Origin of the sequence: Pseudomonas sp. J452, assembly GCF_024666525.1 — a bacterium.
GTDB lineage: Bacteria > Pseudomonadota > Gammaproteobacteria > Pseudomonadales > Pseudomonadaceae > Aquipseudomonas.
Genome location: NZ_CP088294.1, coordinates 744,577 through 801,212 on the forward strand (window position 1 = coordinate 744,577; position 56,636 = coordinate 801,212).

Below are 56,636 nucleotides of genomic sequence, written 5' to 3' on the forward strand. Positions count from 1 at the left end.
ATCGTGTTCGCGGATCAGGCCGTCGACGATCTTCTTCATGTAAGCCAGGGAGAATTCCTGGTAGGCCGCCGCCGACAGGCTGCCGCCCCAGGAGTCGAAGATCTGTACGGCCTGAACGCCGGCCTTGATCTGCCCGTTGAGGTAGCTGGTGACCGACTGCGCCAGCTTGTCGAGCAGCGCGTGCATGGCCTGCGGGTTGTCGTAGAGCATGGCCTTGGACTTGCGGAAGTCCTTCGACGAGCCGCCCTCGACCATGTAGGTGGCCAGGGTCCAGGGGCTGCCGGAGAAGCCGATCAGCGGCACACGGCCGTTCAGCTCGCGACGGATATTGCGCACCGCGTCCATCACGTAGCCCAGGTCCTGCTCCGGATCGGGGATCGGCAGGGCCTCGATGTCGGCCAGGCTGCTGATCACCTTCTGGAAGCGCGGGCCTTCGCCGGTCTCGAAGTACAGGCCCTGGCCCATGGCGTCGGGGATGGTCAGGATGTCGGAGAACAGGATCGCCGCGTCCAGCTGCGGGTAGCGGTCCAGCGGCTGGATGGTCACTTCGCAGGCCAGCTCGGGGTTCTTCATCAGGTTGACGAAGTTGCCGGCCTTGGCCCGGGTGGCACGGTATTCCGGCAGGTAACGACCGGCCTGGCGCATCATCCACACCGGGGTGACGTCGACGGGCTGCTTGAGCAGGGCACGGAGGAAACGGTCGTTCTTCAGGACGGACATCGGCAGGATTCCTGGAAATGCGGCTGGGAAACTTCACGGCGGGAGTATGGCGGCAGCGCTCGGCGGCGTCCCCCTCCTCCGGGCGGGCGCCTGGATTGCAGACGCGCCGCGCGCCGTGGCGCAGAAAAAGTGCGCGCATTTTCGCAGACCACCAAACAAAAGGCACGGCGAGTGCCGTGCCTTTCGTCTTTCGCGACCTTATGCCGCGCCCGTGTCACCAGGCCTTGTAGGGCAGGAACTTGCCGTTGAGCACGATCTGCACGCGATCGCCCTTGGGGTCGGCAACCCGCGAGATATCCATACTGAAGTCGATGGCACTCATGATGCCGTCGCCGAATTCCTCGTTGATCAGCTCCTTGATGGTGTCGCCGTAGACATTGATCATCTCGTAGAAGCGGTACACCAGCGGGTCGGTCGGCACGCTCTTGTCCCAGTGCTTGTGCGGGAAAGCCTGCAGGGCCAGGGCGACCTCACCGGGAAGATCCAGCCTGCGGCACAGGGCCTCGGCCTTGCCGGCCGGCATGCTGTTCATGCCCAGGCAGGCCGAGGTGGTCCACACCGGCGACATCTCGATAGCCCGGGCCAGCTCGGCCCAGCTCAGATCGAGACGCTGGCGGGCCTCGCTGATGGCCGCACTCATCTGCTGCTTGTCCATGGAAAAACTCCTTCACTACGGTCATGGGCAGCGCCAGGCGGCGTGCCGGATAGGGTGTGTGAGGAGACGAAGCAGGAGTCGTACCAGGCGAACGGCGGCCAAGCCCAGCGCATACGGGCAGCGCACCGGCACGCGCTGCGTGCAGTCTTGAGAGGCTTGCGTACAGAGAGGATTGATCCGCGCGGCTAGCGGACGTAGGCGCGCAGACGCCCCAGGATGGGGCGTCGAGGATCAGACGCCGAGGTAGTCGAGAATACCTTCGGCGGCATTGCGGCCTTCGAAGATCGCCGTCACCACCAGGTCGGAACCACGGACCATGTCGCCACCGGCGAAGATCTTCGGGTTGCTGGTCTGGTGCTTGAACTGGCTCTGCTCCGGCGCCACCACGCGGCCCTGGCTGTCGGTGGCGATCTGGAAGTCGCTGAACCAGGCCGCCGGGCTCGGACGGAAACCGAAGGCGATCAGCACGGCGTCGGCCGGGATGATTTCCTCGGAACCGGGGATCGGCTCGGGGCTGCGACGGCCACGGGCGTCCGGTTCGCCGAGACGGGTCTCGACCACCTTGACGCCTTCCACCTTGTCCTCGCCGACGATGGCGATGGGCTGGCGGTTGAAGAGGAACTTCACGCCCTCTTCCTTGGCGTTCTTCACTTCCTTGCGCGAGCCCGGCATGTTTTCTTCGTCACGACGGTAGGCGCAAGTGACCGACTTGGCACCCTGGCGGATGGAGGTGCGGTTGCAGTCCATCGCCGTGTCGCCGCCGCCGAGAACGACAATGCGCTTGCCCTTCATGTCGATGAAGTCCTCGGGGGACTTCTCGAAACCGAGGTTGCGGTTGACGTTGGCGATCAGGAAGTCGAGGGCATCGCTGACGCCCGGCAGGTCTTCACCGGGGAAGCCGCCCTTCATGTAGGTGTAGGTGCCCATGCCCATGAACACGGCATCGTACTCATCCAGCAGCTGCTGCAGGGTGATGTCCTTGCCGATCTCGGTGTTCAGGCGGAACTCGATGCCCATGCCGGTGAAGATGTCGCGGCGGCGGCTGAGTACGCTCTTTTCCAGCTTGAACTCGGGGATGCCGAAGGTCAGCAGGCCACCGATTTCCGGGTTCTTGTCGAACACCACCGGGGTCACGCCGTTGCGCACCAGCACGTCGGCGCAGCCGAGGCCGGCCGGACCGGCACCGATCACCGCCACGCGCTTGCCGGTCGGCTTGACCTTGGACATGTCCGGACGCCAGCCCATGGCAAACGCCGTGTCGGTGATGTACTTCTCCACCGAACCGATGGTCACCGCGCCGAAGCCGTCGTTGAGGGTGCAGGCACCTTCGCACAGACGGTCCTGCGGGCACACGCGGCCGCAGACTTCCGGCAGGGTGTTGGTCTGGTGGCTCAGCTCGGCGGCAGCCAGGATGTTGCCCTCGGAAACCAGCTTCAACCAGTTGGGAATGAAGTTGTGCACCGGGCACTTCCACTCGCAGTACGGGTTGCCGCAGCCCAGGCAACGGTGTGCCTGGTCGGCGGCCTGGGCCGGCTTGAAGGGTTCGTAGATTTCCACGAACTCCTTTTTGCGCTGGCGCAGGAGCTTCTTCTTCGGATCCTTGCGCCCGACTTCGATGAACTGGAAGTCGTTATTCAGACGTTCAGTCATTTCAAAACCTCATCAAACTACTTCAGGCGCAATTACTGCGGGTTAGCACGGGTGCTGCTGAGCAACGAGCCCAGGCTGGCCGCTTTCGGTTTGACCAGCCAGAACTTGCGCAGGTAGTCGTCCAGGTTTTCCAACAGGTTGCGGCCCCACTCGCTGGTCGTCTCCGCCACATACTCGGCCAGCACGCCGCGCAGGTGACTGCGGTAGGCTTCCATGGCTTCGTTGTTGATGCGTTGGATTTCCACCAGCTCGTGGTTGACGCGGTCGACGAAGGTATTGTCCAGGTCGAGCACGTAGGCGAAGCCGCCGGTCATGCCGGAACCGAAGTTGACCCCGGTCTTGCCCAGCACGCAGACGAAGCCGCCGGTCATGTATTCGCAGCAATGGTCACCGGTGCCTTCCACCACGGCGTGGGCGCCGGAGTTACGCACACCGAAACGCTCGCCCGCGGTACCGACGGCGAACAGCTTGCCGCCGGTGGCGCCGTACAGGCAGGTGTTACCGATGATCGCCGATTCCTGGGTCTTGAACGGGCTGCCCTTGGGCGGAACGATGACCAGCTTGCCGCCGGTCATGCCCTTGCCGACGTAGTCGTTGGCGTCGCCTTCCAGGTACATGTGCAGGCCACCGGCGTTCCATACACCGAAGCTCTGCCCAGCGGTGCCCTTGAAGCGGAAGGTCAGCGGTGCGTCCTTCATGCCCTGGTTGCCGTGCTGCTTGGCGATCTCGCCGGAAATCCGCGCGCCGATCGAACGGTCGCAGTTGCAGATATCCAGCTCGTACTCGCCGCCGCTCTTGCCGGCGATGGCGGCCTTGGCCAGTTCAACCATCTTCTCGGCCAGCAGGCCCTGGTCGAACGGCGGGTTGCGGTCGACTTCGCAGAACTGCGGCTTGTCGGCCGGTACGTGATCGCTGCCGAGCAGCGGCGACAGGTCGAGGTGCTGCTGCTTGGCGGTTTCACCCGGCAGCATCTCGAGCAGGTCGGTACGCCCGATCAGCTCGCCCAGGCTGCGCACGCCCAGCTTGGCCAGCCACTCGCGGGTATCTTCGGCGACGTAGGTGAAGTAGTTCACCACCATCTCGACGGTACCGATGAAGTGGTCCTTGCGCAGCTTGTCGTTCTGCGTGGCGACGCCGGTGGCGCAGTTGTTCAGGTGGCAGATGCGCAGGTATTTGCAGCCCAGGGCGACCATCGGCCCGGTGCCGAAGCCGAAGCTCTCGGCGCCGAGGATGGCGGCCTTGATCACGTCGAGGCCGGTCTTCAGGCCGCCGTCGGTTTGCACCCGCACCTTGCCACGCAGGTCGTTGCCGCGCAGGGTCTGGTGGGTTTCAGCCAGGCCGAGTTCCCACGGGCTGCCGGCGTACTTGATCGAGCTCAGCGGCGAAGCGCCGGTGCCGCCGTCGTAGCCGGAGATGGTGATCAGATCTGCATAGGCCTTGGCCACACCGGCGGCGATGGTGCCGACACCGGCTTCCGCCACCAGCTTGACCGAGACCAGCGCCTGCGGGTTGACCTGCTTGAGGTCGAAAATCAGCTGCGACAGGTCTTCGATCGAGTAGATGTCGTGGTGCGGCGGCGGTGAGATCAGGGTCACGCCGGGTACCGCATAGCGCAGACGGGCGATCAGGCCATTGACCTTGCCGCCGGGCAGCTGGCCGCCTTCACCGGGCTTGGCGCCCTGAGCCACTTTGATCTGCAGCACTTCGGCGTTGACCAGGTATTCCGGGGTCACACCGAAACGGCCGGTGGCCACCTGCTTGATCTTCGAGCTGCGCACGGTGCCGTAACGGGCCGGGTCTTCGCCGCCCTCACCGGAGTTGGAGCGACCACCGATGCGGTTCATCGCCTCGGCGATGGCTTCGTGGGCTTCCGGCGACAGCGCGCCGAGGGAAATCCCGGCGGCATCGAAACGCTTGAAGATCGCCTGCAGCGGCTCGACCTGATCGAGCGGCAGCGGCTGCTCGGCCAACTTGACCTGCAGCAGGTCACGCAGCATCGATACCGGGCGGGTATCGACCAGCGCCGCGTATTCCTTGTACTTGTCGTAGCTGCCCTGCTGCACGGCGGCCTGCAGGGTGTTGACCACGTCCGGGTTGTAGGCGTGGTACTCGCCACCGTAGACGAACTTGAGCAGGCCACCTTGCTGGATCGGCTTGCGGTTGTTCCAGGCTTCGCCGGCCAGCAGCTTCTGCTCGGCCTCGATATCGACGAAGCGCGCGCCTTTCAGGCGGCTGGCCACGCCACGGAAGCTCAGGTCGACCACTTCCTCGGCCAGACCAACGGCTTCGAACAGCTGCGCGCCGCGGTAGGAAGCAACCGTGGAGATGCCCATCTTCGACAGGATCTTCAGCAGGCCCTTGGAGATGCCCTTGCGGTAGTGCTTGAACACTTCGTCCAGATCGCCGAGCACTTCGCCGGTGCGGATCAGGTCGGCCAGCACTTCGTAGGCCAGGTACGGGTACACCGCCGAGGCGCCGAAACCGAGCAGCACGGCGAAGTGGTGCGGGTCACGGGCGGTGGCAGTTTCGACCAGGATGTTGCTGTCGCAACGCAGGCCGGTCTCGGTCAGACGGTGGTGCACGGCACCCACAGCCAGCGAGGCGTGAGCCGGCAGTTTGCCCGGGCCGATGTGGCGGTCGGTCAGCACCAGCAGGGCCTTGCCAGCACGTACGGCTTCTTCGGCCTGGTCGGCGATATTGCGCACCGCGGCTTCGAGACCGATGCTCTCGTCATAGTTGAGGTCGATGACATGGCGCTCGAAGCCCGGCTCGTTGAGGGCCATCAGCGAACGCCACTTGGCCGGCGAGATCACCGGCGAGCTGAGGATCACGCGGCTGGCATGCGCCGGCGACTCCTGGAAGATGTTGCGCTCGGCACCGAGGCAGATCTCCAGCGACATGACGATGGCTTCGCGCAGCGGGTCGATCGGCGGGTTGGTGACCTGGGCGAACTGCTGACGGAAGTAGTCATAGGTCGAGCGCACGCGCTTGGACAGCACGGCCATCGGCGTATCGTCGCCCATCGAACCGACCGCTTCCTGGCCCTGCTCGGCCAGCGGACGCAGCACCTGGTCACGCTCCTCGAAGGTGACCTGGAACATCTTCATGAACTGCTTGAGCTGATCAGCGTCGTAGCTGGCCACGCCCTGGTCGTCGGCCAGGGTCGCCTGGATGCGCACGGCGCCCTGACGTAGCCACTGCTTGTACGGGTGGCGCGACTTCAGGCGATTGTCGATGTCGTCGGTGTTGAGCACCTGACCGGTCTCGGTATCCACCGCGAGGATCTGCCCCGGACCGACACGGCCCTTGGCGATCACGTCTTCCGGCTGGTAGTCCCACACGCCGATTTCCGAGGCGAGGGTGATGTAGCCGTTCTTGGTGGTGACCCAGCGCGCCGGGCGCAGGCCGTTGCGGTCGAGCAGGCAGACCGCGTAGCGACCGTCGGTCAGCACCACGCCGGCCGGGCCGTCCCACGGCTCCATGTGCATGGAGTTGTACTCATAGAACGCACGCAGGTCAGCGTCCATGGTCTCCATGTTCTGCCAGGCCGGCGGGATGATCATGCGCACGCCACGGAACAGGTCGATGCCGCCGGTGACCATCAGCTCGAGCATGTTGTCCATGCTCGAGGAGTCGGAACCAACGCGGTTGACCAGCGGGCCGAGCTCTTCCAGATCGGGAATCAGCTCGTTGGCAAACTTGGTGCGACGGGCCTGGGCCCAGTTGCGGTTGCCGGTGATGGTGTTGATCTCGCCGTTGTGGGCGAGGAAGCGGAACGGCTGCGCCAGCGGCCATTTCGGCAGGGTGTTGGTGGAGAAACGCTGGTGGAATACGCAAATGGCGGTCTGCAGACGCTCGTCACCCAGGTCCGGGTAGAACTGCTGCAGGTCGGCCGGCATCATCAGGCCTTTATAGATGATGGTCTTGGGCGAAAAGCTGCAGATGTAGTGGTCGGTGTCGGCGGCGTTGGCCACCGAGGAGCGACGACGGGCGCTGAACAGCTTGATGGCGAATTCCTGGTCGGACAGGCCTTCGCCGCCGATGAACACCTGCTCGATCTGTGGCAGGCGCTCCAGGGCCAGGCGGCCGAGTACGCTGGTATCGACCGGCACCTTGCGCCAGCCGACCAGGGTCAGACCGGCGGCGAGGATTTCGCGATTCATGTTCGCGCGCGCGGCTTCGGCCTTGGCGTTGTCCTGGTTGAAGAACACCATGCCGACGGCGTACTGCTGCGGCAGCTCGACGCTGAAATGCTGCACGGACATGGCGCGCAGGAACTGGTCCGGCTTCTGGATCAGCAGACCACAACCGTCACCGGTCTTGCCGTCGGCGTTAATCCCGCCGCGGTGGGTCATACAGGTCAGGGCTTCAATGGCAGTCTGCAGCAAGTGATGGCTTGCCTCGCCCTGCATATGGGCGATCAAACCGAAGCCGCAGTTATCCTTGAACTCATCAGGATGGTACAGACCTGCTTTCATAGGGACTCTCACCAGGCTGCCTTTAAAGGCAAATTGCTTTCTAATTCATCGACCTACCTGCCGCGCGCGCAGGAGCAAGCTCCAGCTTGGTGCAGGCAAAGGGCAGACATTGTACATACGCACCCCTGACGTCACAAATCTTCGTGACGGCGGGATGAATTCTTATGTCGCACTAGCGAAAGGCAGCGACCGACGGCTCGTGCTAGCACCGACCGGTCACCAAATGACAGGCAAATCACAGGCCACTTAGAACCTGCCTGGGATCTTTTGAGCGAGAGCCGGGCAAGGCGCAATTGGGCGAGGGCGCGGAGTTCACGAGGTGTAAATGAGCAGTACTCGCTTCACTCGCCCTTCGGACCGCGCTGAAGCGCGTTAGCCGTAAGCGGCTTGCCGAGCCCAATTGACCAGCCTTCGGCTGTTACTGCGTTGCAACGCAGCACGGTCGACAATCAAGGGATCCAAGGCAGGCTCTAACGAGCCTGCACCGCCTCTTGCTGAATACTGGCAAAGCTACGCGGCCACGGCTTACCGGCCTGCACGCTAGCCGGCAGCGACTTGATCGCCGCTTGCGCCGCCGCCCGACTGGAGAACTTGCCATAGGTCACTACATACAGTGGCTGCCCCTGGTGCATCTTCTTGAAGTAGCGGTACTCGGCGCCGTTCTTACTCACGAAGGTCTGGGCACCTGCCTCCGAGCGGGTACCGAGGATCTGCAGGGCAAACTGACTGGCTGGCTGCGCACCGTACCAACCGGTACTGGCAGAACCAACCTTGGCCACAGCGACTGGCGCAGGCTTGACCGCTACCGGCTTGACTACAGGAGCCGGCTTGGCCGCCACCACCGGAGCAGGAGCTGGCGCGGCAATAGGCCGCACCGACTGAGCAACCGCAGCGACCGGTTGCACTGGAGCAACCGGCACCACAGGCGCAACCGGAGCGACTGGTGCTGGCGCAGCGACGGGATCCGCCTGGGCAATAGGCTGCGCAGAAGGCAAAGCCGTCAGGCTTTCCGCCTCACCACCCTCCTCACCTTCGTCCATACCGGAAGCCTGTGCCAAGGGTTCACGAATAACCGGCTGCGCCTCACCCACCAGAGGCAAGGGCAACGGCTGACTGGTACCCGCGAACTCTATGGCGGCGCCCCCCTCAGGTTTGGTAGCTGGCGCCGGCACGGCACTCTCGGTTGCCGCCACTGGCGCTACCGCATCAGGTAGCACCGCTACTGGCGCATCCACAGCCGAAAGCTCCTGGCGCCCCTGCATGAACCAAGCGGCACCCAGCCCAAGGACTACCACTGCCACCGCCAACAGATGCTTCTTCGGCAAACCAAGCGCACCACTTGCCGCGCTCGCGGCACTGCGCTGCGCCAGCATTGCTTCGATCAATACATCGCGCGCAACCTGGTTGATCCCGCCCGGCCAGCCGCCGGAGCTGATATGGATATCACTGACCTGGTCATCGGTAAGCAGCTCGACACCCTGACCTGCACCATCCAGGCGCTGCGCCAGATATTCGCGAGTTTCATCCTCGCTGTAAGGCAGCAGTTCGATCGCATGGAAGCGCTCCTCACCGTCAGCCAGAGCGTCCAGGCGCGAGACAAGCTCAGGCTCGGCAAACAGGAATACATGCGGGCGAGCTTCGGCGGTACCCGCCGCCAAGGTCAGCAGACCTTCAATGGCAGCATCTGCCAACAGCTCGGCATCGTCGACCAGCAGATAGACTTCCTGACCGGTAAGCGCCAACTGGGCAATGTGCGCCAGGATGCTGCGCACATCCAGCTGCTGAATCCCCAAGCCCTGAGCAACCTGACGCAGAACACCGGCCACATCTCCCGCGCCACGCGCAGAGACAACCACGCTATGCACGGCCTGCTTGTTGGTACTGGCAACCAGTGCCTGACGCAGCAGTGTCTTGCCGCTACCGAGCGGGCCAGTGACCACCAACAGCAGTTGGCTGTAGCGCGCGAGATGATGCAGCTGCCCGAGCACCGGTTTGCGCTGCGCCGGGAAGAAACGAAAACCAGGAACGCGTGCAGCGAACGGGTCATGGCTGAACTGGTAATGGCCCAGATAGGCCTCATCGGCATGCAGACTGGTCATGGAGCTCTCGTTATTGATCAAGTTGTGCCACCAGAGCGCTGTAATCAGCACTCAGCGTGGCATCTAACACTTCACGCGGAAACTCATCGGTCACGGTGGCTTCGCCCATGCGGCGCAGCAACACCAGGCGCATACGGCCATCGAGGACCTTCTTGTCTACCGCCATGTGTTCGAGGAAATGCTCGGGCGTCATCTCAGCAGGTGGCACCACTGGCAGACCAGCCTTGATCAGCAGCCGCAACGCGCGGTCTCGCTCATCCGAGGAAATCCACCCCAGGCGCGTAGACATCTCCAGCGCCATTGCAGTTCCAGCGCCAACTGCCTCGCCATGCAGCCAGACGCCATAGCCCATATGGGTTTCTATGGCATGACCAAATGTATGGCCGAGGTTGAGAATCGCACGCAGCCCGGACTCACGCTCATCCGCCCCGACAACTCGCGCCTTGGCAGCACAGGAGCGTTCGATTGCCTCGATGAGTGCCTGGCCATCGAGGGCACGCAGCGCATCGATATGCTGTTCAAGCCAGGCCAGGAAGTCTTCATCGCAAATCAGGCCGTATTTGATGACTTCGGCTAATCCTGCAGACAACTCGCGCACAGGCAGGGTCGCCAGCACCGCGGTATCGATAATCACGGCCTGGGGCTGATAGAAAGCCCCAATCATGTTCTTGCCCAGCGGATGATTGATCCCGGTCTTGCCACCGACAGACGAGTCAACCTGGGACAGCAGCGTGGTCGGCACCTGAATGAAATCCACCCCACGCTGGTAACAGGCTGCAGCGAACCCCGCCATATCACCAATCACACCGCCGCCCAGGGCAATCACGGTGGTACGGCGATCATGTCGAGCCTGCAACAGACCGTCGAAAATCAGCTGAAGGGTTTCCCATGTCTTGAAGGCTTCGCCATCGGGCAGCACGATTGCCGTCAGTTCGCAGCCAGCCAAGCTGGCCTCGAGCTTTTGCAGATAGAGTGGAGCAACGGTTTCGTTGGTTACGATAGCCACCTGGCGTCCCGCCAGATGCGCCTTGAACAGATCGGCACGAGCCAGCAGACCCGCACCTATGTAGATGGGATAACTGCGCTCACCTAGATCGACTGTAAGAGTCCGCATGACGCCCCCGTTATGAAAGGGCACTAGGATAGCGCAGTTAGGCCTGTCCTTTAATGGGGAGCAAGCGCATCAAGTCGGTCGATGATTTCCTGCACCACCATGCGTGGCGGGCGCTCATCGGTCTCGACAATCACATCAGCGATCTCGCGGTACAACGGGTCGCGAATTTCCATCAGATTGGCGAGCACTTTAGCGGGGTCAGAGTTACGCAAGAGCGGGCGATTGCGATCACGAGAAGTGCGATCCAACTGCTGCTCAACTGACGCATGCAGATAAACCACACGACCACCAGTACTAAGCGCCTGGCGGTTCTCGAGGCGCAATACCACGCCGCCGCCCGTCGCGATCACCGCACCAGAAAGCTCGCAAAGCTCCGCGATCATCGACTGCTCGCGCTCACGAAAGCCTTGCTCACCCTCCACATCAAAGATCCAGGGAATATCGGCACCGGTACGCTGCTCGATTTCCTTGTCTGAATCCTTGAACTGCAGTTTCAACTCTTTTGCCAACAACCGCCCGATGGTGCTTTTACCAGCCCCCATCGGGCCAACCAGTATCAAATTCCGCACAGCATCACGGGCTCACTGCAATGGCTTGATTGTTCATGATACGCGGGGTGAGGAACACCAGTAGCTCAGACTTGGAATCCTGAACCACGTCACGACGGAACAGGCGACCGATATACGGCATATCACCCAGCAACGGCACCTTGTCGACAGACTTGGACTGCGTGTTACTGAAAATACCGCCGATCACGATGGTTTCACCGTCGCTCACCAGTACCTTTGCATTGACTTCGTTAGTCAGAATCGAAGGTGTACCATTCACTTGGTTGGAGAAATCCGCCGCATCCTTGTTGACCTTCACCTCGATAATCACACGATTATCCGGGGTAATCTGCGGCGTGACCTCCAGGGACAGGTTGGCCTCGGCGAAAGCCGTGGTGGCTGCACCACTGGAGGAAGCTTCCGGATACGGAATCTTCGCACCCTTGAGGATCTTGGCGGTTTCCTTATCCGAGGTAACGACCTTCGGCTGGGAAATGATTTCACCGTTACCGGTCTTCTCCATGGCCGACAGCTCAAGATCCAGCAGAGTATTATCGGTGATGAAGCCCAGGTTCAGCCCCGCAGTACGACCTGCTGCACCGAGATCAACAAAGTTACCGGCCTGAAACTCCAGCGGATCGGTGTCCTTCTCGAGACTGTTGCTGCCACCAGCAACCCAGTTGTTGTCACCAAGCCCCACACCACGCCACTCAACCCCCAGCTCTTTGTCAAAATCCACGTTCGCTTCGACGATACGGGCCTCGACCATCACCTGGCGCACCGGAATATCGAGCTGAGTCACGATACGGCGCAGCTCGTCTATTCGCTCCTGAGTCAGATAAGCGATCAGGCTGTTGGTTCGATCATCGAAAATGATCTTGCCGCGCACGTCCTTCTCCAGACTGCCCTGATCGTTTGCATCCTCAAAAAGCTTGGCGATATCGGAGGCCTTGGCGTAGTTCAGTTGAACCACCTCACGACGCAGCGGAGCCAGTTCAGCCAGCTGCTGCTTGGCCTCAAGCTCCTGACGCTCACGGGCCGCAATTTCGTCAGCCGGCGCCACCAGAAGCACATTGCCGACCTTGCGCTTATCGAGCCCACGAGTCTTCAGCACCAGATCCAGCGCTTGGTCCCATGGCACATTCTGCAAACGCAGAGTGATGTTGCCCTGCACCGTGTCGCTGGCCACTAGGTTCAGATCGGTGAAGTCAGCAATCAGCTGGAGAACCGAACGAACATCAATATCCTGGAAATTCAGCGAAAGCTTCTCGCCGGTGTAGGCAAAACGCTCAGCCTTACGCTTCTCTACATCGTCCTGAGTGAGCGGCTTAACACTGATGGTCAGCTTGTTATCTGCCTGGAACACCAGGTAATCATAGAAACCAGTAGGCTCTACAGTTACGGAAGCACCATCGCCCTTGGCCACTGCGTTAACGAATTGAACCGGAGTTGCAAAGTCTTTCACATCCAGACGAGCACGCAATGCCTCAGGTAATTGAGTCTTGGCGAAGTCCAGACGAATCTTGCCACCCTGCTCCTGGATATCCGGACTCACAGTCGGATCGGACAAATCGATGACAACATTGCCTTCGCCCATTTCGCCGCGCTGAAAATCAATACCCTTGATTGCACGACCGACTGGCGCATATGCCTGCACTGGTTGAGGAACCGCGCTTGAGCCACTCTGCGCCGCACTTACATTCGCAGTATCACCCACAACCACATAGAGACTCTTGCCATCGGCACGAGTGCTGTATGGAGCGAGAGTAGAGAGGTTGATAATCAGGCGGGTACGATCTTTTGCTTCTACAACCGTCACGCTACGTGCATTGCCCACACCAAGCTCACGATTCTTCGCACCCAGTTTATTGGCAACGCCGGGCATATCCAGCGCAATTCGAGCTGGCTGCTCAATGGTGTAGCCCCGCGGGGCAGCAACAGGCTCGTCGAAAGTAAGCTTCAGTTCGACTTTGTCACCAGGTAGCGAAGCCACATCTAGAGCTTCGAGGTTTGCAGCCAGCAATGCAGGCGCAAACATGGCAACAACAAGCGAAATGCCAAGACGAGATAAAGAGCTATTCATCAGCCTGTTCCATTCTGCAGATCTATAATTGTTTTTCATGATTGACCCCGCCATTAAGAGCGCTCTTTGAGAGTAAGACTGCGAGGACGCTCGAGCCATCCACCCTCACCATCGGGAACAATTTCAGTCACATCCACTTTTGCCTCGTCAACCAGGGTCACTCGACCGTGATTGCGCCCCAGATAATCACCGACCTTGACTCGATGCACGCCACCCGCACCACGAACCAGTGCATAGGTAGCCCCATCATTGGCCAAGGTTCCGACCATCTCGAAAGTTTCAATATTGAAGCCTTCAAGGAACTGACGAACACGCGCCTCATCAGGCTTGATATCTTTCGAGCCTTTCTGCTGCGCCGCAAGATCAATTTTTATCGGTGGCTGGAACGGGCTGCGGAGCGCAGCGGCACCATAAGTAAAAGCTTCATAAGGCTGAAATTTTGGCAAAGGCTCAATGGAACCCTTGGGGCGAGCGCGCTCCTGATCCATAAACGTTTGCAGGTCAGAAAAATCATTGCCTCCCATGCAACCAGACAGGGCAGAAGCCAGTAACACGCTAAAGAACAAACGAACGACTGTCATTTCTTCAGCTCCTGGTCGTTGTATCGATAGGTTTTCGCAAGAACACTCATATTCAACCGCGAAACGCTATCTGCCTCAGCTGGTTTAATCTCGAAATCGTGCAGTGTCACAATTCGCGGCAGACTGGCAACGCCACTGACAAATGTAGCCAGATCGTGGTAACTGCCAACCACCGATATCTGAATGGGGAGCTCAATATAGAACTGCTGAGTCACCTCTGGCTGAAGCTTGATTTCTTCAAACTCCAAGCCACTTCCTAAGCCAGTCCTGGTAATATCCTCAAGCAAGCCTGGTACTTCAGTATCGCTAGGCAACTGCCGCAGCAATGCACCAAATGACTCTTCCATTTCCGTCATCTGCACCTTGTAAGCGTCCAGATTGGCGGCCTGAAAAGCCTTTGTAGAAAACTGCTGTTTCAGTGCTCCCTCCTCGGCGCGCTTAATATCCAGCCCCCCCTGCAGATCCTGCAGGTAAAGATAGTAGCCGAGAGCAACAGCACCGATTAGCAGCAATATGCAGGCTATGCCTTTAACCGCTACGGGCCAAGACCCAACATTATTAAAGTCAAGATCAGAAAAATCGACCTTGCGCAAAGACTCCAGAGACTCAGAAAGGCTCATTATTTTTTACCTCCTGCTTTGCCCTGTGTCTTTTTCTTGCCACCTTTCTCGACAACAGCCTCTTCCTCAGCCTCTTCACCCGGCCGAGTCTGCTTGACGGTGAGTTTGAATACGTTGGCCTGATCGACCGCACCTGCGGTAATGGCCTTGACCTCGGTCAAGTTCGGTTCTTTCAGCCAATCGGACGAGTCCAGGTTACGCATAAGGTTGGAAACCCGGTTATTCGACTCTGCAGCGCCTGTTATGGCGATCGACTTGCCCGTCATCTTCAACTCGGTGAAAAAGACACCATCGGGCAGGGTACGCACGAACTGATCAAAAACCCGGCCAATGATTGGACGATTGCCCTGCAGATCCTGGATGATTTTCATCCGCTCAAGCAGCTGCTCACGACGAGTTTTCAGCTCGCTGATTTCTTTGATTCGAGCATCGAGCACTGCAATTTCCTTGCGCACGAATTCGTTACGCGCAGTCTGCTGCTCAATGGCCGAGTTCAAATATTGACCGGCGAGAAATACCAAGCCCGCCGAAACCACAAGTACGCCACCAAGGGCTACCAGAAAACGCTGCTTGCGCTCTTCTCGCAGCTGTTCGCGCCAGGGAAGAAGGTTGATCCGTGCCATCAGTCAAAACTCCTCATCGCCAGACCACAGGCAATCATCAAGGACGGTGCGTCACTTGCAAGCGCACCCGCATTGACCTTGCTACCCAGCGCCATATCGGCAAACGGGTTGGCAACCTGGGTAGGAGTACCGATCTTTTGCTGAATCAGTCGATCAAGATCCGGGATAGATGCCGTCCCTCCCGCAAGCAGGATGTAGTCGACATCATTGAACTGCCCAGCAGCGAAGAAGAACTGCAGCGAACGAGAGACCTGCTGCACCACAGCTTCCTTGAATGGCTGCAGCACTTCACTGTCGTAGTCATCCGGCAGGCCGCCCTGCTTCTTGGCCAGCCCGGCTTCTTCTACCGACAGGCCGTAGCGCCGCTGAATTTCTTCAGTCAGCTGACGACCACCAAACATCTGCTCGCGGGTGTAGATGGTTCGCCCATTATGCAGAACACTTAGCGTGGTCATGGTCGCGCCAATGTCGACCACTGCGACCGTCAGCTCGTCATGACCACTGCCCAGCTGAGCGGCAAGCAAACCGTAGGCACGCTCAAGCGCATAGGCTTCGACATCGACGACCTTGGCAGTAAGCCCGGACAACGCCAGGGCTGCCTCACGGACCTCGACGTTCTCTTTCCGGCAAGCCGCCAGCAGCACTTCGACGCGTTCCGGGTTGCGTGCAGATGCACCCTGAACCTCGAAGTCGATGGCAACCTCTTCCAGCGGATAGGGGATGTATTGGTCTGCTTCGATCTTCAGCTGATTTTCCAGCTCGTCATCGTTGAGACCGGACTCCATTTCGATCGTCTTGGTGATCACCGCAGAACCGGCAACGGCAACGGCAACCGAACGCACACCGGTCTTGGCCTTGGCCAACACCCGCGAAAGCGCCTGCCCGACACCTTCCAGCTCGGCAATGTTCTTTTCGACGACAGCGTTTGGGGGGAGCGGCTCGACAGCGTAGGCCTCTACTTTGTAGCGGCTTCCTGAGCGACTCAATTCGAGGAGCTTGACCGAGGTCGAACTGATGTCGATCCCCAGAAGCGTGTTCGCTTTCTTATTGAAGAGCCCTAGCACGACCGATTTCCTATCTGCATCCGAGACTTACGGACTATTTATGTTTTTCCACATTAAATAGCAGTCTTGACAGAAGCGCAAATGGCTACCCTGCAAAAAAACCGCTTATAATGTGAACAGTTTTTCTCTTTTCGCACCAACCAGCGCTTAACCCATTCTTTTATCTGGAAATCCAAGAGCCCTAATGCGCCTGCTGAAGTTTTTCTGGTGGTCTTGTGTCGCCGTTTTTTGTGGGCTAACCCTCAGTTTCAGCGGCGCCTTCCTCTATCTTAGCCCCGGCCTGCCATCCGTCGAGTCGCTGCGCAGCATCCAGCTCCAGATTCCCCTGCGGGTCTACAGCAGCGATAACAAGCTGATTGCCGAATTTGGCGAGATGCGCCGCTCGCCTATCCGCTTCGAGGACATCCCTCAGGACTTCATCCACGCGCTGCTGGCAGCCGAAGACGACAATTTTGCCAATCATTATGGCGTCGACTTCACCAGCCTGATGCGCGCTGCCACTCAGTTATTATCAAGCGGCCACATCCAGACTGGCGGCAGCACCATCACCATGCAGGTGGCGAAGAACTTCTTCCTCACCAACGAACGCAGCTTCTCACGCAAGATCAGTGAAATCCTCCTGGCCCTGCAGATCGAACGAGAACTGAGCAAGAACGAAATCCTCGAGCTCTACGTCAACAAGATTTACCTGGGCAACCGCGCCTACGGCATTGAGGCTGCGGCACAGGTCTATTACGGCAAGTCGATCCGCGAGACCAGCCTGGCCCAGATGGCCATGATTGCCGGCCTGCCCAAGGCCCCATCACGCTATAACCCACTGATCAACCCCGAGCGCAGCATGGAGCGCCGCGACTGGATTCTCGGACGCATGCTCAAGCTCGGCGCCATTGATCAGGCCCGTTATGACTCCGCCGTCGCGGAGCCTGTCGCTGTCCGCCACCATGTCCAGCCGCCAGAACTGAATGCACCCTATATTGCAGAAATGGCCCGTGCAGAAATGGTCGGCCGCTATGGCAGCGACGCCTATACCGAAGGGTTCCGCGTCACCACCACCATACCCGCAGCATTGCAGGAGGCCGCCAATCAGTCCCTGCATGATGGCCTGATCAGCTATGACCAACGCCACGGCTACCGCGGCCCGGAAACCCGCCTACCCGGCCTGACCCGCGAGGCCTGGCTGCAGGAGCTGAGCAAGCACAAAAGCATTGGCGGCCTGGAGCCGATGATCGTCAGCCAGGTCGAAAAGAGTGGCATTCTGGTGCTCGACCGCAGCGGCCAGGAATCCCCGGTCGCCTGGGACAGCATGAAATGGGCACGCCCCTTCCTCAACACCAACAGCCTGGGACCGCGTCCGCAGCAGCCAGCCGACGTGGTACAGATCGGCGACCTGGTGCGCGTCGAGCGCGAAGCCAAGGACAATAATCTGCTGTTCCGCCAGATTCCGGCCGCACAGAGCGCACTGGTCTCACTCGACCCACAGAACGGCGCCATCCGTGCCCTGGTCGGCGGCTTCTCCTTCGAGCAGAGCAATTACAACCGTGCCGCCCAGGCCAAGCGCCAACCCGGCTCCAGCTTCAAACCATTCATCTATAGCGCCGCCCTCGACAGCGGCTTCACCGCCGCCAGCCTGGTCAACGATGCCCCCATCGTGTTCCAGGAGGCCGGCATGGATGAGGCCTGGCGACCGAAGAACGACAACAACACCTTCCTCGGCCCAATCCGCCTGCGCGAAGCCTTGTACAAGTCGCGCAACCTGGTATCGATTCGCCTGCTGCAGACCATCGGCATCGACTACAGCCTCAACTACATCAGCAACTTCGGCTTCAATAAGCAGGACTTGCCGCGCAACCTGTCGCTGGCACTCGGTACCGCCAACCTCACCCCGCTGGAAATCGCCACCGGCTGGACCGCCTTTGCCAATGGCGGCTACAAGATCCAGCCCTACCTGATCGAACGCATCGACAGCCGAGACGGCAAGGCATTGTTCATCGCCAACCCGCCGCGCACGGCGATCAGTGCGAACAACCTGGAAGAGCAGAATGCTGTCGCGCTGTCGCAGGATCCCAATGCCGAAATAATCAAACCGGTAATTGCCGAACAGATCGTCGACGAGCGCACTGCCTACATCCTCACCAACATGCTGCAGGACGTGATCAAGCGCGGCACCGGCCGCCGCGCGCTGGCCATGGGGCGTGGCGACCTGGCGGGCAAGACCGGCACCACCAACGAGTCCAAGGACAGCTGGTTCTCCGGCTATAACGCCGACTATGTCACCACCGTCTGGTCCGGCTTCGATCAGCCGGAAAGCCTCGGCCGCCACGAGTACGGCGGCACCGTGGCGCTGCCGATCTGGATGAGCTACATGAGCGCAGCTCTCAAGGACAAGCCCGAGCACCTGCCACCCGAGCCGGCTGGCCTGCTGACCCTGCGCATCGATCCGATCAGCGGCCGTGCCGCCTCACCTGGCGCGCCCGACGCCTACTTCGAGCTATTCAAGAGCGAGGACTCGCCGCCGCCAACCAGCGAACTGGACGGCCTGGCCATCCCAGGTAGCCCATTGCCGGCTGACGAAGCCACACCTATCGATCTGTTTTAAGCAGGACAGACACCCAATAAAAAACCCCGCAATCGCGGGGTTTTTTATTGGGTGAGAGATCAGCCGTTGAACACGTCATCCACCGACTGCAGCGGATAGTGCTTCGGATACGGCAGGGTAGCTACGCCGCTTTCAATAGCAGCCTTGGCCACCGCATCGCATACGACAGTAATCAGACGCACATCCATCGGCTTCGGAATGATGTACTCACGACCAAAGGACAGCGAAATACCGCCGTAGGCATCGCAGACTTCCTGCGGCACCGGCAGCTTGGCCAGTTCACGCAAGGCATTGGCAGCAGCGATCTTCATTTCTTCGTTGATGCGGGTCGCGCGAACATCAAGCGCACCACGGAAGATGAAGGGGAAGCCGAGCACGTTGTTGACCTGGTTCGGGTAGTCCGAACGACCAGTCGCCATGATCACATCCGGGCGCGCCTCGCGGGCCAGCTCCGGCTTGATTTCCGGATCCGGGTTGGAGCAGGCGAACACGATAGGGTCACGCGCCATGCGCTTGAGGTCTTCAGGGCTAAGCAGGTTGGCCCCAGACAGACCGACGAACACATCGGCACCATCCAGCGCTTCGGACAGGGTGCGCTTGTCAGTCTGATGAGCGAACACCGCCTTGTACTGATTGAGGTCGTCGCGCGCGGCATGGATCACGCCCTTGCGGTCGAGCATGAAGATGTTCTCGACCTTGGCGCCCATGCTGACCAGCAGCTTCATGCAGGAGATGGCGGCAGCACCGGCACCGAGGCAGACGATCTTGGCTTCCGGCAAGGTCTTGCCGGCGATTTCCAGGGCGTTGAGCATGCCGGCCGCGGTGACAATGGCGGTGCCGTGCTGGTCATCGTGGAATACCGGGATATCGCACTGCTCGATCAGCGTACGCTCGATCTCGAAGCACTCGGGTGCCTTGATGTCTTCGAGGTTGATCCCGCCGAAGGTGATGGAGATACGACGCACGGTGTCGATGAAGGCCTGCGGGCTCTCGGACTCGACTTCGATGTCGAACACGTCGATACCGGCGAAGCGCTTGAACAGCACGCCCTTGCCTTCCATCACCGGCTTGGAGGCCAGCGGGCCGAGGTTGCCCAGACCGAGAATGGCGGTTCCATCGGAGATCACTGCCACCAGGTTACCCTTGCCGGTGTAGCGATAAGCCAGTTCGGCATCGCGGGCAATTTCGCGCACCGGCTCAGCCACACCCGGGCTGTAGGCCAGGGACAAATCGCGGGCGGTGGCGGTGGGCTTGGTCAGTTCCACGCTCAGTTTGCCCGGACGGGGATGAGCGTGGTACTCGAGAGCGGCAGTTTTCAGATCAGACATGTTGGCTATTTCCGCTTTTGCTGTGAAACGCAGGCGAGCGAGCATACGCAAGAAGGCATCGCCCCACAAGCCGAGCCGCGGGGGCTGCGACCGCCTACCGCACCGTTTTCAGCCAGTCACCGGGGCTCGGTTGCCCCTCTGGATAGAGGCCATTGAGCAGGCGCAAACGCACCAACTGATCGCCCTCGCCACTCATCTTCTTGCTCAGCTCATCCAGACTCTGACCCGCCTTGAACTGCTGCAGGCGCAGGCGACGCGGCTCGCTCAAGGCCTGCTCCTGCGCCTGCAAGGGCCGGAAGCTGCGCACCACCTCAAGGAAACGCTCATCCTCGCTTTCCAGGGAGGCATGCCCCTTGACCGCGCCGATAAACAGAAAGGCCTGGCGTTCACGCGCGATCACCGCCACGCGCTTGGCCGCCGTGCCTGGCACTACGGCCGTCGCGACATCCAGGCCAGCCTGGCGGAAGTTGTTTTGCTGCACCAACTGCTGACGCCCGGCACGCTGCTGCAGGTACTGCTCGGCGCTCAGCGTCTTGGGCAGTGGCTCCAGACTCATGACCACGAACGCCTGCTGATCGGCGCTGTGCACGATCAGCGCATCGGCGCGATTGATCAGCTCCCAGCCCTGCGGGAAGGCCAGGGTGAAATCCAGACCTGAATGGTAGAAACGCTGGCCACGACGCACGCCGGCCTCGGCCGAATCGCCGAAGGGCATCCCCTCGATATGCTTCAGGTAGACATCCCGGCCGACTTCGCCCTGCCCGGTGGCCAGCGGACTGGCAGCGGCCACCACCTGACGCAGACGTGTATCGTTGTCCGGGTGGGTATCGAACAGACCATGGTAGCCCGCCGGCGGTACCTCCTGCCCCTTGGCCTGAGCCTGGTCGCGGGCGAAGTCTTCCTGGCTCTTGAGCACCTTGACCACTTCGATCATCGCCTGCGGGTCATAGCCGCTACGCGCCAGGTACTGGGCGCCGAGACCGTCTGCCTCCAGCTCCATGTCGCGGCCGTAACCACTGACAAAGGCCCCACCCAGGGCATTGGTCAGATCGCCCGCGGCGCCGACGCCGGTGCCGATGGCCACGGCCTGACCGAGCAGCCCCCAGGCGGTCGACTGGCTCTGCTGGCGCACGCTGTGACGCGCCGTGACATGGCCGACTTCATGGCCGAGCACTGCTGCCAGCTCGGCTTCCGAACTGAGATAGGCCATCAGCCCGCGGTGAATGTAGATATGCCCGCCCGGCAGGGCGAAGGCATTGATGTCCGGACTGTCGATCACCGTGAAGCTGTACTTCAGATAGCTGCGATGGCCGTAGCGGGCAACGCGCTCGCCGACCCGCTGGACATAGGCCTGCAGCTTCTCGTCGGCATAGCGCGGGTACTGCTTGCGGATCTCTTCGTTGTAGCGCTGGCCCAGCTCGATTTCCTGCTGCTCGCTCATCATCACGAAGTCATTGCGTCCGGTCGCCGGATTGACCGCACAACCCACCAACTGACCCAGCAACAACAGCAGCAACGCAACACGCACAATCATGGCAACACCTCAAGCATGGCCGCATGGCTGAGCGACAACATCCAGCGTGCCTGCCCCGGTTTTACGCCGCCCTGGCGCGCCCGGTCAACCACCCAGCCGCGCACCTCGACCTGACGCCCGTCGAGGCGCTGCAGGGCCTCGACATCAAAATAGCGCAACAGCTTGGGCGCCACCCGCAGCACCAGCGGACCGTCGAGTTCGAGCCACAGCCCACCGCGATTGCGCTGCACGCTCACCACGCGCCCGCGCACCAAGGCGAAGCCGCCTCGTTTGACTGCCTGCGGAGTGATCAACTGAGCCTGTCGCCACAGCCCGAGCCGCGCGCTGCGCGCCTGGCGCTCAGCCACCTGCTGACAGTCGACCAAGCCACTATCCGGAGCGAACGCCACCCGATAGGCCAGGCCCTCGGCCAGCAGCTGCGCTTCCAGATTACCCCCAGCGGCATCGTAGGCATGGGCCAGGGTGCGCCCGTAGTGATCGCGCGCCGGGTCACCCTGGCGCAGGCCGACCCGCCCGTCATTGGCCGCGACCAACGCCTGCAAACGCTTACGCGCCGCCTCGGCGAAAGGCTCGGCCGGACGCCCGTCGCGAGCGCGCTCGGGCGCATTCAGGCCGATAAGGCGCACACTGCGGCCATCGGCCAGGCGCAGGGTGTCGCCGTCCACCACCCGCTCGACCTTGGCCTGCGGCAGCTTGCCTGGCGCAGGGCAGAACGCCCATACCGGAGCAATCAGGAAGACGGAAACGAAAAAGGCGCCCACTAGGGACGCCTTTTTCAGCAGCGCGGAATAACCCATCAGGTCTTCCGTGGCAGCTCGGCCGCTTACTTGGCGCCGAACATGCCGAAGCGCTGCTTGAAGCGATCAACACGGCCGCCGGTATCCAGCATTTTCTGCTTGCCGGTGTAGAACGGGTGGCACTCGGAGCAGACGTCCAGGCTCATCGGCTTGCACAGGGTGGAACGGGTCTTGATCACGTTGCCACAGCTGCAGCTTGCAACCATTTCTTCGTACTGCGGATGGATATCGGCTTTCATCGTGTTTTCCTCGGTTTAAGTGTGCCGCCACTTGGCTTGCTGCCAAGTACCGCACGGAAATAGGCCGCGGATCATACCAGAGCACGCCATCCGCGCAAGCCACCGGCCCGTCAGGGCGACGTGTGGCCGTGTTAGCATCGCCGCGTTCACTGGGAGCCTGCTGTGCCCGACACCATTCTACGCCTCGCCCTGCCCTCGCCGCTGCGCCGTCTGTTCGACTACCGCGCCCCCGCCGGCGTGCCGCGCAGCGCCCTGCAGCCGGGTATGCGCCTGCGCGTGCCGTTCGGTCGCCGCGAGATGATCGGCGTGCTGATCGAAGTGGTCGAGCACAGCGAAGTGCCCCTGGACAAGCTCAAGCCGGCCCTGGAACTGCTCGACCGCCGCACGCCGCTGCCACCAGCACTGTTCAAGCTGTGTTTATGGACCGCTCAGTACTACCAGCACAGCCTCGGCGACACCCTGAGTTGGGCCCTGCCAGTGTTACTGCGTCAGGGCGAGCCGGCCGAAGCGCGCCAGGAGCGCTTCTGGCACGCAGCCCCAGACGCCGACCTCAATGACCCGCGCCTGACCCGCGCACCACGCCAGCGCGAAGCCCTGCGCACCCTGGCCCAGCACCCGCATGGCGTGGCGCATAGCCTGCTGAGCAAACTACTACTGAACAAGGACAGCCTCGACCTGCTGCTGGAAAAGGATCTGGTGCAGGTCGAAGTGCGCCGCAGCGCGCCCCTGGTGCGTCATGGTGGCTGGCTGGCACAGCCGGAACTGCCGCTCAACGCCGAGCAGCGCGCCGCCTTCGCCGCTATCCAGTCGGGCATGGACGACTTCGGCGCCTTCCTGCTGTATGGCGTTACCGGCAGCGGCAAGACCGAGGTCTACCTGCAGCTGATCCACCAGTGCCTGGAAGCCGGCAAGCAGGCACTGGTGCTGATCCCGGAGATCAACCTGGGGCCGCAGACCCTGGAGCGCTTCGCCCGCCGCTTCAATGCACGCATCGCCCTGCTGCACTCCGGGATCAACGACCGCGAGCGCCTGGACGCCTGGCTGGCGGCGCGCGATGGCGAGGCGGATATCGTCATTGGTACCCGCTCGGCACTGTTCACCCCGCTGAAGAGTCCCGGGCTGATCATCATCGACGAGGAGCACGACGCCTCCTATAAGCAGCAGGAAGGCCTGCGCTACCACGCCCGCGACCTGGCCCTGGTGCGCGCCCGCCAGGAGAACCTGCCGATCGTCCTCGGCTCCGCCACGCCATCCCTGGAAAGCCTGCACAACGCCCATGCCGGCCGCTACGCCCTGCTCAAGCTCAACCAGCGCGCCGGCGGCGCCCAGCCACCGCGCTTCCTGCGCCTGGACGTGAAGAGCCTGCCGCTCGACTCCGGCATCTCCGGCCCGCTGCAACAGGCCATCGGCCAGACCCTGGCCGCCGGCCAGCAAGTGCTGGTGTTTCTCAACCGCCGCGGCTTCGCCCCGACCCTGCTGTGTCACGACTGCGGCTGGATCAGCCAGTGCCAGCGCTGCGATGCACGGATGACCCTACACCAACGCTCCGGCGAGCTGCGCTGTCACCACTGCGGGCATGCCGAACGCCCGCCACGGCAGTGCCCGGACTGTGGCAAGGTCGACCTGCGCCCGGTCGGCGCCGGCACCGAGCGCGCCGAGGAGCGCCTGAACATCCTCTTCCCCAGCTTCCCGGTGCTGCGCATCGACCGTGACACCACGGCGCGCAAGGGCAGCATGGACAAGCTGTTCAGCACCATCAGCCGTGGCGAACCGTGCATCCTGGTCGGCACGCAGATGCTGGCCAAGGGGCACCACTTCCCGCGCGTCACCCTGGTAGCGATCCTCGACGCCGACGGCGGCCTGTACTCGGCGGATTTTCGCGCCAGCGAGCGCATGGCCCAGCTGATCGTCCAGGTCGCAGGCCGCGCCGGGCGCGCCGAGGAGCCGGGCAAGGTAATCATCCAGTCGCACCTGGCCGACCACCCGCTGCTGGTCCAGCTCACCGAGCAGGGCTATCCGGCCTTCGCCGAGCAGGCCCTGAGCGAGCGCCGTGGCGCCGGCCTGCCGCCCTTCGCCCACCTCGCCCTGCTGCGCGCCGAAGCGCACAAGCCGGGCCAGGCCGAAGGCTTCCTGGATGAGGCCTGCAGCTACGCCGAACAGCTGCAGCAGGAACTGCGCCTGCCCGCCATCGAGCTGCTCGGCCCTGTGCCGGCACCGATGGAACGCCGCGCCGGCCGCCATCGCGCCCAGCTGCTGCTGCAATCCAGCAGCCGCGTACCGCTGCACAAGCTGCTGGCCGCCTGGCTGCCGATTCTCGAGGCGATGCCGGGCGGCCGTGCCGTGCGCTGGTCGCTGGATGTCGACCCGATCGACCTGTTCTGAGGCTCAATCTTGTGCTGCCCGACAGGCTTAGCAGGCTGTTGAAAAACTACCTGCGTTGCCATCGCGGCGTTAAAAACAGGCTCAAAATGCTCATTTACAGCTCGTAAACTGCGCTTTTTCGCCTGTTTTTGCCTTGCGCTGGCTGCCTCGCCAACGTTTTTCAACAGCCTGCTAGCCCGGATGAAATCCGGGGCACAAACCTCCCGGATTTCATCCGGGCTACGGGCAAAGCTTGAAGCACTGCCCTCCAGCCGCGGATAATGCCCAGTTTTCGACCAGCCGCGGCCGACCGAGCAGACCATGAAAGACAACATTCGCCACCTGATCCAGCAAGCCCTGACCCGCCTCACCGCCGAGGGCGTGCTGCCCGAGGGCCTGAGCCCGGTGATCCAGGTGGAGAACACCAAGGACAAGAGCAACGGTGACTTCGCCAGCAACATCGCCATGATGCTGGCCAAACCGGCCGGCATGAAGCCGCGCGAGCTGGCAGAGAAACTGGTCGCCGCGTTGCCGGCCGATGCCGAAGTGAGCAAGGTGGACATCGCCGGCCCCGGCTTCCTCAACTTCTTCCAGAACAGCGATGCCCTGGCCCAGCGCCTGGAAGCGGCGCTGGCCGACGCCCAGCTCGGCGTGCGCAAGGCCGGCCCGGCGCAGCGCGTGGTGGTCGACCTGTCGGCGCCCAACCTAGCCAAGGAAATGCACGTCGGCCACCTGCGCTCGACCATCATCGGCGACGGCGTGGCGCGCGTGCTGGAGTTCCTCGGCGACACAGTGATCCGGCAGAACCACGTCGGCGACTGGGGCACTCAGTTCGGCATGCTGCTGGCCTATATGCAGGAAAACCCGGCGGCCGCCGAAAGCGAGCTGGCCGACCTGGAGAACTTCTACCGCGCGGCGAAGAAGCGCTTCGACGAGTCGCCCGAATTTGCCGACCGCGCCCGCGAGCTGGTGGTCCAGCTGCAGGCTGGCGACGCCGAGTGCCTGCGCCTGTGGCACCGTTTCAACGACATCTCCCTGAGCCACTGCCAGGCCCTGTACGACCGCCTCGGCGTCAAGCTGAGCATGGCCGACGTGAAAGGCGAGAGCGCCTACAACGACGACCTGGCCAACGTGGTCGCCGACCTCAAGGCCAAGGGCCTGCTCAGCGAAAGCGACGGCGCCCAGTGCGTGTTCATGGACGAGTTCAAGAATGCCGAAGGCAACCCGCTACCGCTGATCGTGCAGAAGGCCGGCGGCGGCTACCTGTACGCCACCACCGACCTGGCCGCCACCCGCTACCGGGCCAACGTGCTGAAGGCTGACCGCGCCCTGTACTTCGTCGATCAGCGTCAGGCCCTGCACTTCCAGATGGTCTTCAGCGCCGCGCGCCTGGCCGGCTTCGTCCCCGCCGACATGCAGCTCGAGCACATGGGCTTCGGCACCATGAACGGCGCCGATGGCCGCCCGTTCAAGACCCGCGATGGCGGCACGGTGAAGCTGGTCGATCTGATCAACGAAGCCGAAGAGCGTGCCTACGCCCTGGTCAAGGGCAAGAACCCCGAGCTGGACGAAGCCGAGCTGCGCCAGATCGCCCGCGCCGTGGGCGTCGGCGCGGTGAAATACGCCGACCTGTCCAAGCACCGCACCAGCGACTACAGCTTCAACTTCGAGCTGATGCTGAGCTTCGAGGGCAACACCGCGCCCTACCTGCTGTACGCCTACACCCGCGTGGCCAGCGTATTCCGCAAGCTGGGCAAGAGCGTCGAGGAAATCGGCGGGCAGATCCGCCTGGGCGCCGAGCAGGAGCAGGCCCTGGCCGGCAAGCTGGCGCAGTTCGCCGATGTCCTCAACGGCATCGCCGACAAGGGCACCCCGCACCTGCTGTGCGCCTACCTGTATGACCTGGCCGGGCTGTTCTCCAGCTTCTACGAGAACTGCCCGATCCTCAGTGCCGAGGACGAGGCCGTGCGCAACAGCCGCCTGCGCCTGGCTGCGCTGACCGGCCGCACCCTCAAGCAGGGCCTGCAGCTGCTCGGCCTGGACACCCTGGAGCGTATGTAAGTGGCAGCGAAGAAGAAGCCAGCCCCCAAGCGCGGCGCCAGTCGCTACCAGGCCCCGGCGAAAAGCCCGGTACCGGGTTGGGTGTGGCTGGCCTGCGGCCTGGTGATCGGCGGTTTCATGGTGTTCCTGTTCAGCCTCGAACCGGGCCGCGATGACGTCAAGCGCGCCAAACCCGAAGACGCCCAGCGCCCGAGCGGCGCGCAGACCACGACTCAGGCCAAGCCACAAAGCAAGCCAGAAGCAGTCAAGCCCAAGTACGACTTCTACACCCTATTGCCGGAATCCGAGGTCATCGTGCCGCCGGAGGCCCTGCCGACCGAAAAACAGGCCGCCGAAAGCAAACCGGTCACCCCGGAAGAAGCAGCGAAGATCGACGCCGCCCGCGCCGAAGCCCTGCTCAATGGCCAGACCCCGCCACCACCGCCGGTCATCGCCAAGGCGCCAACCAGAACCCTGTTCTTCCTCCAGGCCGGCTCGTTCCGCAAACAGGACGATGCCGACAAGGTGCGCGCGCAGATCATCCTGCTCGGCCAGAACGTGCAAGTGGAATCCGGCACGGTGCGCGAGGAAACCTGGTACCGCGTACTGGTCGGCCCGTACGCCAACCGCGAGCAGCTGGCCAGCGCACAGAAACAGCTGGCCGGCAGCGGCTTCAGCAATCTGCTGTTACAGCAACGCCAGTCGCGTTGATCGCCAATTTGTGAGCGGCCGGTTGAAAAGCCGGGCCGTTCACCCCATCTGATTCTCCATCCGGGCAACTTCGCCCCGCTGCGTGGAGACTCTCCCCTTGACCACCATCGTTTCAGTGCGCCGCAACGGCAAAGTCGTCATGGGCGGCGACGGCCAAGTATCGCTCGGCAATACCGTGATGAAAGGCAACGCCAAGAAAGTCCGGCGCCTCTATCACGGTCAGGTGCTGGCCGGCTTCGCTGGCGCCACCGCCGATGCCTTCACCCTGTTCGAGCGCTTCGAAGGCCAGTTGGAGAAACACCAGGGCCATCTGGTGCGTGCCGCCGTCGAGCTGGCCAAGGACTGGCGTACCGACCGTAGTCTGAGCCGCCTGGAAGCGATGCTGGCGGTGGCCAACAAGGATGCCTCGCTGATCATCACCGGCAACGGTGACGTAGTCGAACCCGAGCATGGCCTGATCGCAATGGGCTCCGGCGGCGGCTTCGCCCAGGCCGCAGCCATGGCCCTGCTGCAGAAAACCGATCTCTCCGCCCGTGAAATCACCGAAACCGCATTGAACATTGCCGGCTCCATCTGTGTCTTCACTAACCAGAACCTGACTATCGAAGAAGAAGACTGCGCTGAATAAGCACGGCTTCTGCTGGAGTAACGCTGCATGTCCATGACGCCCCGCGAGATCGTTTCCGAGCTCAACCGCCACATCATCGGCCAGGACGACGCCAAGCGCGCCGTGGCCATCGCCCTGCGCAACCGCTGGCGGCGCATGCAGCTGCCGGCCGAGCTGCGCCAGGAAGTCACGCCGAAGAACATCCTGATGATCGGTCCTACCGGCGTCGGCAAGACCGAGATCGCCCGCCGTCTGGCCAAGCTGGCCAACGCACCGTTCATCAAGGTGGAAGCGACTAAATTCACCGAAGTCGGCTATGTCGGCCGTGACGTCGAGTCGATCATCCGCGACCTCGCCGACGCCGCCATCAAGCTGCTGCGCGAGCAGGAGATCGTCCGCGTCCAGCACCGTGCCGAAGACGCCGCCGAGGAGCGCATCCTCGATGCCCTGCTGCCGCCGGCGCGCACTGGTTTCAACGAAGACCCAGCACCCAGCCAGGATTCCAACACCCGCCAGCTGTTCCGCAAGCGCCTGCGCGAAGGCCAGCTGGACGACAAGGAAATCGATATCGAGGTTGCCGAGCAAGCAGCCGGCGTCGAGATCATGACCCCACCCGGCATGGAGGAGATGACCAACCAGCTGCAAAGCCTGTTCGCCAACCTCGGCAAGGGCAAGAAGAAGAGCCGCAAGCTCAAGGTCAAGGAAGCCCTCAAGCTGGTGCGCGACGAGGAAGCCGCGCGCCTGGTCAACGAGGAAGAACTCAAGGCCAAGGCCCTGGAAGCGGTGGAACAGAACGGCATCGTATTCATCGACGAAATCGACAAGGTCGCCAAGCGCGGCAATGTCGGCGGCGCCGATGTGTCGCGCGAAGGTGTGCAGCGCGACCTGCTGCCGCTGATCGAAGGCTGCACGGTCAACACCAAGCTGGGCATGGTCAAGACCGATCACATTCTGTTCATCGCCTCCGGCGCCTTCCACCTGAGCAAGCCGAGCGACCTGGTGCCCGAGCTGCAGGGCCGCCTGCCGATCCGCGTCGAGCTCAAGGCCCTGTCGCCCGAAGACTTCGAGCGCATCCTCACCGAGCCGCACGCCTCGTTGACCGAGCAATACGCCGCGCTGTTGAACACCGAAGGCCTGGGTATCGAGTTCCTCGCCGACGGCATCAAGCGCATCGCCGAGATCGCCTGGCAGGTCAACGAGAAGACCGAGAACATCGGTGCACGCCGCCTGCACACCCTGCTCGAACGCCTGCTCGAAGAAGTCTCCTTCAGCGCCGGTGACCTCGCCGGCCAGCAGAACGGCGAACCGATCCGCATCGACGCCGCCTACGTCAACAGCCACCTCGGCGAGCTGGCGCAGAACGAAGACCTGTCGCGCTATATCCTCTGATGGCAGCGGGTGGATAATGCCCAGCGTTATCCACCCGTTACTCGGAAGCACCGCCATGCGCATGCCCACCGCGATCAAACTGCACAAGGCGTCGAAGACCCTCGAGCTGCAGTACGACGCACAGAGCTATACCCTGAGCGCCGAATTCCTCCGCGTGCACTCGCCCTCGGCCGAGGTGCAGGGTCACGGCAAACCCATCCTGCAAACCGGCAAGCTCGACGTCGGCCTGAGCAGCCTGGAGCCGGCTGGCAACTACGCACTGAAACTGTGCTTCGACGACGGCCATGACAGCGGATTGTTCACCTGGGACTATCTTTATCAACTGGCGACCCGCCACGACGAACTCTGGGCCGACTACCTCGCGCAACTGGCCAAGGCCGGAAAAAGTCGCGATGCGAACGAGTCCATCGTCAAGCTGATGCTCTAGATCGCGCCTGCCGTCATACGCGTTACATGGTTAGGGCGCACTTTCTAATGCACCCGGGCATACTGCCGCGCGCCGTGCAATCAGGATTAGCGAACTTGCGCAAAAGCAGAAACTCGGGTAACCAAGGAACTGGCAGGTTCCATGCATTTGGCAAAGCCAAATGTTGAGAAATCGCGGAGAACTTCCGCAACCGGTAACCCGAGCAGTACCAGCCCCTCGCCCTGTGTCAGCGTGCAGGTATTCGTCTCAGGACAATGGAGCGTCGTAGATGAGCAACAAGAACAACGAAGATTTGAAACAGCAGGCCTCGGAAAGCACCTTGGGTCTCAACCCGGTAATTGGCTTGCGTGGCAAGGACATCCTCAGCTCTGCCCGCATGGTGCTCTCCCAGGCACTGAAGCAACCGTTCCACAGCGCCAAACATGCCACCCATTTCGTCTTCGAGCTGAAGAACGTTCTGCTCGGTCAATCGGAACTGACCCCCGAGGAAGGCGACCGTCGTTTCGCCGACCCGGCCTGGAGTCAGAACCCGCTGTACCGCCGCTACCTGCAGACCTACCTGGCCTGGCGCAAGGAACTGCATGAGTGGATCGAGGACAGCAACCTCACCGAGCAGGACACCAGCCGCGGTCACTTCGTCATCAACCTGATGACCGAAGCTATGGCACCGACCAACAGCATGGCCAACCCGGCCGCAGTCAAGCGCTTCTTCGAGACCGGCGGCAAGAGCCTGCTCGACGGCCTGTCGCACCTGGCCAAGGACATCGTGCACAACGGTGGCATGCCCAGCCAGGTCAACATGGATGCCTTCGAAGTCGGCAAGAACCTCGCCACCAGCGACGGTGCCGTGGTGTTTCGCAACGACCTGCTGGAACTGATCCAGTACAAGCCGATCACCGAGCAGGTGCAGGAGCGCCCGCTGCTGGTGGTGCCGCCGCAGATCAACAAGTACTACGTGTTCGACCTGTCGCAGGAAAAGAGCGTCGCGCGCTTCCTTCTGCGCAACGGCATCCAGACCTTCGTGGTCAGCTGGCGCAACCCGACCAAGGCCCAGCGCGAGTGGGGCCTGTCGAGCTACATCGAGGCGCTCAAGGAAGCCATCGAGGTGGTCCTGTCGATCACCGGCAGCAAGGACGTGAACATGCTCGGCGCCTGCTCCGGCGGCCTGACCACCGCCTCCCTGCTCGGCCACTATGCCGCCATCGGCGAGCAGAAGGTGCATGCCCTGACCCTGCTGGTCAGCGTGCTCGACACCAAACTGGACACCCAGGTCGCGCTGTTCGCCGACGAAAAAACCCTCGAGGCTGCCAAGCGCCGTTCCTACCAGTCCGGCGTACTGGAAGGCAGCGACATGGCCAAGGTGTTCGCCTGGATGCGTCCGAACGACCTGATCTGGAACTACTGGGTCAACAACTACCTGCTCGGCAACGAGCCGCCGGTGTTCGATATCCTCTACTGGAACAACGACACCACGCGCCTGCCGGCCGCCCTGCACGGCGAATTCATCGAGATGTTCAAGACCAACCCGCTGACTCGCGCCGGTGCGCTGGAAGTCTGCGGTACGCCGATCGACCTCAAGCAGGTCACCTGCGACCTGTTCTGCCTGGCCGGCACCACCGACCACATCACCCCGTGGGACGCTTGCTACAAGTCGGCGCACCTGTTCGGCGGCAAGGTTGACTTCGTGCTATCCAACAGCGGGCATATCCAGAGCATTCTCAACCCGCCAGGCAACCCCAAGGCCCGCTACATGACCAACACCGAGATGCCGCTTGACCCGCGCGCCTGGCAGGCCAGCGCGACCAAGCACGCTGACTCCTGGTGGCTGCACTGGCAGACCTGGCTGGCCGATCGCTCGGGCAAACTGAAGAAGTCGCCTAGCAGCCTCGGTAACAAGGCTTATCAGCCTGGCGAAGCAGCGCCCGGCACTTATGTACACGAGCGCTAAGCATTTGCTGCACGCCATTACCAACAACAGCACCACTTGCACCGCTGCACCTTGCGCAGTACTGCCCGCGGCACCTGGAAGTGCCGCTCACCGCTCCGGCGCCGTATGGCCGGAGCAGTGCCTGCCCACCCTCCCGGTGGGTCACTGGAGAGCCGCGTTGGATGTCGGCTCGCCACGGATCAAACCATAGGGCTCAGCGCATGCCGCAACCTTTCGCATTCCGTACCATCGAACTGGATGGCCAAACCATCCGCACGGCGGTCCGTCCCGGCAACAGCAAGCTCACGCCATTGCTGATCTTCAACGGCATTGGCGCCAACCTCGAGTTGGTCATGCCTTTCGTCCAGGCCCTCGACCCGGAACTGGAAGTCATCGCCTTCGATGTGCCCGGCGTCGGCGGCTCGTCGACACCGAACACGCCTTATCGCTTCCCCGGTCTGGCCAAGCTGGCCGCACGCATGCTCGACTACCTGGACTACGGCCAGGTCAACGCCATCGGCGTGTCCTGGGGTGGCGCACTGGCCCAGCAGTTTGCCCACGACTATCCCGAGCGCTGCAAGAAGCTGGTGCTGGCCGCCACCTCCGCAGGCGCCGTAATGGTGCCCGGCAAGCCCAAGGTGCTCTGGCGCATGGCCAGCCCGCGCCGCTATATCCAGCCGTCGTACGGCGTGCATATCGCCCCGGATATCTACGGCGGCGCCTTCCGTCGCGACCCCAAGCTAGCCCTGGCGCACGCCAGCAAGGTCCGCTCGGGCGGCAAGATGGGCTACTACTGGCAGCTGTTCGCCGGCCTCGGCTGGACCAGCATCCATTGGCTACATCGAATCAAGCAGCCTACGCTGGTACTGGCCGGCGATGACGACCCGCTGATTCCGCTGGTCAACATGCGTCTGCTGGCGTGGCGCATCCCCAACTCGGAATTCCACATCATCGACGATGGCCACCTGTTCCTGGTGACCCGTGCCGAGGCCGTGGCGCCGATCATCATGAAGTTCCTCGAGGAAGAACGGCGACGCGCCGTGATGCACCCGCAACCCACGCCTATTCGCGGTCACTGATCGCACAACTGTAGTGCTGCCCCGGCAGGCTTGCCCCCACACAGGGCCCCGCCGGACTAAACGGATGTTCGCGCGGCAGTCTGGAATGCCTTCCGGCGCGCCTTGGTACAAGCCTTGCTGTCATTAGCGTGACAGTTTGACGACGGAGCCTGCCCCATGCGTGAAAAGACTGCACCGGGATCCTTGCCGGTACCCGCAAACTTCATGAACGCGCAAAGTGCCATGGTTGGCCTGCGCGGCCGTGACCTGTTCTCCACCCTGCGCACCCTGGCCTTCCAGGGCTTGCGCCAGCCCGTGCACAGCGCTCGCCACGCCCTTGCGTTCGGCAAACAGCTCGGCCGTGTGATGCTGGGTGACACGCTGCACAAACCCAACCCGCAGGACGCCCGTTTCAGCGATCCGACCTGGCAGCTCAACCCGTTCTACAGCCGTAGCCTGCAGGCCTACCTGACCTGGCAGAAACAGCTCAAGGCATGGATCGACGAGAGCGACCTGTCGCCGGATGACCGCACCCGCGCGCACTTCCTGTTCTCGCTGCTCAACGACGCCATCGCCCCCTCCAACAGCCTGCTCAATCCGCAGGCGATCAAGGAGCTGTTCAATACCGGTGGCAGCAGCGTGCTGCGCGGTGCGCGGCATATGCTCGACGACCTGCTGCACAACAGCGGGCTGCCCAGCCAGGTCAGCAAGCAGGCCTTCGAGGTCGGCCGCAACCTGGCCACCACCAACGGCGCTGTGGTGTTCCGCAGTGAAATGCTGGAGCTGATTCACTACAAGCCGATGAGCGAAAAGCAGTTCGCCACGCCGCTGCTGATCGTCCCGCCGCAGATCAACAAGTACTACATTTTCGATCTCAGCCCGGAAAAGAGCTTCATCCAGTACTGCCTGAAGAATGACCTGCAGACCTTCGCCATCAGCTGGCGCAACCCGGACGCGCGCCATCGCGAGTGGGGCCTGTCGAGCTACGTGCAGGCCCTCGAAGAAGCCAGCGAAGTGTGCCGCGCGATTACCGGCAGCAAAGAGGTCAACCTGATCGGCGCCTGCGCCGGCGGCCTGACCATCGCGGCCCTGCAAGGCCACCTGCAGGCCAAGAAACAGCTGCGCAAGATCGGCTGCGCCACTTACCTGGTCAGCCTGCTGGACAGCCAGGTCGACAGCCCGGCAATGCTGTTCGCCGATGAACAAACCCTGGAGTCGGCCAAGCGCCGCTCCTACCAGAGCGGCGTGCTGGATGGCCGCGACATGGCCCGGGTGTTCGCCTGGATGCGCCCCAATGACCTGATCTGGAACTACTGGGTCAACAACTACCTGCTCGGCAAGGAGCCGCCAGCGTTCGACATCCTGTTCTGGAACAACGACAACACCCGCCTGCCGGCGGCCCTGCACGGCGACCTGCTGGAACTGTTCAAGCACAACCCGCTGACCCGCAGCGGCGCCATGGAAATTTGCGGCACCCCCATCGACATGAGCAAGGTCAACCTGGACAGCTTCAGTGTGGCCGGCATCAACGACCACATCACGCCCTGGGAGTCGGTGTATCGCTCGGCCTTGCTGCTGGGCGGCAGCAGTCGCTTCGTACTGTCCAACAGCGGGCATATCCAGAGCATCCTCAACCCGCCGGGCAACCCCAAAGCCACCTTCATGGAAAACGGCAAGCTCAGCTCCGATCACCGCGCCTGGTACTACGACGCGAAGAAACTTGAAGGCAGCTGGTGGCCCGCGTGGCTGGAGTGGATTCAGCAGCGCTCGGGTGAGCGGCGCGAGACCCAGGTCGCCATCGGCAACAGCAAGTACCCCGCCATGGAAGCCGCACCCGGCACCTATGTGCATATACGCTGAAGCACAGTGAAAACGACTGGCCGGGCAGCGCTCGGCCGGTTATCGTCGAAGCCCCGCGGCCATAAAATGCTCATGGAATGAAGACTCGCGACCGCATACTCGAATGCGCCCTGACCCTGTTCAACCAGGAGGGCGAACCCAACGTCTCCACCCTCGAAATCGCCAATGAAATGGGCATCAGCCCAGGCAATCTGTATTACCACTTCCATGGCAAGGAGCCGGTGATTCTGGAGCTGTTCGAGCGCTTCCAGAACGATATGGCGCCGCTGCTGGATCCGCCGCTGGATGTCGAACTGGGCGCCGAGGACTACTGGCTGTTCCTGCACCTGATCGTCGAACGCCTGGCGCAGTACCGCTTCTTCTTCCAGGACCTGTCCAACCTGGCCGGACGCCTGCCCAAGCTGGCCCGCGGCATTCGCCAGTGGCTCAACCAGCTCAAGCGCACCCTGGCCACCCTGCTGGCCCGCCTCAAGGCCGAAGGCCAGCTGCTCAGCGAAACCCAGTCTCTCGGTCAACTGGTCGAGCAGATCACCCTGACTCTGCTGTTCTCCCTCGACTACCAGCGCATCGTCGGTGCCGATGGTGAAGTGCGCCTGGTGGTCTACCAGATCATGATGCTGGTCGCGCCCCACCTCACCCCAGGCTCACGCCACGCCGCCGAACATATCGCCCAGCGCTACCTGCAAGCCTGAAATGCAAACGCCCGGCACTAGGCCGGGCGCTATCAAGCTAGAAGCCCTGCAGTTGCTAACTGCCCCTACTAAATCAACAGTCTGTTCCCACACTTATTCCCACACTTTGGCGTTGCGTGCCCCATCGGTTTGGGGTTGGTCATAGCCTAGGATCAGCCAGCCGACCAGCTCCCCAGATACCAGGGCAGCACCAGCTCGCCTACGGTACTGCGACTGCAATACCCCATCACCATGCCACCCCCAGCGGCTCCAGCAGCGCACGCAGGGTTAATCCATGCCAGCGCCAGCAGATCAGCCGGCATGCTTCCTGCGACCTCTTGGGCGGCCTCGCCATGCGGGCAGAAAATAGCGGTCGCGCGCGCGCGCGAGATACCACTGCCCAGAGGTTCGGGTGCTCCAGCGGGGGAACGCTGCGCCGATGCGCCGCTGGTGTTTGGCGCTGCGCCGTTACTGTTTGGCGCAATGGCGCAAGCATATCCATGCGCTGCGCCATTGCGCTGGGGGGTTACGTACTTCGTCAGCGGTACGGGTTTTGTCGGCCCATATGGGTTGCAGCACTTTTAGGACGTGCTCGGTCTGAATATCAGTGGCAGCCAGCTTGCCCAGCACGGGGAAGGCGTAACGCTCCATTTTTGAGCGCCAGCCTTGCAGCCATTCCGCCGACCATTGCGCGCCATGGGCGGCGATGTAGTCCGTGGTCAGTTTCTCGAAGGTGACGCTGCGGGCCAGTCGCTGGCGCTGGGCTTCTTGCTGGCGCTCCCGCTCAGCATCACGGGCGGCCATGGGGTCAGTACCGGAAGCCATCAAACGGCGCTGCTCAGCCACAGCCAGGCGGGCGGCTTTAAGGCTGATCTCGGGATAGCTCCCCAAGCCCATATCGCGGCGTTTACCCGCGAACTGATAGCGCAACACCCAGGACTTGCCGCCTGCCGCTTTCACAACAAGCCGCAAGCCGTCGCCGTCTTCATAGCTGCCAGGCTCGCTCAGGTTTTCCACTTGCTTGGGGTTTAGCTTTGCCACATCGCCCTCCACGGGTGTGGGAACGGCATCTGTTCCCACACTTGTTCCCACACTTTCGCCCCGGATGGTGGCTTATTTGAGTGGGCATCAGTGGACGGATAATAGGCTGCAAGCCTCGTAGAATCTAGGCTCAACCGGAAAGCAGTGGAAGGCACCAGAAACGCAAACGCCCGGCACTAGGCCGGGCGTTTGTGGTGCTGAGCGGAAACTCAGGACGGGGTAGCAGGTGCTACCGGAGCAGCTACCGGAGCCGCAGCAGCTGCGGGTGCAGCGGCCGGAGCAACAGGCTTGGCAGCGGCCGGCTTGGCGGCAGCTTTCGGTGCAGCCGGCTTCTTCGCTACTGCCGGCTTGGCAGCCGGTTTCGCAACAGGCTTGGCAGCAGCTTTGGCGACCGGCTTGGCAGCCGGTTTAGCCGCAGGCTTGGCAGCAGCTTTGGCAACCGGCTTGGCGGCTGGTTTAGCTGCAGGCTTGGCGGCAACTTTGGCAGCTGGCTTGGCGACCGACTTCACCGATACACCGGTGAGCTTCTCGATCTGCTTGGTCAGGGTGTCGACCTTGGCCTGCAGCGCCTTCACTTCGTTGCGGCTCGGCACACCGAGGCGGGAGATCGCACTGTTCAGACGCTTGTCAAAAGCCTCTTCCAGTTCGTTCCACTTGCCCAGGGCCTTGTCTTTGACTTCGTCGACTTTCGACTTGGCCGAACCGACAGTGGAGTCGACGGTGGTTTTCACCGCGCCCAGCTGCTTGTCGACTTCAGTCTTGGCTTGTTTCTCGGCTTTCTCGCCATCCTTGACCAGACCGTCGAACAGCTTGGTGCCGTCCTTGCTGACCTTGGAATAGGCGCCGAGGCCAGCCAGCCAGATCTGCCGCGAGTACTTCTCGATCTCGCCGATCCAGGAACTGGTTTCCTTCTTCGCCACTGGCTTCTTAGCTGCGGGTTTTGCAGCGGTAGGTTTTTTAACAGCCATCCTGCCTCTCCTTATTGGGTACGCGCGACACGTTCAAGCAATGCATTCAACTCGTCCAGCTTAGCAGAGAGTGCCTCAACGTCTTGCTTGGAGGGAATACCCATGCGGTTCAGCGCGCTGGCAACACGATTGTCGAACGCTTTTTCGACCTTATCGAGCTGCACTTCAACTTTCTCTTTAACGCCAAAAACGCTGGTCTTGACGCTTTCCAGCTGAGTAGTGATCTGGCTGTTGGCAGCTTCGACCTGCTCGTTCACCAGCTTCTTGCCTTGCTTCTCGACGCCTTCACCGGCCTTGACCAGTTCTTTGAAGTAGTCAGCACCTTCCTGGCCTGCCTTGACATAGGCACCCAGACCGGCCAGCCAGACCTTGTGGGCGTAGGCCTTCACATCGGTCAGGACGGTAGCTTTGCTTTCGACTTCGGCTTGCTTCTTAACGACGGCTTTAGTGGCCATGGGGCACCTCACGCTCAAAGTGATGGAAAGTTGGTCCTTTCGCAGGACTTGAGCTCAAGGTAGGGAGAAAAATTAGAAATCACATACTAGGTGGCGAAATAGATTGTCCACCCTGGCTTTCAAGCCTGCAGATGTTTGTCCAGGGTGTCTTCAATTTCGCGCTTGATGGTGCCGCCCAGGGCCGACAGCAGCAGGCCGAGGTTGAGTTTGACGCGCACCTGATCGGCACTCACTTCGATAGTGCCGTCAGCGCCACTGCGTTTGAACTCCAGGGTGTCGCCGGCCCAGCGGTATTTCACGTCGTATTCGCGCGCCAGGCGCTCGGCGAGCATCTCGGCTTTTTCGCGAGCGGCTTCGCGGCCAAGGGAATGGGAACGTTCGACGGTGATACGGGCCATGCACAACTCCGACAGCGACCTGGTGTCGCACGACTATACCGCGCCGCCTGGCGCCAAGACAAAGGCCGGCCACGGGTTTAGAATGGCCGCCACTTTGATTCCGGTGACCGCGACATGAACGACCCGCGCAAGGCCCACGACAGCGAACCGACCACCCACTTCGGCTTTCAGGACGTCCCGGAAAGCCAGAAGGCCGAGAAGGTCGCCGAGGTGTTCCACTCGGTAGCGGCCAAATACGACCTGATGAACGACGTGCTGTCCGGCGGCATGCACCGCCTGTGGAAGCGTTTCACCATCGAACTGTCCGGCGTACGCGTGGGCAATCGCGTGCTGGATATCGCTGGCGGCACTGGCGACCTGGCGCGCAAGTTTTCCAGCCTGGTCGGCCCGAGCGGCGAAGTAGTGCTGGCTGACATCAACGAGTCGATGCTGAAAGTCGGCCGTGACCGCCTGCTCGACAAGGGCGTGGCCGGCAACGTGGTATTCGTCCAGGCCGACGCGGAAAAACTGCCGTTCCCCGACAACCACTTCGACGTGGTCACCATCGCCTTCGGCCTGCGCAACGTCACCCACAAGGAAGACGCCCTGCGCTCCATGCTGCGCGTGCTCAAGCCGGGCGGCCGCCTGCTGGTACTGGAGTTCTCCAAGCCCGCCAGCCCGCTGCTGGCCAAGGCCTATGACGCCTACTCGTTCGCCTTCATGCCGCTGGCCGGCAAGCTGATCACCAATGACTCGGAAAGCTACCGCTACCTGGCCGAATCGATCCGCATGCACCCGGACCAGGACACCCTCAAGGCGATGATGGTCGAGGCCGGCTTCGAGCGCGTGACCTACCACAACATGACCGGCGGCATCGTCGCCCTGCACCGCGGCATCAAGCCCTGATGCTGCTGAGCGGGCTACTGGCCGGCGTCGAACACGGCCTCAACCGCGTGCTGGCCATGGACAGCACCGCGCTGCCGCGCCTGGCCCGGCTGGACGGCAAGGTCATCGCCATCGACTGCCAGAGCCCGGCCCTGCAACTGTTCCTCCTGCCCAGCGGCGAGGGCCTGCAGCTGGCCAGCCAGTGGAGTGGCGCCGACTGCACCCTGCGCGCCCCGGCTGCCAGCCTGTTGCGCCTGGCCCTGGCCAAGGACAAGACCAGCGTTCTGCATCGCCCGGAAGTCGAACTGGATGGCGACAGCGCCGCCCTGCTGGAGCTGACCAAGATCCTCCAGGACCTCGAACTGGACTGGGAGTACGAGCTGTCGCGCTGGCTCGGCCCGGTCGGCAGCCAGCTGCTCGGCGGCCACTTGCGTAGCCGGGTGAACTGGGCCGGCAACAGCCTGGACAGCTTGCGCCACAACCTCGCCGACTACCTCAGCGAAGAATCGCGCCACCTGGTCGGCCAGCGCGAGGCCGATGCGCGCTTCGCCGAACTCGACCACCTCAAGCTCGCCCTCGACCGCCTCGACGCGCGCATCGAGCATCTCGCCCGCAAGGTAAAACCCTCCGAATGAAGCTGCTTGCCGCCCGCCGCCTGCTGCGCATCCTGCGCGTAGTGATTCGCTACCGCCTCGACGACCAGCTGCTGCACCTGCCGCTGCCTACCTGGATGCGCGTGCTGCGCTTCGCCCTGCCCTGGCGCTGGCTGCCGCGCCGCCCGTCCCAGCTGAGCCGTGGCGAAGCCCTGCGCCTGGCCCTGGAAGACCTCGGGCCGATCTTCATCAAGTTTGGTCAGCTGCTTTCCACCCGTCGCGACCTGCTGCCACCGGACATGGCCGACGAGCTGGCCAAGCTGCAGGACCAGGTGCCGCCCTTCCCCGCCGCCGAATCGGTGGCGCGCATCGAAGAACAGCTCGGTGCCAGCGTCGCTGAAGTCTTCGCCCGCTTCGAGGTCGAACCGCTGGCCTCGGCCTCGGTGGCCCAGGTGCATGCCGCGCAACTGAAGAGCGGCGAGGAAGTAGTGGTCAAGGTGATCCGCCCCGGTCTCAAGCCGATCATCCGCTCGGACCTGGCCTGGCTGTACCTCGCCGCGCGCCTGGCCGAGAAGGCCTCGGCCGATGCCCGCCGCCTGCGCCCGGTGGAAGTGGTCAGCGACTACGAAAAAACCATCTACGACGAACTCGACCTGCTGCGCGAGGCGGCCAACGCCAGCCAGCTGCGACGCAACTTCGACGGCTCCGATCTGCTCTACGTACCGCAGGTGTACTGGGACTGGTGCCGACCGAAAGTGCTGGTGATGGAGCGCATCTACGGCGTGCCGGTGACCGACATGGCCACCCTGGCCGACCAGCGCACCAACATGAAACTGCTGGCCGAGCGCGGCGTGGAAATCTTCTTCACCCAGGTGTTCCGCGACAGCTTCTTCCATGCCGACATGCACCCCGGCAACATCTTCGTCAGCACCCGCACGCCGTGGAGCCCGCAGTACATTGCCATTGACTGCGGCATCGTCGGCAGCCTCACCCCCGAGGACCAGGACTACCTGGCGCGCAACCTGATCGCCTTCTTCAAGCGCGACTACCGCCGCGTGGCCCAGCTGCACATCGACTCCGGCTGGGTGCCGGCCGAGACCAAAGTGAATGATTTCGAAGCGGCGATCCGCACCGTCTGCGAGCCGATCTTCGAGAAGCCGCTGAAAGACATCTCCTTCGGCCAGCTGCTGCTGCGCCTGTTCCAGACCGCACGGCGGTTCAACATGGAAGTGCAGCCGCAGCTGGTGCTACTGCAGAAGACCCTGCTGAATATCGAAGGCCTGGGCCGCCAGCTGTACCCGGATCTGGACCTGTGGAGCACCGCACAGCCCTTCCTCGAACGCTGGATGCGTGAGCGCATCAGCCCGCTGCACCTGCTGCGCAACCTGCAGCAGCAGGCCGAGCAGGTGCCGCACCTGTCGCAGATGGCCCGCGACACCCTGGAGCGCCTCAACCAGCAACCCGCAGCCGCCCCCGTGGCGGCCGCACCCACGCATGCCTGGCCACTGCGCCTGGTTGGCGCGGCACTGATCGCCGGCGGCGTCAGCCAGGGCCTGAGCCTGGCCGTTGCCAGCTGGGCCGCCTGGCTCAGCCTGAGCGCCGGTCTGCTGCTGATCCTGCGTCGATAGCCAGTGCCGGCTGCGGCTGGCACACTAGCCGAGCGCCAATTGTGTGCAGCACCTGCACCAGCATTTACCGGCTGCGCCCAGCGCAGCATGAGACAAGCCCGGATGGGCGGAATAGCGATGACTGACTGGCTCGACGAAATTACCTGGAACGAAGACGGCCTGGTTCCGGCCATCGCCCAGGATCACAAAACCGGGCGCGTGCTGATGATGGCCTGGATGAACCGCGAGGCCCTGGCCCTCACCGCCGCGGAGCAGCGTGCCATCTACTGGTCACGTTCGCGTGGCAAGCTGTGGCGCAAGGGCGAGGAGTCCGGCCATGTGCAGAAGCTCCACGAGCTACGCCTGGACTGCGATGCCGACGTGATCATCCTGATGGTCGAACAGCTCGGCGGGATTGCCTGCCATACCGGGCGCGAAAGTTGCTTCTACCGAGTGTGGCAAGATGGCGCGTGGCACACCGTCGATCCGGTACTGAAAGACCCGCACGCCATCTACCATACGGAACACCAGCATGAGTGACACCCTCACCCGCCTGGCCGAGGTGCTGGAGGCGCGCAAAGGCGCGGCGCCGGACAGCTCCTACGTGGCCAGCCTGTATCACAAGGGCCTCAACAAAATTCTGGAGAAGGTCGGCGAAGAGTCGATCGAAACCATTCTTGCGGCCAAGGACGCAGCCATCAACGGCGATTGCAGCGACCTGATCTACGAAACCGCGGACCTCTGGTTCCACAGCCTGATCATGCTCGCCGCCCTCGGCCAGCATCCACAGGCCGTGCTGGACGAGCTGGACCGGCGTTTCGGCTTGTCCGGGCATGTTGAAAAAGCGGCCCGCCCCACATCCGATTGATCATTAGCGAGGACTGATTACATGGGTATTTTCGACTGGAAACACTGGGTCGTCATTCTGATCGTGGTGGTACTGGTGTTCGGCACCAAGCGCCTGAAGAACCTCGGTTCCGACCTGGGCGAAACCATCAAGGGCTTCCGCAAGGCGATGAACACCGAGGAAGGCGACAAGCCCGCCGAGACGCAGCAACAACAACCAGCCCCGGCCGCCGGCGAGCAGCTGCACAAGCCGCAGACCATCGACGCCCAGGCCCAGCGGGTCGAAGAGCCTGCGCGCAAGGACTGACCCCAGGCCATGTTCGATATCGGCTTTTCCGAACTGCTGCTGGTCGGCCTGGTGGCGCTGATCGTCTTCGGCCCCGAGCGCTTGCCCGCTGCAGCGCGCACGGCCGGCCTGTGGGTCGGCCGGCTGAAGCGCAGCTTCAGTGCGATCAAGGCCGAAGTGGAGCGCGAGATCGGCGCCGACGAGGTGCGCCGCCAGCTGCATAACGAGCAGATCCTGCAGATGGAACGCGAGCTCAAGCAGTCGATCCTGCCCCCGGCGATCGGCCCCGGCACGGATCCGGCCGACGCAGTGCCCAGCGCGGCCGAAGCCAGCCCGAGCCCGCTCGCCAGCGCCCCTGTCCCGCCTTCGGAGCCTTCGCGCCTGCCATGAGTGAATCCAAAGCCGAACCGGATGCCGAGATGCCCCTGGTGGCGCACCTCACCGAACTGCGCTCGCGCCTGCTGCGCTGCGTGATCGCCATCTTCATCGTCTTCGCCGGACTGTTCTACTTCGCCCAGGACATCTACACCATCGTCTCCGCACCGCTGCGCGCCTACCTGCCGGAAGGCGCGACGATGATCGCCACCGGCGTCGCCTCGCCGTTCCTCACGCCGTTCAAGCTGACCGCCTGGTGCGCGCTGTTCCTCGCCGTGCCGATCATCCTGCATCAGGTCTGGGGCTTCATCGCGCCGGGGCTGTACAAGCACGAGAAACGCATCGCCATGCCCCTGCTGGTCTCCAGCATCCTGCTGTTCTACGGCGGCATGGCCTTCGCCTACTTCCTGGTATTCCCGCTGATCTTCCACTTCTTCGCCAGCGTGACTCCAGAAGGGGTGGCGATGATGACCGACATCAACGAGTACCTGGACTTCGTCCTGACCCTGTTCTTCGCCTTCGGCGTGGCCTTCGAGATCCCGGTGGCGACCTTCCTGGTGATCTGGGTCGGCGTGATCGACATCGACACGCTGAAGAAGAGCCGGCCCTACGTGATCGTTGGCTGCTTCGTGGTCGGCATGATCCTCACCCCGCCGGACATCTTCTCGCAGACCCTGCTGGCCGTGCCGATGTGGCTGCTGTTCGAGGTCGGCCTGCTGTTTGGCGGCCTGGTGCGCAAGCGCAGCGAGCATGAACCGGACGACGACGCCGGCGACCAGCCGCCCGCCACGCTGCCGTGAACCTGCTGCTGCTGGAAGACGCCGACTTCGTCGCGGCGGATCGCGTCGTCCTCGCCGGGCGACGCCTCAAACACCTGCAGGAAGTGCACCGCGCCGCCGTCGGCGACAGCCTGCGGGTCGGCCGCCTCGGCGGCCTGATGGGCAGCGGCAGCCTGCTGGAACTGACTGAGCAACACGCCGCACTGCAGGTCAGCCTGGACCAGCCGCCGCCAGCTAAGCTGCCACTGACCCTGCTGCTGGCCCTGCCGCGGCCGAAGATGCTCAAACGCGTGCTGCAGACGGTCAGCGCCATGGGCGTGCCACGGCTGATCCTGCTCAACAGCTACCGGGTGGAAAAGAGCTTCTGGCAGACCCCCTTCCTCGAAGCGCAGGCGCTGCGCGAGCAACTGATCCTCGGCCTGGAACAGGCGCGCGACACCGTGCTGCCCGAAGTACTCATCGAGAAACGCTTCAAGCCCTTCGTCGAAGACCAACTACCGGGAATGGCCGTCGGCAGCCTCGGCCTGGTCGGCCATCCCGGCGACTTTCCCGCCTGCCCACGGGCGGTCGAGCAGGCGGTGACCCTGGCCATCGGCCCGGAAGGCGGCTGGATTCCCTACGAGGTGGACAAGCTGCGCGAGGCGGGCCTTACGCCAGTGCAGCTGGGCGAACGCATCCTGCGCGTGGAAACGGCGGTGCCGGCGCTGCTGGCGCGGTTGTTCTGATCATCGATTTCGGCATAGTCTGACTACACCTCCAGCCCTGCGGAGACCGTCATGCGCCCACTGACCATCGACCTCGACCGCCTGGCCGCCGCCTTCATCAGCGCCGACTGCGACTTTCGCCTCGACCTGCTCAGCGGCAGGATTCTCGACATTCCACCTGTAGGCGCCGATCCGCAGATCGAACAGCTGCTGGAAGAAGAGCCCGAGCGCCTGCTGGCGGTGGACAGCCTGACGCCCGGGGCGATGCTCGCGCTGATGGCCGAGTTCCTCCCGGAAGTCGAACAACTGGGCGCCTACACCGCCCTGCAAGCCGCCCTGGACAGTCGCAAGCCGCTGCGCAGCTTCCACAACGCCATCAGCCAGTTCCCCAGCGTGCGCGCCGCCTGGCAGGCCTTCGAGGCCGAGCGCCTGCGCGAGCTGGCGCTGGATTGGCTGGCGGAGAATCAGCTGGAGCTGCGTGCGTAGAACGAACACTACGGCCCTGGTGCGTGAAAAGATCCCGTGCACCCAGGGTGCTGGCGCCCTCTCCCCCGGCCCCTCTCCCGTAAACGGGCGAGGGGTGACTACCCCGTGGCAACGTGGACCAGGGCTCGCACGGAGCCGCTTCTTCCCCTCTCCCATTTATGGGAGAGGGTTGGGGAGAGGGACGCTGTATCAGGCCACCGTGGCCTGCACCTCTGCAGGCTGTGGCTTCTGCATATAGGGCGACCAGGGTGCGCAGCGGTGCCAGAGTAGCCCGGATGCAATCCGGGAAGCAGGCGACTCCGATCCCGGATTGCATCCGGGCTACAAGCGACAACGGAGAAAAAGTACGGCGCTCAGCTTTCCAGCAGGAAGGTCACCGGCCCGTCGTTGACCAGGTGCACCTGCATGTCGGCACCGAAACGTCCGGTGGCCACTTGCGGATGTTGCTGGCGGGCCAGCTCGACCAACTGCTCGAACAGTTCAGCGCCAAGCGCCGGCGCCGCCGCGCTGGAGAAGCTCGGGCGCAGGCCGCTTTGGGTATCGGCGGCCAGGGTGAACTGCGAGACCAGCAGCAGGCCGCCGCCAACGTCCTTGAGCGACAGGTTCATCTTGCCCTCGGCATCGCTGAACACGCGGTAATTGAGCAGCTTGTGCAGCAGTTTGGCGACACTGGCGGGGTTGTCCTGCGGCTCGACGCCAACCAGCGCCAGCAGGCCCTGGTCGATGGCGCCGACGATTTCGCCGGCCACTTCGACACGTGCGCCGCGCACGCGCTGGATCAGTGCCTTCATGCTTCTTCGAGGGGCAGGTCGAGCAGGCGCCGCGCCAATTGGTCAGCGGCGCGCACCAGGGCATCGGTGATGCCGACTTCGGCGGCGGCGTGACCGGCATCGCGGATGATCTGCAGCTCGCTGTTGGGCCAGGCCTGGTGCAGCGCCCAGGCGTTGTCCAGCGGGCAGATCAGGTCGTAGCGGCCATGTACGATCACGCCCGGTAGATGGGCGATCTTCGGCATATCGCGCAGCAGCTGATCGGGGGCGAGGAAGGCATTGTTGACGAAGTAGTGGCACTCGATGCGAGCGATCGACAGGGCGCGGTGCGGCTCGCTGAAGCGATCGACCACCTGCGGATTGGGGCGCAGGGTGGCGGTACGCCCTTCCCAGGTCGACCAGGCCTTGGCCGCATGCATCTGGGCGATCTGGTCGGGGCCGGTGAGACGCTTGTAGAACGCCTGCATCAGGTCGCCACGCTCATCGGCCGGGATCGGCGCCAGGTAGTCTTCCCAGAAATCCGGGAACAGGCGGCTGGCGCCTTCCTGGTAGAACCAGTGGAAGTCCTGCGGGCGGCACAGGAAGATCCCGCGCAGAATCAGCCCGTGGACCCGCTCGGGGTGGGCCTGGGCATAGGCCAGCGCCAGGGTCGAACCCCAGGAGCCGCCGAACAGCACCCACTTGTCGATGCCGAGGTGCTCGCGGATGCGCTCCATGTCGGCCACCAGCTCCTGGGTGGTGTTGTTCTCCAGGCTGGCATGCGGGGTGGAGCGGCCGCAGCCACGCTGGTCGAAGGTGACGATGCGATACAGGTTGGGATCGAAATAGCGGCGGCTGGCGCCATCGCAGCCGGCACCCGGGCCGCCATGGATAAACACCACCGGCAGCCCATCCGGAGTACCGCTTTCGTCCACATAGAGGACGTGCGGTTCCTGCACCGCCAACTCGTGGCGGGCAAAGGGTTTAATCTCCGGATACAAAGTCTGCATGCTGCACTCCCGAATCTGTGCGAAAGAGACTGCCCGGTAGCGGCGTATGTGCCAGCCATCCCGCGCAGACTTTAAGGTCCCTTTTGATCAGGTGCCGAACATCTATCGTGGCGGCCATCATAACCATGAAAACGGAGTTGAGCATGCCTACCCAGCTATTTGCCGCATCTTTCCTCGCCTTGCTCGCCCTGCTCGGCGGCTGCACCAAGAGCGATCCGCAGGCGGCGCTGGAAGCGGCCGTGCAGCAGTTGCAGGACAATCTGGAGGCCAAGAAAGCCAGTACGGTCATGGAACAGCTGCACCCGCAGTTCAGCGCCCAGCAGCAGTACGACAGCGAATGGGCGGGGCGCACCATGGCTCTGCTGTTCCTGCGCCACAAGCAGGTCAAGATACTGGCCCTGAGCAAGAGCAGCCGCATCGACCCGACCTACAGCAGCAAGGGCTACACCGAGGCGCAGATCGCTATGACCGGCGCCGAGGGCCTGATTCCGGACAGCGCCCGGCACTACAGCGTCAAGCTGGAGTGGTGGCTGGAAGACGGCGAATGGCGCCTGGCCAAGCTCGACTGGGAATAATGGGTAGCCCGACCTCAGAACAGGTAGGGCACGAACATCTTGCTGCGCGCCATGTAGCCCTGGTACGCCTCACCGAAGTAGGCCAGGCACTCGGCCTCGTCACGCCGCGCAGCCAGGTACAGCAGCAGGCTGGCCAGCAGGGCCAGGGCGAAACTCAGGCCCTCGACTCGCTTGCAGGCGATGCCCCAGGTCAGCAGCAGCAGCGAGCAGAACAGCGGGTGGCGGATAAACCGGTAGATGCCGCCGGTGACCAGTTGCGAGGTACGCTCGAAGGCATACAGTTCGTCGTCGACCCGCTGCTCGCTTGGCCGGCCATCGCGGCGCAGCTGGAAGATGCCCAGCCCCAGTACCAGCAGCGAAGTGAACAGCAGCAACCAGGACAGCTTCTGGTGCAGGGCGTAGCGGTCCTCGAACCAGACCGGCGCATTCAGCACCAGCAGCGCCAGCATCACCTCCCAGGCGAAGAAACGGTAGAAACCATGGGACTGCGGACGACGCAGCACGCGCCAGGAAATGCCGATCAGGGCTGCCGAACCCAGGGCAAAGGCCAACCACTGTTGCCACATCATCCTTGCACTCCTTTTTCGATCTGCCCCACACGCCACAGCCCAGGCGCTGCGCCTGCTGCAGGCCCTCTGTTACACTGCCCGACCACCTGTTTCGACCGCATGCAATGGATCGCACCCAACTGCACAGGCTCCTGCCCCATCAAGGCCCCGCCCTCTGGCTGGACGGCCTGCTGACGCATGACGCCCAGCGTATCGAGGGGCTCAGCGCCTGGCAGCATCTCGCCGCTTTCGGCGCCGATGCCTCGCCCTGTCTGCTGTTCGAGGCGGCGGCGCAACTGTGCGCGGCGCATGGTGCCCTATACGGCGCCGATAGTGCCATCGAAATGGCCCTGATCGGCAAGCTCTCTCAGCTGCAATTGCACCACGAGCCAAGCCAGCGCCAGGGCGCGTTGCGGGTCGCCGCCAGCCAGGAGGCCCTGAGCCCGGCCGGCGCGCTGTACGCCTTCACCATCCATAGCGACGAGCGCCTGCTGCTCGACGGCAAACTGCTGCTGGTGCTGGTTCGTGCTTGAGCTGCGCGACCTCGGCTTCCGCTACCCGGGCAGCGAGCGGGCGGCGCTGCATGGCATCGACCTGCAGCTGCAAGCCGGCCAGTGCCTGGGCCTGCTCGGCAGCAACGGCGCCGGCAAGACCACCCTGCTGTCGCTGCTCAGCGGCGTGCTGCCGTTGCAACAGGGCGAACTGCGCTGGAGCGCCAGCCCGCGCCTGGGCCTGGTGCCGCAGCAACTGGCCTTCTACGCCGGGCTCAAGGTGCGCGAGAACCTCGAACTGTTCGCCGACCTCTATCGCCTGCGCGGCGACGAGCGCCGCAAGCGCCTCGACCAGTGCATCGCCACCTGTGCCCTGCAAGACAAACTGTCACGCCGCGCCGAAGGCCTGTCCGGTGGCGAGCAGCGCCGCCTGAACTTCGCCATCGGCCTGCTGCAGCCGGCCGACCTGTATCTGTTCGATGAGGCCACGGTGGGCGTCGATGCGGCCAACCGCCAGACCCTGCTCGGGGCCATCGAACAGCTGAGCGCCGCCGGCAAGACGGTGATCTACACCAGCCACTACCTGGAGGAAGTCGAGCGGGTCGCCCAGCGCATCCTCCTGCTGCACGAAGGCCAGGTGCGCCTGGATCTGGACAAGCGCCAGCTGCTCGGCGACGACCACGGCCTGCTGCTGGAATGGCCGGACGCCGCACCGGCGGGCCTGCAGGAGCTGCTCGCGCGCCTGCAGCTGACTGTCGAGGTGCTGCCCGGCGGCCTGCGCATCCCGCAGCTGGATGGTCAACAGCTGCTGCAGATCAGCCAGTTCATCGCCGCGCAAAAACAGCTGCCCAGCCTGCTGCGCTTCGGCCGACCGTCGCTGGAGCAGCTCTATCTGCGCCTCAACGGAGGCCGGCTATGAGGTTGCAAGCCCTGGTGCGCAAGGAAATCCGCCTGCTGCTGCGCGACCCCCATGCCCTGGCCGTGCTGTTCATCATGCCGGCGCTGTTTCTCGTACTGATGGCCGGCGCCATGTCCAGCTACCTGCAGGATCGCCCGCCGGCCCTGCGCCTGGTGCTCGACGTGCCCAGCGCCAGCGACTCCAGCCAGTTCTTCCAGGCTGCCCTGCAGGCGCAGTTGCCCGGTAGCGAGCTGCTGGCTACAAGCAGCGAGCCCCTGGCCCATGTGCGCCTGAGCGCCGAGTTCGCCGCCACCCTGCTGGACAGCCCACACCAGGGCCCCAGCCTGAGTTTCCCGGCGCAGTTCGACAAGCTGGCGCGCCAGCGCCTGCACAGCGCGGTGAGCATCGCCCTGGCGCAGACCCGCCTGCAGGCCTTCCTCGCCGACAGCGGCATGCTCGACCCGGCGCTGAGCCTGGACGAACGCCTGCAACTGGTGCAGCAACGCACCCAGAGCCAGATCGACGAGCAGGAACAGCTGGCCAGCGGCGACCTCAGCGGCCGCGCCAATGCCAGCCAGCTGAGCGTGCCGGCCTGGCTGATCTTCGGCATGTTCTTCATCACCCTGCCGATGGCCGGCGGCTTCCAGCGCGAGCAGCAGAGCGGCACCCTGCTACGTTTCCGCTGCCTGGGGCTGAGCCTCGGCACCCTGGCCCTGAGCAAGCTGCTGCCCTACTTCGCCCTCAATCTGCTGCAGTTCGCCCTGCTCCTGGCGCTCGGCGTCTATGGCCTGCCCGCCATCGGCCTGCAGGCCCTGAGCCTGCCCGGCAGTGCCGGCGCTTATGCCTTGCTGGCGGTCAGCGTGGCCCTGGCCACCTGCAGCCTCGGCCTGCTGCTGGCCGCCCTGGCGCGCAGCAGCGAGCAGGCGCTGCTGCTCGGCGGCGGGCTGAACATCCTGCTCGCCGCCATCGGCGGGATCATGGTGCCGAAAAGCGTGATGCCGGCGGCCATGGCCCAGCTGGCCGAAGTTTCCCCGATGAGCTGGGCGCTGGACGCCTTCCTCACCCTGCTGGTGGGCCACGGCTCATCGCTCGACATCGCCCCCTACTGCGCGCGCCTGCTGCTGTTTGCAGCGGTGTGCGGGGTGGCCGGGCTGCTCCTGTTCCGCCACCGAGTGCAGCAAACGCAATGGACCACACACTACTAGAACAACAACTCAAGCAACTGCTGATTCGCGAGTGCGACAAGGAAGACGATATCGACTGGCAGAGCATTGCCGATGACGAGCCGCTGTTCGGCAGCAAGAGCCGCATCGCGATGGACAGCCTGGACGCCCTGCAGGTGTCGCTGGCCCTGCAACAGCACTACGGCGTGCGCATCGAAGGGGCCAAGGACGGACGGCGCATTCTTGGCAGCATCGCCAGCATCGCCGACTACATCCGTAGCAACACAAAGTGATTCCGGTCTACCTGCAACGCGGCGTGTTGCACAGCTGCCTAGGCGCCGACCTGGCCAGCGCCGCCCACGCGTTCGGCCAAGGCGCGCTGCCGCAGGCCGGGCAGTTCCTCCTGCATGAGCAGCACCAGCCGCGCCCTTACCTGTACGCCGGCGCCAGCGCGGACAACCTCGACCAGCGCCTGGAACGCCTGCTCGATGAGCTGCTCGGCGCCGACGCCCAGGAGCTGGACGACTGCCTGCTGATCATCGCCAGCACCAGCCTGGATATCACCGAGCTGGAAAGCCGCGCCAGCGCGGAGCAGGGCTTTCGCCCAGAGCACTCGACGCCGCTCGACCTGCTGGCCGAACGACTGCGCCAGCGCCGCGGCTTTGCCGAGGCCTTCACCCTCAACACCGCCTGCACCAGCGCGGCCAACGGCCTGCTGTATGGCGCCCGCCTGCTGGCCGCAGGCGCTTACCAACGAGTGGTGGTGCTGGCTTTCGAGACGCCCAGCGCCCTGGCCATGCAAGGCTTCGGCGCGCTGGAGCTGACCAGTGCCAGCAGCCAGTACCGGCCGTTCCACCCCGAGCGCGACGGCCTGATCCTCGGCGAATGCTACGCCGCCTGCCTGCTCGGCCTGCAACCCGGCCCGGCGCCACTGGCACGCCTGCTCGGCGGCTACAGCGCCTGCGACACCAGCAGCCTGACCACCACCCGCGAAGACGGCAGCCATATCGATGCGGTGATGCAGCAGGCCCTGCGCAGCGCCGGACACAGCGCTGCCGAGGTGGCCCTGGTCAAGCTGCACGGCACCGCGACCGGCGCCAACGACCACGCGGAGAGCAACGGCATGCGCCGCCTGTTCGGCGCACAACTGCCGGCGCTGTGCGTGCTCAAGCCCTGGCTCGGCCACACCCTCGGCGCCTGCGGCCTGAGTGAAACCCTGCTGCTGGCCCAGCGCCTGCAACAGGGCGCCCTGCCGGGCCTCGACTACGCCAGCGAGGCGCTGCTGCCCCTGCCGGGCAAGCCCCTCGACGTGGCGACGGACGCCCTGCTGCTGGCCAACTTCTTCGGCTTCGGCGGCAACAATGCCAGCCTGGTGCTGCAAGGCTGCAACGCGGGAGCACAGGCATGCGAGTGATCGCCGCCAGTGAGATCCACGGCCGTGCCGCCACCAGCGACAAGCAGCTGAAGGCCGCGCTGAGCCAGTGGCTAGACAGCCCGCCCCGGCGTATCGACCGCCTGATTTTCCAAGCCCTGCTCGGCGCCGCCGCGCTCAAGGCGCAGGTGCGCAGCGACTGCGGCCTGTACCTGGCCTCACGCCACCCGGCACGACCGACCATGGGCGCGCTGCTGGATGCCGTGTGCGTGCAGCACAAGCAGCCCAAGCCCTTCGAATTCGTCAACAGCGTGAGCAACGCCGCCGGTTTCCACGTCGCCCAGCAACTGGGGCTGGAAGGGCCGAACCTGTTTATCGGCGCCGGGCCGCGCGTATGGACGCAGCTACAGACGCTGGCCCAACTGGACTTGCAGGATGGGCTGATCGACCAGGCACTGTTGCTGCTGGTCGAGGAAAGCGAGGACTTCCGTGTGCAAGGGGTGCTGCTGGAAGGTGATGAAACCGGCGCGCTCGCCACGGACTTCACCGCGCTGACCGCCGGCATCGAAGTACAGCGCCTCGATCTGTAGCGTGGATGACGCTCTGTTCATCCACCACCCGCCACGCCCGGTGGATCGATAAGGCGCGATCCATCCTACGTAGCCCGGATGCAATCCGGGAGTCTTGTCAGGCCGTCCACTCAAGGATAGGGGCGCTGCCCGCCTTGATCAGCCAGGGAAAACCATCACAACCGCAGTGGCCAGATCAACTCAAACGCACCCGATAGCTCTAGAATGCACGGCGCTTCAGCGAATGCGCCATTTAGTCAAACCAGGAACGTTAAAGACAAGGAGCAACACCATGGAAAAATTGAGCCTCGGCCTGACTGCAACACTATTCAGTCTCGCCTCCTCCCTGGCAATCGCAGCGCCTGAGGATTGCTCCAGCAATTTTTCGGTAGAGGGCAGCTTCTTCAAAGGCAAAGTCTATAAGACCTCGGCAGAACTACCTGCCATCAAGCCAGAGGCCGCATTCCGCAAGGCTTACATTTATACCAGCGCAAACGGCTTCACCATTTCCAGCGCAGACAAGGAGATGGGTGTCATATCGGCTTCGCAGGGTGTTTCCTACGGCCAAGGTAAGTCTGTGCCACTTAATATCCAGATCGAACCGGTTGGCAGTGGCAGCAAGATTTCCATGCTCTACTCGACCTCAGGTGGCGTGAGCTCGCCAGACGACGCAGTGAAGAAGCACTTCTGCAGCACCATCGCGGAGGCCGCCAAAGGCTAATCCCGCCAAGGGCGCTACATTCTCTAGCGCCCTGCCCCACACGCTCAGCCCTTGCGCTTGGCCCAGGCACCCAGCTCTTTCATCAATACCCGCTCCTGCCCGGCAATGCCGCGCAGCATCTCGGCGATCGGGCGGAAGTCCGCTGCCTCGCCCTTGTTGCGGCTGGCGCGTACGCAGGCCGAGGCGAACTGGCGCCAATCGTCGCCGATGGCGGTGAGCTGGGCCGAGGCCTGCTGCAGTGGGGCAGCGCCGATCAGCTCGCCGGCCTCCTGCAGGAAGCTGGCATACATGAAGCGAAAGCCCGCGCCGCCGGTGCCGATCTCTTCCTGCATGCGCACGATATGGGCCAGGTACAGGCGGTTGTACTTGGCCTGCGCCGGGTCGAGTCGCTCGATCTGCTTGGCCAGGTGCTGGATGCCGCGAATGCCGATCCACGGCAGCGGCATGCCGTCGAGGATGCGCGTGGTCGACAGCACGCTCTGGCGGATCAGCTTGTCCCAGTCCTGCTCCAGCGGCACCTCGTCGAGCCAGTACATCAGGCCCTTGGCGGCCAGCGCGCCCTTGGCGAAGCGCGCCTTCTGCAGGTCGGCGCTGGCACAACGCACCGGCTCCTCGAATACCGGATCGCTGATCAGGTACTCGTCGCCATCCAGGCCGTAGGCCAGCAGGTTGTGCGCGTTGAAGTGAAAGCGCATCTCCGGCGGAAAGTACGGCAACCAGAACACCGAGCTTTGCAGGCCGGCCAGGCGCCCGCTGTCGAGCAGCGCGTCCAGTTCGCGACGGCCCTGCTCGGGGTTGCCGAAGGTGCGGCTGTGCAGGCGCGCGCCGAGGCGCTTGCTGAGGGTCTTGATCAGGTGCTTGGGCGGCATGCGGTAGGCAATCAGCGGCATGCCGCTGAGCTTGACGATCGGCAGGTAGGCGAAGGCCAGGCCCGAGGCCAGGCCGAAGGCCATCGGCTCGCTCATCGGCAGGCCGGCATGGCTCAGCAGGCTGGCCATCACCCCGCTCTCGCAGTGGGCGCTCTGGCGGTGCTGGAAATGCGGCTCGAAGCGGGTCATACCGGGGCCTTCTGGTAAGCGATCAGTTGCGTGACGGGCAAGCCGAACGCATCGGCATAGCGAGCCAGGGTGGCGGCGCTCAGGTTTCGATAGATGGCCGGGCGAAAATGCCGGCGAATGCGCCATTGCCACAGCCCGGTGATCTGCGCCAGCGCCGGCTCGTCCAGGCGGTAGCGGTACATCAGGCATTTCAGCGGTGACAGCTCGCCGCGCTGCCAGGCCGCTGCGGCAGCGGCTTCCTGCTCCTGCAGCTCGGCCACGGCGAGCTGGGTGGCATAGGCCTCCGGCTCCCAGCCGTCGCTTTGCGCGCGCTGGTAATGGCCGCTGGCGTCCACCGCGTAGACCAGCTTGCTGTGGCCGCCGTAGGTGGAGCTGTGGTCCTGGGGCACTTCGTCGAGCTTCATCGCTTAGACCACCGTTAAATGCATAAAGGCGCTGGAAAAGCGCCCGCTTTCCGGAACATAGCAGAGCAGGCGCTGACCGCTGCGCAGGCTGCCGCCGTTGAACAGTTCTTCGAGGATGATGAAGATCGAGGCCGCGCCGGTGTTGCCCTTGCTGGTCAGGTTGGTGAACCAGCGTTCCTGTGGGATCGGCAGGTCGGCATTGGCCAGGCCCCTGGCCAGCGGCTCGCGGAAGAACTCCGAGCTGTAGTGCGGCAGGAAGTAGTCGATCTCTGCCACGCGCAGCTCGCGGCGCGCCATGATGCGCTTGAGCGTTTCTTCCACCGTGTATTTGACGATGTTGTCGTTGAGCAGTTTGACGTCCTGCTTGATCGCCATCACCGAGCGGCGGTTGCGCTCTTCACCGGCGTAACGGCTCCAGCCGGTCAGCTGACCATCCTGCATGTCGGCGCCGGCGTACATACACGGCGGCATCTGGTCAGCGAAGGAGAGGATGTCGATCCAGTCGATGCGCAGGCTCGGGCCGGCGGCATTCGGCTGGCCCTGCAGCAGCACCGCGCCGGCGCCGTCGGAGAGCATCCAGCGCAGGAAGTCTTTCTCGAAGGCGATCTCCGGGTGGTGTTCCAGCTCGTCGACGCGGCTTTCGTATTCGGCGTTGAAGTTGCGCGCATGCATCAGGCTGGAGGCGACTTCCGAACCGCAGGCCACGGCGTTGCGGCTCTCGCCGCTGGCCACGCTCAGCCAGGCGTACTTCAGCGCAGTCATGCCGCACAGGCAGATGCCGGCGGTGGAGACCACCTCGCACGGCGGGTTGCCCAGCTCGCCCTGGACCATCACCGCATGGTTGGGCATCACCTGGTCCGGCGACGAGCTGCTGGCCACTAGGCAGTCCAGGTCGGCCAGTTCGAAACCACCACCGATCAGGCCGCGCACGGCAGCGGCGCTGAGCTGGGCATTGCTCAGGCTCGGCTCGCCGCTGACGGGGTCGATCACATAGTGGCGCTGCTGGATGCCGTTGCGCCGCAGCACCAGCTTGCGCGCCCGCGACGGCTGGCCGCCGACCAGGCCGAGGCGCGCTTCCATCTGCTCGTTATCCACTGGGTCGTGGGGCAGACAGGCGCTGATGCGGTTGATGAATACGGGTTGTACCACGGGCATTCCTCGGGTCACTTCACTCGCCGGACGGGCCGGCAAAGTAGGCCTTCTCACGCTGGATGCGCGCCCTGAACAACGGCGCCAGCAACTTCTTCAACAGGGCACTGAGCGGCACCACGGTGACGATCAGGCACAACAGGAAAACGATATAGATCACCAGACCCACGCCGCGCCGGCGGCTCTGCTGCGGGCCGAGGGCAGCGAGCAGGCGGCTCCACAACTGGAAGCTGCGGTTGCCGACCTTCTCGCTGGCGATCAGCTTCTCATCGATCTTCACCGCGCCCAGACCCTTGAGCATCGGCTGCTCGATCGGTAGTCCGTCGGCGCTCAGGCGCGTGGCCATGGCCTCGCCGAAACGGCTGGCCGCGGCGATCTCGGCCGGATCTATGCCGGCACGCGGCACCCAGCTGTAAGGCTTCTGCCGACCGGTGAACAGCCACAGCGGGGTAGCCAGGAAGCTCGCCGCGGTGCCGCAGGCGTCGGTCAGAGCGATGTTATCCACCAGCCGCGCGCCCAGTTCAGCGAGCCGCACCTTGACCTTCTCCTGGGCCATCAGCCACATGTTGCGGCAACCGATCAGGGTCACCACCGGGGTGTCCTTAAGCAGGCGCGCGGCCTCGGGCGAGGCGAAGAAGCTGGTCAACGGCAGCGACGGCGAGAGGAACCACACCTGGTAGGCAAGGATCACCAGGTCGTAACGTTTGCCGGCATCCACCGCCAACGGCAGCAGGGGCTGCGGACGCT

At 63.3% G+C, this 56,636-nt stretch carries 56 protein-coding genes (2 of these 56 only partly in view); 29 read left to right on the forward strand and 27 right to left on the reverse strand.

Annotation, left to right across the window (positions count from 1 at the left end; genetic code table 11):
* From hemE to LRS11_RS03365, 12 genes are all read right to left on the reverse strand, one after another.
* A protein-coding gene (hemE, locus tag LRS11_RS03310; RefSeq protein ID WP_260495502.1) for a uroporphyrinogen decarboxylase crosses the window boundary here: on the reverse strand, positions 1-720 show its 5' portion. It extends 348 nt beyond the left edge of the window; 720 of the gene's 1,068 nt are visible here — the first part of the coding sequence; its start codon is at positions 718-720; the stop codon falls past the left edge of the window.
* A 214-nt stretch (positions 721-934) separates the two neighbouring features.
* Positions 935-1,375, reverse strand: coding sequence for a cyanase (gene cynS / locus LRS11_RS03315; protein WP_260495503.1), 441 nt, complete (start codon positions 1,373-1,375; stop codon positions 935-937).
* A gap of 231 nt (positions 1,376-1,606) precedes the next feature.
* Positions 1,607-3,025 carry an FAD-dependent oxidoreductase gene (locus LRS11_RS03320; protein WP_260495504.1) on the reverse strand — a complete coding sequence of 473 codons (1,419 nt, stop codon included), beginning with the start codon at positions 3,023-3,025 and terminating at the stop codon, positions 1,607-1,609.
* A 32-nt stretch (positions 3,026-3,057) separates the two neighbouring features.
* Complete coding sequence (gene gltB, locus LRS11_RS03325; protein ID WP_260495505.1) at positions 3,058-7,503, reverse strand: glutamate synthase large subunit; 4,446 nt, start codon at positions 7,501-7,503, stop codon at positions 3,058-3,060.
* 470 nt (positions 7,504-7,973) lie between these two features.
* On the reverse strand, positions 7,974-9,602 hold the full coding sequence (locus LRS11_RS03330; RefSeq protein ID WP_260495506.1) for an AAA family ATPase: 1,629 nt from the start codon (positions 9,600-9,602) through the stop codon (positions 7,974-7,976).
* A 10-nt stretch (positions 9,603-9,612) separates the two neighbouring features.
* A complete protein-coding gene (gene aroB, locus LRS11_RS03335; protein ID WP_260495507.1) occupies positions 9,613-10,716 on the reverse strand; it encodes a 3-dehydroquinate synthase in 1,104 nt (367 codons plus the stop codon).
* A gap of 50 nt (positions 10,717-10,766) precedes the next feature.
* Positions 10,767-11,285: a shikimate kinase AroK gene (gene aroK / locus LRS11_RS03340; RefSeq protein WP_260495508.1), complete on the reverse strand. Its 519-nt coding sequence runs from the start codon at positions 11,283-11,285 to the stop codon at positions 10,767-10,769.
* 4 nt (positions 11,286-11,289) lie between these two features.
* A complete protein-coding gene (pilQ, locus tag LRS11_RS03345; RefSeq protein WP_260495509.1) occupies positions 11,290-13,347 on the reverse strand; it encodes a type IV pilus secretin PilQ in 2,058 nt (685 codons plus the stop codon).
* Between the two features lie 53 nt (positions 13,348-13,400).
* Positions 13,401-13,928 carry a type 4a pilus biogenesis lipoprotein PilP gene (pilP, locus tag LRS11_RS03350; protein ID WP_260495510.1) on the reverse strand — a complete coding sequence of 176 codons (528 nt, stop codon included), beginning with the start codon at positions 13,926-13,928 and terminating at the stop codon, positions 13,401-13,403.
* Entirely contained in the window at positions 13,925-14,548 is a 624-nt protein-coding gene (pilO, locus tag LRS11_RS03355) for a type 4a pilus biogenesis protein PilO (protein ID WP_260495511.1), read from the reverse strand. Before pilO ends, pilP begins: the two co-directional genes overlap by 4 nt.
* Positions 14,548-15,171 (reverse strand): PilN domain-containing protein, encoded by a 624-nt coding sequence (locus tag LRS11_RS03360; RefSeq protein ID WP_260495512.1) that lies wholly within the window; start codon positions 15,169-15,171, stop codon positions 14,548-14,550. The genes pilO and LRS11_RS03360 overlap by 1 nt, the downstream gene beginning before the upstream one ends.
* Positions 15,171-16,235: a pilus assembly protein PilM gene (locus LRS11_RS03365; RefSeq protein ID WP_182832240.1), complete on the reverse strand. Its 1,065-nt coding sequence runs from the start codon at positions 16,233-16,235 to the stop codon at positions 15,171-15,173. The genes LRS11_RS03360 and LRS11_RS03365 overlap by 1 nt, the downstream gene beginning before the upstream one ends.
* A 184-nt stretch (positions 16,236-16,419) precedes the next feature.
* On the opposite strand from LRS11_RS03365, the gene LRS11_RS03370 reads away from it, so the two are divergent.
* A complete protein-coding gene (locus tag LRS11_RS03370; RefSeq protein WP_260495513.1) occupies positions 16,420-18,831 on the forward strand; it encodes a penicillin-binding protein 1A in 2,412 nt (803 codons plus the stop codon).
* A gap of 59 nt (positions 18,832-18,890) precedes the next feature.
* Here the strand turns inward: LRS11_RS03370 and LRS11_RS03375 are convergent, their stop codons facing one another.
* The 4 genes from LRS11_RS03375 to rpmE all read right to left on the reverse strand — a co-directional run bounded on the left by LRS11_RS03375 (position 18,891) and on the right by rpmE (position 22,729).
* Positions 18,891-20,159, reverse strand: a complete 1,269-nt coding sequence (locus tag LRS11_RS03375; protein WP_260495514.1) for a malic enzyme-like NAD(P)-binding protein — start codon at positions 20,157-20,159, stop codon at positions 18,891-18,893.
* A 94-nt stretch (positions 20,160-20,253) separates the two neighbouring features.
* On the reverse strand, positions 20,254-21,687 hold the full coding sequence (locus tag LRS11_RS03380) for a M48 family metalloprotease (RefSeq protein WP_260496851.1): 1,434 nt from the start codon (positions 21,685-21,687) through the stop codon (positions 20,254-20,256).
* Between the two features lie 2 nt (positions 21,688-21,689).
* Complete coding sequence (locus LRS11_RS03385; RefSeq protein WP_260495515.1) at positions 21,690-22,490, reverse strand: thermonuclease family protein; 801 nt, start codon at positions 22,488-22,490, stop codon at positions 21,690-21,692.
* A 26-nt stretch (positions 22,491-22,516) separates the two neighbouring features.
* Positions 22,517-22,729, reverse strand: a complete 213-nt coding sequence (gene rpmE, locus LRS11_RS03390) for a 50S ribosomal protein L31 (RefSeq protein WP_260495516.1) — start codon at positions 22,727-22,729, stop codon at positions 22,517-22,519.
* 162 nt (positions 22,730-22,891) lie between these two features.
* On the opposite strand from rpmE, the gene LRS11_RS03395 reads away from it, so the two are divergent.
* The 10 genes from LRS11_RS03395 (at position 22,892) to LRS11_RS03440 (ending at position 35,801) form a co-directional block, all read left to right on the forward strand.
* On the forward strand, positions 22,892-25,111 hold the full coding sequence (locus tag LRS11_RS03395; protein ID WP_260495517.1) for a primosomal protein N': 2,220 nt from the start codon (positions 22,892-22,894) through the stop codon (positions 25,109-25,111).
* 300 nt (positions 25,112-25,411) lie between these two features.
* Positions 25,412-27,151, forward strand: a complete 1,740-nt coding sequence (gene argS / locus LRS11_RS03400; RefSeq protein ID WP_260495518.1) for an arginine--tRNA ligase — start codon at positions 25,412-25,414, stop codon at positions 27,149-27,151.
* On the forward strand, positions 27,152-27,841 hold the full coding sequence (locus LRS11_RS03405; protein ID WP_260495519.1) for an SPOR domain-containing protein: 690 nt from the start codon (positions 27,152-27,154) through the stop codon (positions 27,839-27,841).
* A gap of 97 nt (positions 27,842-27,938) precedes the next feature.
* Positions 27,939-28,469 (forward strand): ATP-dependent protease subunit HslV, encoded by a 531-nt coding sequence (gene hslV, locus LRS11_RS03410; RefSeq protein ID WP_160492516.1) that lies wholly within the window; start codon positions 27,939-27,941, stop codon positions 28,467-28,469.
* Between the two features lie 27 nt (positions 28,470-28,496).
* Positions 28,497-29,837 carry an HslU--HslV peptidase ATPase subunit gene (hslU, locus tag LRS11_RS03415; RefSeq protein ID WP_260495520.1) on the forward strand — a complete coding sequence of 447 codons (1,341 nt, stop codon included), beginning with the start codon at positions 28,497-28,499 and terminating at the stop codon, positions 29,835-29,837.
* Positions 29,838-29,892: 55 nt separating this feature from the next.
* On the forward strand, positions 29,893-30,264 hold the full coding sequence (locus LRS11_RS03420) for a DUF971 domain-containing protein (protein WP_260495521.1): 372 nt from the start codon (positions 29,893-29,895) through the stop codon (positions 30,262-30,264).
* A 268-nt stretch (positions 30,265-30,532) separates the two neighbouring features.
* Positions 30,533-32,212, forward strand: a complete 1,680-nt coding sequence (gene phaC, locus LRS11_RS03425; RefSeq protein ID WP_260495522.1) for a class II poly(R)-hydroxyalkanoic acid synthase — start codon at positions 30,533-30,535, stop codon at positions 32,210-32,212.
* A gap of 200 nt (positions 32,213-32,412) precedes the next feature.
* On the forward strand, positions 32,413-33,270 hold the full coding sequence (gene phaZ / locus LRS11_RS03430) for a poly(3-hydroxyalkanoate) depolymerase (protein WP_182832251.1): 858 nt from the start codon (positions 32,413-32,415) through the stop codon (positions 33,268-33,270).
* A 156-nt stretch (positions 33,271-33,426) separates the two neighbouring features.
* A complete protein-coding gene (phaC, locus tag LRS11_RS03435) occupies positions 33,427-35,109 on the forward strand; it encodes a class II poly(R)-hydroxyalkanoic acid synthase (protein WP_260495523.1) in 1,683 nt (560 codons plus the stop codon).
* A 77-nt stretch (positions 35,110-35,186) separates the two neighbouring features.
* Positions 35,187-35,801, forward strand: coding sequence for a TetR/AcrR family transcriptional regulator (locus LRS11_RS03440; protein WP_260495524.1), 615 nt, complete (start codon positions 35,187-35,189; stop codon positions 35,799-35,801).
* Positions 35,802-36,248: 447 nt separating this feature from the next.
* Here LRS11_RS03440 and LRS11_RS03445 read toward each other — a convergent pair whose 3' ends face one another.
* From LRS11_RS03445 to LRS11_RS03460, 4 genes are all read right to left on the reverse strand, one after another.
* A complete protein-coding gene (locus tag LRS11_RS03445; protein WP_260495525.1) occupies positions 36,249-36,821 on the reverse strand; it encodes an integrase arm-type DNA-binding domain-containing protein in 573 nt (190 codons plus the stop codon).
* 209 nt (positions 36,822-37,030) lie between these two features.
* On the reverse strand, positions 37,031-37,789 hold the full coding sequence (locus LRS11_RS03450; RefSeq protein WP_260495526.1) for a phasin family protein: 759 nt from the start codon (positions 37,787-37,789) through the stop codon (positions 37,031-37,033).
* 11 nt (positions 37,790-37,800) lie between these two features.
* The gene (locus LRS11_RS03455; RefSeq protein ID WP_260495527.1) at positions 37,801-38,244 is read right to left on the reverse strand and encodes a phasin family protein; all 444 of its coding nucleotides are present in this window, start codon (positions 38,242-38,244) and stop codon (positions 37,801-37,803) included.
* Between the two features lie 119 nt (positions 38,245-38,363).
* A complete protein-coding gene (locus tag LRS11_RS03460; RefSeq protein WP_160078213.1) occupies positions 38,364-38,642 on the reverse strand; it encodes a polyhydroxyalkanoic acid system family protein in 279 nt (92 codons plus the stop codon).
* A 114-nt stretch (positions 38,643-38,756) separates the two neighbouring features.
* On the opposite strand from LRS11_RS03460, the gene ubiE reads away from it, so the two are divergent.
* The 10 genes from ubiE (at position 38,757) to LRS11_RS03510 (ending at position 45,182) form a co-directional block, all read left to right on the forward strand.
* The gene (gene ubiE, locus LRS11_RS03465) at positions 38,757-39,527 is read left to right on the forward strand and encodes a bifunctional demethylmenaquinone methyltransferase/2-methoxy-6-polyprenyl-1,4-benzoquinol methylase UbiE (protein ID WP_260495528.1); all 771 of its coding nucleotides are present in this window, start codon (positions 38,757-38,759) and stop codon (positions 39,525-39,527) included.
* Complete coding sequence (locus tag LRS11_RS03470; protein WP_260495529.1) at positions 39,527-40,141, forward strand: SCP2 domain-containing protein; 615 nt, start codon at positions 39,527-39,529, stop codon at positions 40,139-40,141. The genes ubiE and LRS11_RS03470 overlap by 1 nt, the downstream gene beginning before the upstream one ends.
* Complete coding sequence (gene ubiB, locus LRS11_RS03475; protein WP_260495530.1) at positions 40,138-41,727, forward strand: ubiquinone biosynthesis regulatory protein kinase UbiB; 1,590 nt, start codon at positions 40,138-40,140, stop codon at positions 41,725-41,727. Before LRS11_RS03470 ends, ubiB begins: the two co-directional genes overlap by 4 nt.
* Positions 41,728-41,844: 117 nt before the next feature.
* Positions 41,845-42,246, forward strand: a complete 402-nt coding sequence (gene hisI / locus LRS11_RS03480) for a phosphoribosyl-AMP cyclohydrolase (protein WP_260495531.1) — start codon at positions 41,845-41,847, stop codon at positions 42,244-42,246.
* Positions 42,239-42,574: a phosphoribosyl-ATP diphosphatase gene (locus LRS11_RS03485; RefSeq protein ID WP_173209970.1), complete on the forward strand. Its 336-nt coding sequence runs from the start codon at positions 42,239-42,241 to the stop codon at positions 42,572-42,574. The genes hisI and LRS11_RS03485 overlap by 8 nt, the downstream gene beginning before the upstream one ends.
* 21 nt (positions 42,575-42,595) lie before the next feature.
* Positions 42,596-42,859 (forward strand): twin-arginine translocase TatA/TatE family subunit, encoded by a 264-nt coding sequence (locus LRS11_RS03490; RefSeq protein ID WP_260495532.1) that lies wholly within the window; start codon positions 42,596-42,598, stop codon positions 42,857-42,859.
* Positions 42,860-42,868: 9 nt separating this feature from the next.
* Positions 42,869-43,228 carry a Sec-independent protein translocase protein TatB gene (tatB, locus tag LRS11_RS03495; RefSeq protein ID WP_260495533.1) on the forward strand — a complete coding sequence of 120 codons (360 nt, stop codon included), beginning with the start codon at positions 42,869-42,871 and terminating at the stop codon, positions 43,226-43,228.
* Entirely contained in the window at positions 43,225-44,013 is a 789-nt protein-coding gene (gene tatC, locus LRS11_RS03500) for a twin-arginine translocase subunit TatC (RefSeq protein WP_260495534.1), read from the forward strand. The genes tatB and tatC overlap by 4 nt, the downstream gene beginning before the upstream one ends.
* Entirely contained in the window at positions 44,010-44,717 is a 708-nt protein-coding gene (locus tag LRS11_RS03505) for a 16S rRNA (uracil(1498)-N(3))-methyltransferase (protein WP_260495535.1), read from the forward strand. The genes tatC and LRS11_RS03505 overlap by 4 nt, the downstream gene beginning before the upstream one ends.
* Positions 44,718-44,768: 51 nt before the next feature.
* Entirely contained in the window at positions 44,769-45,182 is a 414-nt protein-coding gene (locus LRS11_RS03510) for a UPF0158 family protein (protein WP_260495536.1), read from the forward strand.
* Positions 45,183-45,535: 353 nt separating this feature from the next.
* Here LRS11_RS03510 and dtd read toward each other — a convergent pair whose 3' ends face one another.
* Together dtd and pip are read right to left on the reverse strand one after the other, a co-directional pair.
* Complete coding sequence (gene dtd, locus LRS11_RS03515) at positions 45,536-45,973, reverse strand: D-aminoacyl-tRNA deacylase (protein WP_260495537.1); 438 nt, start codon at positions 45,971-45,973, stop codon at positions 45,536-45,538.
* Positions 45,970-46,941: a prolyl aminopeptidase gene (gene pip / locus LRS11_RS03520; RefSeq protein WP_260495538.1), complete on the reverse strand. Its 972-nt coding sequence runs from the start codon at positions 46,939-46,941 to the stop codon at positions 45,970-45,972. The genes dtd and pip overlap by 4 nt, the downstream gene beginning before the upstream one ends.
* A gap of 143 nt (positions 46,942-47,084) precedes the next feature.
* Between pip and LRS11_RS03525 the strand changes: the two genes are divergently transcribed.
* Positions 47,085-47,516, forward strand: coding sequence for a hypothetical protein (locus LRS11_RS03525; protein ID WP_260495539.1), 432 nt, complete (start codon positions 47,085-47,087; stop codon positions 47,514-47,516).
* 14 nt (positions 47,517-47,530) lie between these two features.
* Here the strand turns inward: LRS11_RS03525 and LRS11_RS03530 are convergent, their stop codons facing one another.
* Positions 47,531-48,085 carry an isoprenylcysteine carboxylmethyltransferase family protein gene (locus LRS11_RS03530; protein WP_260495540.1) on the reverse strand — a complete coding sequence of 185 codons (555 nt, stop codon included), beginning with the start codon at positions 48,083-48,085 and terminating at the stop codon, positions 47,531-47,533.
* Between the two features lie 104 nt (positions 48,086-48,189).
* On the opposite strand from LRS11_RS03530, the gene LRS11_RS03535 reads away from it, so the two are divergent.
* The 7 genes from LRS11_RS03535 to LRS11_RS03565 all read left to right on the forward strand — a co-directional run bounded on the left by LRS11_RS03535 (position 48,190) and on the right by LRS11_RS03565 (position 53,278).
* On the forward strand, positions 48,190-48,597 hold the full coding sequence (locus tag LRS11_RS03535) for a beta-hydroxyacyl-ACP dehydratase (protein WP_260495541.1): 408 nt from the start codon (positions 48,190-48,192) through the stop codon (positions 48,595-48,597).
* Positions 48,590-49,474, forward strand: a complete 885-nt coding sequence (locus LRS11_RS03540) for an ABC transporter ATP-binding protein (protein ID WP_260495542.1) — start codon at positions 48,590-48,592, stop codon at positions 49,472-49,474. Before LRS11_RS03535 ends, LRS11_RS03540 begins: the two co-directional genes overlap by 8 nt.
* The gene (locus LRS11_RS03545) at positions 49,471-50,658 is read left to right on the forward strand and encodes an ABC transporter permease (RefSeq protein ID WP_260495543.1); all 1,188 of its coding nucleotides are present in this window, start codon (positions 49,471-49,473) and stop codon (positions 50,656-50,658) included. Before LRS11_RS03540 ends, LRS11_RS03545 begins: the two co-directional genes overlap by 4 nt.
* Positions 50,640-50,909 carry an acyl carrier protein gene (locus LRS11_RS03550; RefSeq protein ID WP_260495544.1) on the forward strand — a complete coding sequence of 90 codons (270 nt, stop codon included), beginning with the start codon at positions 50,640-50,642 and terminating at the stop codon, positions 50,907-50,909. Before LRS11_RS03545 ends, LRS11_RS03550 begins: the two co-directional genes overlap by 19 nt.
* The gene (locus LRS11_RS03555) at positions 50,906-52,030 is read left to right on the forward strand and encodes a beta-ketoacyl synthase N-terminal-like domain-containing protein (protein WP_260495545.1); all 1,125 of its coding nucleotides are present in this window, start codon (positions 50,906-50,908) and stop codon (positions 52,028-52,030) included. The genes LRS11_RS03550 and LRS11_RS03555 overlap by 4 nt, the downstream gene beginning before the upstream one ends.
* Positions 52,021-52,578 carry a hypothetical protein gene (locus tag LRS11_RS03560; protein ID WP_260495546.1) on the forward strand — a complete coding sequence of 186 codons (558 nt, stop codon included), beginning with the start codon at positions 52,021-52,023 and terminating at the stop codon, positions 52,576-52,578. Before LRS11_RS03555 ends, LRS11_RS03560 begins: the two co-directional genes overlap by 10 nt.
* A 271-nt stretch (positions 52,579-52,849) precedes the next feature.
* Complete coding sequence (locus LRS11_RS03565) at positions 52,850-53,278, forward strand: hypothetical protein (protein ID WP_260495547.1); 429 nt, start codon at positions 52,850-52,852, stop codon at positions 53,276-53,278.
* Between the two features lie 44 nt (positions 53,279-53,322).
* On the opposite strand, the gene LRS11_RS03570 is transcribed toward LRS11_RS03565, so the two are convergent.
* The 4 genes in view from LRS11_RS03570 to LRS11_RS03585 are tightly spaced (at most 19 nt apart) and all read right to left on the reverse strand, a layout consistent with a single transcriptional unit that may run on beyond the window.
* Positions 53,323-54,336 (reverse strand): BtrH N-terminal domain-containing protein, encoded by a 1,014-nt coding sequence (locus tag LRS11_RS03570; RefSeq protein WP_260495548.1) that lies wholly within the window; start codon positions 54,334-54,336, stop codon positions 53,323-53,325.
* Positions 54,333-54,740, reverse strand: coding sequence for a hypothetical protein (locus LRS11_RS03575; protein WP_260495549.1), 408 nt, complete (start codon positions 54,738-54,740; stop codon positions 54,333-54,335). The genes LRS11_RS03570 and LRS11_RS03575 overlap by 4 nt, the downstream gene beginning before the upstream one ends.
* A 3-nt stretch (positions 54,741-54,743) precedes the next feature.
* Complete coding sequence (locus tag LRS11_RS03580; protein ID WP_260495550.1) at positions 54,744-55,889, reverse strand: beta-ketoacyl-ACP synthase III; 1,146 nt, start codon at positions 55,887-55,889, stop codon at positions 54,744-54,746.
* Positions 55,890-55,908: 19 nt separating this feature from the next.
* Positions 55,909-56,636: the 3' portion of a dialkylrecorsinol condensing enzyme gene (locus LRS11_RS03585; protein WP_260495551.1), read on the reverse strand. It continues 190 nt past the right edge of the window; the window shows 728 of its 918 coding nt (coding positions 191-918); its start codon lies off the right edge, out of view; the stop codon is at positions 55,909-55,911.

Bases quoted from the DNA above. Each gene is read 5' to 3' on its own strand.
- dtd (WP_260495537.1), bottom strand. From the start codon at position 45,973: ATGAAGGCACTGATCCAGCGCGTGCGCGGCGCACGTGTCGAAGTGGCC.
- LRS11_RS03550 (WP_260495544.1), top strand. From the start codon at position 50,640: ATGGACCACACACTACTAGAACAACAACTCAAGCAACTGCTGATTCGC.
- pip (WP_260495538.1), bottom strand. From the start codon at position 46,941: ATGCAGACTTTGTATCCGGAGATTAAACCCTTTGCCCGCCACGAGTTG.
- ubiB (WP_260495530.1), top strand. From the start codon at position 40,138: ATGAAGCTGCTTGCCGCCCGCCGCCTGCTGCGCATCCTGCGCGTAGTG.
- aroB (WP_260495507.1), bottom strand. From the start codon at position 10,716: ATGCGGACTCTTACAGTCGATCTAGGTGAGCGCAGTTATCCCATCTAC.
- rpmE (WP_260495516.1), bottom strand. From the start codon at position 22,729: ATGAAAGCCGATATCCATCCGCAGTACGAAGAAATGGTTGCAAGCTGC.
- argS (WP_260495518.1), top strand. From the start codon at position 25,412: ATGAAAGACAACATTCGCCACCTGATCCAGCAAGCCCTGACCCGCCTC.
- LRS11_RS03545 (WP_260495543.1), top strand. From the start codon at position 49,471: ATGAGGTTGCAAGCCCTGGTGCGCAAGGAAATCCGCCTGCTGCTGCGC.
- phaC (WP_260495523.1), top strand. From the start codon at position 33,427: ATGCGTGAAAAGACTGCACCGGGATCCTTGCCGGTACCCGCAAACTTC.
- tatC (WP_260495534.1), top strand. From the start codon at position 43,225: ATGAGTGAATCCAAAGCCGAACCGGATGCCGAGATGCCCCTGGTGGCG.
- hslU (WP_260495520.1), top strand. From the start codon at position 28,497: ATGTCCATGACGCCCCGCGAGATCGTTTCCGAGCTCAACCGCCACATC.
- pilQ (WP_260495509.1), bottom strand. From the start codon at position 13,347: ATGAATAGCTCTTTATCTCGTCTTGGCATTTCGCTTGTTGTTGCCATG.
- cynS (WP_260495503.1), bottom strand. From the start codon at position 1,375: ATGGACAAGCAGCAGATGAGTGCGGCCATCAGCGAGGCCCGCCAGCGT.
- pilO (WP_260495511.1), bottom strand. From the start codon at position 14,548: ATGAGCCTTTCTGAGTCTCTGGAGTCTTTGCGCAAGGTCGATTTTTCT.
- LRS11_RS03330 (WP_260495506.1), bottom strand. From the start codon at position 9,602: ATGACCAGTCTGCATGCCGATGAGGCCTATCTGGGCCATTACCAGTTC.
- hisI (WP_260495531.1), top strand. From the start codon at position 41,845: ATGACTGACTGGCTCGACGAAATTACCTGGAACGAAGACGGCCTGGTT.
- LRS11_RS03560 (WP_260495546.1), top strand. From the start codon at position 52,021: ATGCGAGTGATCGCCGCCAGTGAGATCCACGGCCGTGCCGCCACCAGC.
- LRS11_RS03385 (WP_260495515.1), bottom strand. From the start codon at position 22,490: ATGGGTTATTCCGCGCTGCTGAAAAAGGCGTCCCTAGTGGGCGCCTTT.
- LRS11_RS03565 (WP_260495547.1), top strand. From the start codon at position 52,850: ATGGAAAAATTGAGCCTCGGCCTGACTGCAACACTATTCAGTCTCGCC.
- LRS11_RS03485 (WP_173209970.1), top strand. From the start codon at position 42,239: ATGAGTGACACCCTCACCCGCCTGGCCGAGGTGCTGGAGGCGCGCAAA.
- LRS11_RS03470 (WP_260495529.1), top strand. From the start codon at position 39,527: ATGCTGCTGAGCGGGCTACTGGCCGGCGTCGAACACGGCCTCAACCGC.
- LRS11_RS03525 (WP_260495539.1), top strand. From the start codon at position 47,085: ATGCCTACCCAGCTATTTGCCGCATCTTTCCTCGCCTTGCTCGCCCTG.
- LRS11_RS03370 (WP_260495513.1), top strand. From the start codon at position 16,420: ATGCGCCTGCTGAAGTTTTTCTGGTGGTCTTGTGTCGCCGTTTTTTGT.
- LRS11_RS03460 (WP_160078213.1), bottom strand. From the start codon at position 38,642: ATGGCCCGTATCACCGTCGAACGTTCCCATTCCCTTGGCCGCGAAGCC.
- LRS11_RS03535 (WP_260495541.1), top strand. From the start codon at position 48,190: ATGGATCGCACCCAACTGCACAGGCTCCTGCCCCATCAAGGCCCCGCC.
- LRS11_RS03570 (WP_260495548.1), bottom strand. From the start codon at position 54,336: ATGACCCGCTTCGAGCCGCATTTCCAGCACCGCCAGAGCGCCCACTGC.
- LRS11_RS03320 (WP_260495504.1), bottom strand. From the start codon at position 3,025: ATGACTGAACGTCTGAATAACGACTTCCAGTTCATCGAAGTCGGGCGC.
- tatB (WP_260495533.1), top strand. From the start codon at position 42,869: ATGTTCGATATCGGCTTTTCCGAACTGCTGCTGGTCGGCCTGGTGGCG.
- LRS11_RS03530 (WP_260495540.1), bottom strand. From the start codon at position 48,085: ATGATGTGGCAACAGTGGTTGGCCTTTGCCCTGGGTTCGGCAGCCCTG.
- ubiE (WP_260495528.1), top strand. From the start codon at position 38,757: ATGAACGACCCGCGCAAGGCCCACGACAGCGAACCGACCACCCACTTC.
- LRS11_RS03450 (WP_260495526.1), bottom strand. From the start codon at position 37,789: ATGGCTGTTAAAAAACCTACCGCTGCAAAACCCGCAGCTAAGAAGCCA.
- LRS11_RS03575 (WP_260495549.1), bottom strand. From the start codon at position 54,740: ATGAAGCTCGACGAAGTGCCCCAGGACCACAGCTCCACCTACGGCGGC.
- LRS11_RS03440 (WP_260495524.1), top strand. From the start codon at position 35,187: ATGAAGACTCGCGACCGCATACTCGAATGCGCCCTGACCCTGTTCAAC.
- pilP (WP_260495510.1), bottom strand. From the start codon at position 13,928: ATGACAGTCGTTCGTTTGTTCTTTAGCGTGTTACTGGCTTCTGCCCTG.
- LRS11_RS03455 (WP_260495527.1), bottom strand. From the start codon at position 38,244: ATGGCCACTAAAGCCGTCGTTAAGAAGCAAGCCGAAGTCGAAAGCAAA.
- LRS11_RS03360 (WP_260495512.1), bottom strand. From the start codon at position 15,171: ATGGCACGGATCAACCTTCTTCCCTGGCGCGAACAGCTGCGAGAAGAG.
- LRS11_RS03375 (WP_260495514.1), bottom strand. From the start codon at position 20,159: ATGTCTGATCTGAAAACTGCCGCTCTCGAGTACCACGCTCATCCCCGT.
- gltB (WP_260495505.1), bottom strand. From the start codon at position 7,503: ATGAAAGCAGGTCTGTACCATCCTGATGAGTTCAAGGATAACTGCGGC.
- LRS11_RS03490 (WP_260495532.1), top strand. From the start codon at position 42,596: ATGGGTATTTTCGACTGGAAACACTGGGTCGTCATTCTGATCGTGGTG.
- LRS11_RS03420 (WP_260495521.1), top strand. From the start codon at position 29,893: ATGCGCATGCCCACCGCGATCAAACTGCACAAGGCGTCGAAGACCCTC.
- phaC (WP_260495522.1), top strand. From the start codon at position 30,533: ATGAGCAACAAGAACAACGAAGATTTGAAACAGCAGGCCTCGGAAAGC.
- phaZ (WP_182832251.1), top strand. From the start codon at position 32,413: ATGCCGCAACCTTTCGCATTCCGTACCATCGAACTGGATGGCCAAACC.
- LRS11_RS03510 (WP_260495536.1), top strand. From the start codon at position 44,769: ATGCGCCCACTGACCATCGACCTCGACCGCCTGGCCGCCGCCTTCATC.